The 57,671-nt window shown below is 39.5% G+C and carries 49 protein-coding genes, 8 tRNA genes and 1 other RNA gene (1 of these 58 running past the window's edge); 51 read left to right on the top strand and 7 right to left on the bottom strand.

Going from position 1 to position 57,671, the window contains the following annotated elements:
- The first annotated feature begins 115 nt into the window (after positions 1 to 115).
- From QCD85_RS12955 to hisJ, 23 genes are all read left to right on the top strand, one after another.
- A tRNA-Met gene (locus QCD85_RS12955) sits at positions 116 to 192 on the top strand.
- Positions 193 to 202: 10 nt separating this feature from the next.
- Positions 203 to 278: transfer RNA gene (locus QCD85_RS12960), tRNA-Val, on the top strand.
- Between the two features lie 6 nt (positions 279 to 284).
- A tRNA-Thr gene (locus QCD85_RS12965) sits at positions 285 to 360 on the top strand.
- Between the two features lie 26 nt (positions 361 to 386).
- Positions 387 to 462, top strand: a tRNA-Asp gene (locus QCD85_RS12970).
- Between the two features lie 36 nt (positions 463 to 498).
- Positions 499 to 574 (top strand) — tRNA-Phe (locus QCD85_RS12975).
- 16 nt (positions 575 to 590) lie between these two features.
- Positions 591 to 675 (top strand) — tRNA-Tyr (locus QCD85_RS12980).
- Between the two features lie 25 nt (positions 676 to 700).
- A tRNA-Lys gene (locus tag QCD85_RS12985) sits at positions 701 to 773 on the top strand.
- 154 nt (positions 774 to 927) lie between these two features.
- Positions 928 to 2,088, top strand: coding sequence for a PucR family transcriptional regulator (locus QCD85_RS12990; protein WP_301262874.1), 1,161 nt, complete (start codon positions 928 to 930; stop codon positions 2,086 to 2,088).
- A 290-nt stretch (positions 2,089 to 2,378) separates the two neighbouring features.
- Entirely contained in the window at positions 2,379 to 3,509 is a 1,131-nt protein-coding gene (locus QCD85_RS12995; protein ID WP_273614371.1) for an ABC transporter ATP-binding protein, read from the top strand.
- A gap of 362 nt (positions 3,510 to 3,871) precedes the next feature.
- The gene (gene hprK, locus QCD85_RS13000; protein ID WP_204826883.1) at positions 3,872 to 4,810 is read left to right on the top strand and encodes an HPr(Ser) kinase/phosphatase; all 939 of its coding nucleotides are present in this window, start codon (positions 3,872 to 3,874) and stop codon (positions 4,808 to 4,810) included.
- A gap of 12 nt (positions 4,811 to 4,822) precedes the next feature.
- Positions 4,823 to 5,878, top strand: a complete 1,056-nt coding sequence (gene lgt / locus QCD85_RS13005) for a prolipoprotein diacylglyceryl transferase (RefSeq protein WP_301262875.1) — start codon at positions 4,823 to 4,825, stop codon at positions 5,876 to 5,878.
- A 7-nt stretch (positions 5,879 to 5,885) separates the two neighbouring features.
- Positions 5,886 to 6,539 carry a pyrophosphatase PpaX gene (gene ppaX / locus QCD85_RS13010; RefSeq protein WP_274171297.1) on the top strand — a complete coding sequence of 218 codons (654 nt, stop codon included), beginning with the start codon at positions 5,886 to 5,888 and terminating at the stop codon, positions 6,537 to 6,539.
- Positions 6,536 to 7,075 carry an acyltransferase gene (locus QCD85_RS13015; RefSeq protein WP_301262876.1) on the top strand — a complete coding sequence of 180 codons (540 nt, stop codon included), beginning with the start codon at positions 6,536 to 6,538 and terminating at the stop codon, positions 7,073 to 7,075. Before ppaX ends, QCD85_RS13015 begins: the two co-directional genes overlap by 4 nt.
- Positions 7,076 to 7,198: 123 nt before the next feature.
- Positions 7,199 to 8,413: an acyltransferase gene (locus tag QCD85_RS13020; RefSeq protein WP_273614375.1), complete on the top strand. Its 1,215-nt coding sequence runs from the start codon at positions 7,199 to 7,201 to the stop codon at positions 8,411 to 8,413.
- Between the two features lie 310 nt (positions 8,414 to 8,723).
- Positions 8,724 to 9,926, top strand: coding sequence for an ATP phosphoribosyltransferase regulatory subunit (locus QCD85_RS13025; protein WP_273614376.1), 1,203 nt, complete (start codon positions 8,724 to 8,726; stop codon positions 9,924 to 9,926).
- Between the two features lie 46 nt (positions 9,927 to 9,972).
- The gene (hisG, locus tag QCD85_RS13030) at positions 9,973 to 10,614 is read left to right on the top strand and encodes an ATP phosphoribosyltransferase (protein ID WP_301262877.1); all 642 of its coding nucleotides are present in this window, start codon (positions 9,973 to 9,975) and stop codon (positions 10,612 to 10,614) included.
- Between the two features lie 88 nt (positions 10,615 to 10,702).
- Positions 10,703 to 11,986, top strand: a complete 1,284-nt coding sequence (hisD, locus tag QCD85_RS13035) for a histidinol dehydrogenase (RefSeq protein ID WP_301262878.1) — start codon at positions 10,703 to 10,705, stop codon at positions 11,984 to 11,986.
- Positions 11,987 to 12,032: 46 nt separating this feature from the next.
- Positions 12,033 to 12,638, top strand: a complete 606-nt coding sequence (hisB, locus tag QCD85_RS13040; protein WP_273614379.1) for an imidazoleglycerol-phosphate dehydratase HisB — start codon at positions 12,033 to 12,035, stop codon at positions 12,636 to 12,638.
- Between the two features lie 3 nt (positions 12,639 to 12,641).
- Positions 12,642 to 13,268 (top strand): imidazole glycerol phosphate synthase subunit HisH, encoded by a 627-nt coding sequence (gene hisH / locus QCD85_RS13045; RefSeq protein WP_301262879.1) that lies wholly within the window; start codon positions 12,642 to 12,644, stop codon positions 13,266 to 13,268.
- 103 nt (positions 13,269 to 13,371) lie between these two features.
- On the top strand, positions 13,372 to 14,103 hold the full coding sequence (gene hisA, locus QCD85_RS13050) for a 1-(5-phosphoribosyl)-5-[(5-phosphoribosylamino)methylideneamino]imidazole-4-carboxamide isomerase (RefSeq protein ID WP_301262880.1): 732 nt from the start codon (positions 13,372 to 13,374) through the stop codon (positions 14,101 to 14,103).
- Positions 14,104 to 14,132: 29 nt separating this feature from the next.
- Positions 14,133 to 14,891 carry an imidazole glycerol phosphate synthase subunit HisF gene (hisF, locus tag QCD85_RS13055; RefSeq protein ID WP_273614382.1) on the top strand — a complete coding sequence of 253 codons (759 nt, stop codon included), beginning with the start codon at positions 14,133 to 14,135 and terminating at the stop codon, positions 14,889 to 14,891.
- Positions 14,888 to 15,625 (top strand): bifunctional phosphoribosyl-AMP cyclohydrolase/phosphoribosyl-ATP diphosphatase HisIE, encoded by a 738-nt coding sequence (gene hisIE / locus QCD85_RS13060; protein WP_301262881.1) that lies wholly within the window; start codon positions 14,888 to 14,890, stop codon positions 15,623 to 15,625. The genes hisF and hisIE overlap by 4 nt, the downstream gene beginning before the upstream one ends.
- 18 nt (positions 15,626 to 15,643) lie before the next feature.
- Complete coding sequence (gene hisJ, locus QCD85_RS13065; protein ID WP_301262882.1) at positions 15,644 to 16,468, top strand: histidinol-phosphatase HisJ; 825 nt, start codon at positions 15,644 to 15,646, stop codon at positions 16,466 to 16,468.
- Between the two features lie 97 nt (positions 16,469 to 16,565).
- Here the strand turns inward: hisJ and QCD85_RS13070 are convergent, their stop codons facing one another.
- The 3 genes from QCD85_RS13070 to QCD85_RS13080 all read right to left on the bottom strand — a co-directional run bounded on the left by QCD85_RS13070 (position 16,566) and on the right by QCD85_RS13080 (position 19,778).
- Entirely contained in the window at positions 16,566 to 17,825 is a 1,260-nt protein-coding gene (locus QCD85_RS13070) for an ABC transporter permease (protein ID WP_301262883.1), read from the bottom strand.
- Complete coding sequence (locus QCD85_RS13075) at positions 17,809 to 19,119, bottom strand: HlyD family secretion protein (protein ID WP_274171291.1); 1,311 nt, start codon at positions 19,117 to 19,119, stop codon at positions 17,809 to 17,811. The genes QCD85_RS13070 and QCD85_RS13075 overlap by 17 nt, the downstream gene beginning before the upstream one ends.
- Before the next feature lie 137 nt (positions 19,120 to 19,256).
- The gene (locus QCD85_RS13080) at positions 19,257 to 19,778 is read right to left on the bottom strand and encodes a MarR family winged helix-turn-helix transcriptional regulator (RefSeq protein ID WP_273614387.1); all 522 of its coding nucleotides are present in this window, start codon (positions 19,776 to 19,778) and stop codon (positions 19,257 to 19,259) included.
- 239 nt (positions 19,779 to 20,017) lie between these two features.
- On the opposite strand from QCD85_RS13080, the gene QCD85_RS13085 reads away from it, so the two are divergent.
- From QCD85_RS13085 to QCD85_RS13120, 8 genes are all read left to right on the top strand, one after another.
- A complete protein-coding gene (locus QCD85_RS13085) occupies positions 20,018 to 20,965 on the top strand; it encodes a ribose-phosphate diphosphokinase (protein ID WP_301262884.1) in 948 nt (315 codons plus the stop codon).
- Between the two features lie 188 nt (positions 20,966 to 21,153).
- The gene (locus QCD85_RS13090) at positions 21,154 to 22,533 is read left to right on the top strand and encodes a tetratricopeptide repeat protein (RefSeq protein WP_301262885.1); all 1,380 of its coding nucleotides are present in this window, start codon (positions 21,154 to 21,156) and stop codon (positions 22,531 to 22,533) included.
- A 50-nt stretch (positions 22,534 to 22,583) separates the two neighbouring features.
- A complete protein-coding gene (trxB, locus tag QCD85_RS13095) occupies positions 22,584 to 23,537 on the top strand; it encodes a thioredoxin-disulfide reductase (RefSeq protein ID WP_273614389.1) in 954 nt (317 codons plus the stop codon).
- Positions 23,538 to 23,840: 303 nt separating this feature from the next.
- Positions 23,841 to 24,788 carry an ROK family glucokinase gene (locus tag QCD85_RS13100; RefSeq protein ID WP_273614390.1) on the top strand — a complete coding sequence of 316 codons (948 nt, stop codon included), beginning with the start codon at positions 23,841 to 23,843 and terminating at the stop codon, positions 24,786 to 24,788.
- Between the two features lie 51 nt (positions 24,789 to 24,839).
- Positions 24,840 to 25,733 (top strand): RNase adapter RapZ, encoded by an 894-nt coding sequence (gene rapZ, locus QCD85_RS13105; RefSeq protein WP_204826902.1) that lies wholly within the window; start codon positions 24,840 to 24,842, stop codon positions 25,731 to 25,733.
- A 12-nt stretch (positions 25,734 to 25,745) separates the two neighbouring features.
- The gene (locus tag QCD85_RS13110; protein WP_204826903.1) at positions 25,746 to 26,738 is read left to right on the top strand and encodes a gluconeogenesis factor YvcK family protein; all 993 of its coding nucleotides are present in this window, start codon (positions 25,746 to 25,748) and stop codon (positions 26,736 to 26,738) included.
- A gap of 5 nt (positions 26,739 to 26,743) precedes the next feature.
- Complete coding sequence (whiA, locus tag QCD85_RS13115; RefSeq protein ID WP_204826904.1) at positions 26,744 to 27,682, top strand: DNA-binding protein WhiA; 939 nt, start codon at positions 26,744 to 26,746, stop codon at positions 27,680 to 27,682.
- A gap of 148 nt (positions 27,683 to 27,830) precedes the next feature.
- Positions 27,831 to 28,100, top strand: a complete 270-nt coding sequence (locus QCD85_RS13120; protein WP_069325823.1) for an HPr family phosphocarrier protein — start codon at positions 27,831 to 27,833, stop codon at positions 28,098 to 28,100.
- Between the two features lie 72 nt (positions 28,101 to 28,172).
- Here QCD85_RS13120 and QCD85_RS13125 read toward each other — a convergent pair whose 3' ends face one another.
- Positions 28,173 to 28,634: a stalk domain-containing protein gene (locus tag QCD85_RS13125; protein ID WP_273614392.1), complete on the bottom strand. Its 462-nt coding sequence runs from the start codon at positions 28,632 to 28,634 to the stop codon at positions 28,173 to 28,175.
- Between the two features lie 294 nt (positions 28,635 to 28,928).
- Between QCD85_RS13125 and QCD85_RS13130 the strand changes: the two genes are divergently transcribed.
- Positions 28,929 to 29,690, top strand: a complete 762-nt coding sequence (locus tag QCD85_RS13130; protein ID WP_301262886.1) for an SIMPL domain-containing protein — start codon at positions 28,929 to 28,931, stop codon at positions 29,688 to 29,690.
- 355 nt (positions 29,691 to 30,045) lie between these two features.
- The gene (locus tag QCD85_RS13135; RefSeq protein WP_301262887.1) at positions 30,046 to 31,203 is read left to right on the top strand and encodes a PdaC/SigV domain-containing protein; all 1,158 of its coding nucleotides are present in this window, start codon (positions 30,046 to 30,048) and stop codon (positions 31,201 to 31,203) included.
- 158 nt (positions 31,204 to 31,361) lie between these two features.
- Here the strand turns inward: QCD85_RS13135 and clpP are convergent, their stop codons facing one another.
- Both clpP and QCD85_RS13145 read right to left on the bottom strand, forming a co-directional pair.
- On the bottom strand, positions 31,362 to 31,958 hold the full coding sequence (gene clpP / locus QCD85_RS13140; RefSeq protein WP_273614395.1) for an ATP-dependent Clp endopeptidase proteolytic subunit ClpP: 597 nt from the start codon (positions 31,956 to 31,958) through the stop codon (positions 31,362 to 31,364).
- A gap of 357 nt (positions 31,959 to 32,315) precedes the next feature.
- Positions 32,316 to 32,390 (bottom strand) — tRNA-Arg (locus QCD85_RS13145).
- A gap of 250 nt (positions 32,391 to 32,640) precedes the next feature.
- Between QCD85_RS13145 and QCD85_RS13150 the strand changes: the two genes are divergently transcribed.
- The 16 genes from QCD85_RS13150 to QCD85_RS13225 all read left to right on the top strand — a co-directional run bounded on the left by QCD85_RS13150 (position 32,641) and on the right by QCD85_RS13225 (position 52,332).
- Positions 32,641 to 33,672, top strand: a complete 1,032-nt coding sequence (locus QCD85_RS13150) for a sugar-binding transcriptional regulator (protein ID WP_069325818.1) — start codon at positions 32,641 to 32,643, stop codon at positions 33,670 to 33,672.
- 131 nt (positions 33,673 to 33,803) lie between these two features.
- Positions 33,804 to 34,808 (top strand): type I glyceraldehyde-3-phosphate dehydrogenase, encoded by a 1,005-nt coding sequence (gene gap, locus QCD85_RS13155; RefSeq protein ID WP_273614396.1) that lies wholly within the window; start codon positions 33,804 to 33,806, stop codon positions 34,806 to 34,808.
- Positions 34,809 to 34,942: 134 nt separating this feature from the next.
- Positions 34,943 to 36,124, top strand: coding sequence for a phosphoglycerate kinase (locus tag QCD85_RS13160; protein ID WP_273614397.1), 1,182 nt, complete (start codon positions 34,943 to 34,945; stop codon positions 36,122 to 36,124).
- 104 nt (positions 36,125 to 36,228) lie between these two features.
- Positions 36,229 to 36,981 carry a triose-phosphate isomerase gene (gene tpiA, locus QCD85_RS13165; RefSeq protein WP_204826911.1) on the top strand — a complete coding sequence of 251 codons (753 nt, stop codon included), beginning with the start codon at positions 36,229 to 36,231 and terminating at the stop codon, positions 36,979 to 36,981.
- Positions 36,982 to 38,526: a 2,3-bisphosphoglycerate-independent phosphoglycerate mutase gene (gene gpmI / locus QCD85_RS13170; RefSeq protein ID WP_274171288.1), complete on the top strand. Its 1,545-nt coding sequence runs from the start codon at positions 36,982 to 36,984 to the stop codon at positions 38,524 to 38,526.
- Positions 38,527 to 38,607: 81 nt separating this feature from the next.
- Complete coding sequence (eno, locus tag QCD85_RS13175; RefSeq protein WP_204826913.1) at positions 38,608 to 39,912, top strand: phosphopyruvate hydratase; 1,305 nt, start codon at positions 38,608 to 38,610, stop codon at positions 39,910 to 39,912.
- A gap of 340 nt (positions 39,913 to 40,252) precedes the next feature.
- Complete coding sequence (secG, locus tag QCD85_RS13180; protein ID WP_069325812.1) at positions 40,253 to 40,483, top strand: preprotein translocase subunit SecG; 231 nt, start codon at positions 40,253 to 40,255, stop codon at positions 40,481 to 40,483.
- 425 nt (positions 40,484 to 40,908) lie between these two features.
- Positions 40,909 to 43,674: a ribonuclease R gene (gene rnr, locus QCD85_RS13185; RefSeq protein ID WP_301262888.1), complete on the top strand. Its 2,766-nt coding sequence runs from the start codon at positions 40,909 to 40,911 to the stop codon at positions 43,672 to 43,674.
- Between the two features lie 175 nt (positions 43,675 to 43,849).
- Positions 43,850 to 44,332 carry an SsrA-binding protein SmpB gene (gene smpB / locus QCD85_RS13190; RefSeq protein WP_273614400.1) on the top strand — a complete coding sequence of 161 codons (483 nt, stop codon included), beginning with the start codon at positions 43,850 to 43,852 and terminating at the stop codon, positions 44,330 to 44,332.
- A 383-nt stretch (positions 44,333 to 44,715) separates the two neighbouring features.
- Positions 44,716 to 45,080: a transfer-messenger RNA gene (ssrA, locus tag QCD85_RS13195) on the top strand.
- Between the two features lie 436 nt (positions 45,081 to 45,516).
- Positions 45,517 to 47,406 carry a KAP family P-loop NTPase fold protein gene (locus tag QCD85_RS13200; protein ID WP_301262889.1) on the top strand — a complete coding sequence of 630 codons (1,890 nt, stop codon included), beginning with the start codon at positions 45,517 to 45,519 and terminating at the stop codon, positions 47,404 to 47,406.
- Positions 47,407 to 47,420: 14 nt separating this feature from the next.
- Positions 47,421 to 48,131, top strand: coding sequence for a hypothetical protein (locus tag QCD85_RS13205; protein WP_301262890.1), 711 nt, complete (start codon positions 47,421 to 47,423; stop codon positions 48,129 to 48,131).
- Entirely contained in the window at positions 48,128 to 49,528 is a 1,401-nt protein-coding gene (gene qatC / locus QCD85_RS13210; protein ID WP_301262891.1) for a Qat anti-phage system QueC-like protein QatC, read from the top strand. Before QCD85_RS13205 ends, qatC begins: the two co-directional genes overlap by 4 nt.
- Positions 49,525 to 50,250 (top strand): TatD family hydrolase, encoded by a 726-nt coding sequence (locus QCD85_RS13215; protein WP_301262892.1) that lies wholly within the window; start codon positions 49,525 to 49,527, stop codon positions 50,248 to 50,250. The genes qatC and QCD85_RS13215 overlap by 4 nt, the downstream gene beginning before the upstream one ends.
- Before the next feature lie 94 nt (positions 50,251 to 50,344).
- Entirely contained in the window at positions 50,345 to 50,932 is a 588-nt protein-coding gene (locus QCD85_RS13220; RefSeq protein ID WP_301262893.1) for an AAA family ATPase, read from the top strand.
- A 239-nt stretch (positions 50,933 to 51,171) separates the two neighbouring features.
- Positions 51,172 to 52,332 carry a cobalamin-independent methionine synthase II family protein gene (locus QCD85_RS13225; protein ID WP_301262894.1) on the top strand — a complete coding sequence of 387 codons (1,161 nt, stop codon included), beginning with the start codon at positions 51,172 to 51,174 and terminating at the stop codon, positions 52,330 to 52,332.
- Between the two features lie 182 nt (positions 52,333 to 52,514).
- Here QCD85_RS13225 and QCD85_RS13230 read toward each other — a convergent pair whose 3' ends face one another.
- On the bottom strand, positions 52,515 to 54,098 hold the full coding sequence (locus tag QCD85_RS13230; RefSeq protein ID WP_301262895.1) for an ATP-dependent nuclease: 1,584 nt from the start codon (positions 54,096 to 54,098) through the stop codon (positions 52,515 to 52,517).
- A 222-nt stretch (positions 54,099 to 54,320) separates the two neighbouring features.
- Between QCD85_RS13230 and QCD85_RS13235 the strand changes: the two genes are divergently transcribed.
- Together QCD85_RS13235 and QCD85_RS13240 are read left to right on the top strand one after the other, a co-directional pair.
- Entirely contained in the window at positions 54,321 to 55,112 is a 792-nt protein-coding gene (locus tag QCD85_RS13235) for a carbohydrate-binding protein (protein WP_301262896.1), read from the top strand.
- A gap of 163 nt (positions 55,113 to 55,275) precedes the next feature.
- Positions 55,276 to 57,671 carry the 5' portion of a glycoside hydrolase family 3 C-terminal domain-containing protein gene (locus QCD85_RS13240; protein ID WP_301262897.1) on the top strand. The gene runs 391 nt beyond the window's last position, so 2,396 of the gene's 2,787 nt are visible here — the first part of the coding sequence; it begins with the start codon at positions 55,276 to 55,278; the stop codon falls past the right edge of the window.

The raw sequence follows: 57,671 nt of genomic DNA on the forward strand, positions 1-57,671 counted from the left end.
TAAGGGGTTAGACTGCGTTAGCGGTGCGAGGGTTCGAATCCCTCTCTCTCCGCCACTAGAACTTATTTATAAATTCTTAGTGGATAGCAATTCATGACGATTGGTTTTTAAATGTGGCGGTGTAGCTCAGCTGGCTAGAGCGTACGGTTCATACCCGTGAGGTCGGGGGTTCGATTCCCTTCGCCGCTACCATACATATCCTGGAGATTTAGCTCAGCTGGGAGAGCATCTGCCTTACAAGCAGAGGGTCGGCGGTTCGATCCCGTCAATCTCCACCACCATATGCCGGTGTAGCTCAGTTGGTAGAGCAACTGACTTGTAATCAGTAGGTCGGGGGTTCAAATCCTCTCGCCGGCACCATTTTTATTTCTATGTATTATAACCCTGGAACCGTGGTGTAGGGGTTAACATGCCTGCCTGTCACGCAGGAGATCGCGGGTTCAAATCCCGTCGGTTCCGCCATTTTTTTAATTAAATAAAATGTAATGAATACAGTATGGCTCGGTAGCTCAGTCGGTAGAGCAGAGGACTGAAAATCCTCGTGTCGGCGGTTCGATTCCGTCCCGAGCCACCATTTTTTTGTTCATTATGGAGGCTTAGCGAAGTGGCCAAACGCAGCAGACTGTAAATCTGTTCTCTCCGAGTTCGGTGGTTCGAATCCATCAGCCTCCACCAGTTTTATTTACGTTAAACTTAATATGAGTCATTAGCTCAGTCGGTAGAGCACCTGACTTTTAATCAGGGTGTCGAAGGTTCGAGCCCTTCATGACTCATCATATGAAAAAGCATCTTGCTATTAAGCAAGGTGCTTTTTGTTTTGTCTGCTTTTTTGTATAATTTGAGGAGTAGTCTTATTTTATTTATTTCTGATTAATAGTATAGGGTAGCTGTTAGTGTACGATTCTAGCTATGGAAGGAATTTATGATATGCATTGGAGTACATTAAAAGAACATATTGAATCAATCATAGATTACCGTATTGAAGAACAGTCTGTGGCTTTGAAAGATTGGGAATCGGATACGTATCAAGCAGGTCTAGCAGAAAGTGGATGGATCGCTGTGAAGCAGGATCTTACTGTAGTCACATTATGGCAGATTCAAACGAAAGCTATTTCTCCAAGTAATTCGAGTCTTTTGGAGGATTCACTAGATAGTGATCATCAACAAGTCATAGGCAAGCTTAAATCGTTGTTAGAGTTATTGTTGCCTGCTTTTACAGCGTTTATGGCTATAGGAAATCGTGCTTCTTCGTTGTCTATTCGTGAACAAGGGATACAAGAGTTAAGTACCTGGATGATGGAACAACTAGATAGCGGACAGTCAAAAGCGAGTATTCCTAATGGATACCTTTTGAAAGAAAGATTAACCAGCTCGATGATTCCGTTTCTACTGGTAGCTGATAGTGTACAAACAGGGACATTAGCGACCAAAGAGTTAGAAAAGTTATTATATAGCTATTTTGGTGGAGAAGTACTGTTATTGCCATTATCTGAAAATGAGTGGTTTATTCTGACGAATCGTGAATTGATTGAAGATAGTTCTGATCTCAAGCAAAGTAGTAGTCGGGATGCAAATGTAGAGATAGAAGATACAGAAGAAGATATACTCATGGAATTCTCGTTAGGGTTATATGAATTGATTGCTAGCGAATGGGTAGGTATATTCCATATTGGAGTGTCTAAGCCTATTGTACCTAGTGAAAAGTTATTATCTGAAGTCTCTTTATTGAAGGAAACCGTTGCTTTGGGTAGATTATTTCATGTGAAAGATCATATTCATCTTCCGTGGGAATTGTCTTTGGAACGTTTATTATATCGGATTCCTGATGAAGATCGTGCTGATTTTGTAGCTAGAGCTGATCGTTATTCCGATATGTTGGATGATGAAGAAACGGTAGCTACGTTAGAAACCTTTTTCAAAATGGATTGTAATGTTAGTGAGACTGCGAAGCAATTATATATCCATCGGAATACGTTATTGTATCGTCTGGACAAAATTAAACAAGAAACTGAATTGGATGTTAGAAAGTTTGAAGATGCTGTTTTGATGAAGTTAACACTACTATTGTATAAAGTGACAAAAAGCTGACGAATTTTTTGTATAGTTTGTCGATAGATGTCTACGCGCGATTAGGGTAAGATAATAATAGAAAAAGAAATCGGTTACATAGGCGATTGGATCACCTTCGCAGCCGTAATTCATAGCTGATTTTACGATTGAGCTAAAGGTAGAACGTCCCACATGATGTTGTACATTTCACTCATTACTGTAGATCAGACTACGGATTGATCAAGACATATGGTTAACTGCCATATGCTGACAAGCTCATTTATTATGTACTTAAAAAATTACATTCATATTCTAGGGAGGCTATTATTATGGCAGGCGTACGCTTAGAACACATTTTCAAAAAATATCCAGGTTCTGATAAAGCAACAGTTATTGATGTTAATTTGGATATCAAGGATAAAGAGTTCCTAGTATTGGTTGGACCTTCTGGTTGTGGTAAATCTACAACTCTTCGTATGATCGCTGGTCTGGAAGAAATTTCAGAAGGTAAATTGTACATTGGCGATCGCGTTGTTAACGACGTAGCTCCAAAAGACCGCGATATCGCGATGGTATTCCAATCTTACGCGTTGTACCCTCATATGGATGTATATTCTAATATGGCGTTTGGTTTGAAATTGCGTAAAGTGAAAAAAGAAGAAATCGAAAAACGTGTACGTGAAGCAGCTAAAATTCTCGATATCGAGCATTTGCTAGATCGTAAACCAAAAGCACTTTCTGGTGGTCAACGTCAGCGTGTTGCTTTGGGACGTGCGATTGTCCGTGATCCTCAAGTCTTCTTGATGGATGAGCCTCTTTCTAACTTGGATGCTAAACTTCGTGGTCAGATGCGTGCTGAGATTACTAAACTAGCGAAACGTCTGCAAACGACTGTTATCTATGTAACGCATGATCAGATCGAAGCAATGACAATGGGTGACCGTATCGTTGTTATGAAAGATGGTATTATTCAACAAGCAGCTTCTCCAGAAGAATTGTACAATCACCCACGTAACATGTTCGTAGCGGGCTTTATTGGTTCTCCTACAATGAACTTTATCCGTGGTACATTGTCCGAAAAATCTGGCGGTTTAACATTCAGCGCTGCTGGTGTTGAACTAGCTATCCCTGGTGGTAAAGCACAAATCTTGAAAGACCAAGGATTCACAGGTAAAGAAGTGATTCTGGGTGTTCGTCCAGAAGATATTCATGAAGAGCCTGTATTCTTAGAAGCTTCTCCAGCTACTGCTTTTACTGCTAAAGTAGATGTATCTGAGAACTTGGGTCATGAAATGTTGCTATACTTGAGCGGTGTAGGTACAGACACTGTTGTTGCTCGTGTTGATGGACGTTCCACTACTCGTGATAACGCTACAGCAACGATGGCAATTGATATGAACAAAGTTCATATTTTTGATACAGAATCTCAAGATAACTTGTTCTACACAGATCCTTCTTAATTCGTTATTACAGGTAACGTAACAGAGTTCGGATAGAACATTTGATAAAAGACTTACTTATTCTGGTTTCGATCAGAAAGGTAAGTCTTTTTTTATGATAAAATGTGCATATTAATAAATGGACGTATCTCATAGCGAAGCTTTGAAATAATCGGTACAATGGTAAGCGAATATGCCAATATAATTGATTTAACTAGCATTTTCTATTACGATGGGTACATTGGACATATTATGTACAGTGCGGAAAAGTCAGGTTTGTGAAAAATCTATCTTTTTGGCGATGATCGTTTGGCTTTGGATGATGAATCACATAGAATACACAATACAGAATCAGCAACCTACTTAGAGAAAGGAAGAACAGAATGGCCAAACATGTGAAAGTTTCAGAATTGGTACAAATGTTCCAGCTTGAAGTTGTGTCTGGAGGACTTGGTTTAAAACGAAAAATTACTGTAGATGATCTGAATCGACCTGGATTAGAAATGGCAGGATATTTTGAATATTATCCTACAGAACGTGTACAGATTCTGGGTAGAACCGAGCTTGCGTTTTTTAAAATGCTTACGCATGAAGAAAAAGCAGATCGTATGAAGCGTCTTTGTAATGATGAGACGCCTTGTCTTGTGATTACACGTGGACTTGAAGTACCTGAGGAGTTAATTGAAAGTAGCGAAGAGCATAATGTTCCGGTACTTCGTAGCAATCTGGCGACGACTATTTTATCAAGCCGGATTACAGGCTTTTTGGAGAAAAAATTAGCACCAACTGCGACAATTCATGGCGTATTGGTAGACCTTTACGGTGTAGGGATGCTAATTACAGGTAGTAGCGGTATCGGTAAAAGTGAAACAGCTCTTGAGTTAGTAAAACGTGGGCATCGATTGATTGCCGATGATGCGGTAGAAATCCGCCAAACTTCGGATAATCAACTGCATGGTACGGCTCCTGAATTGATTCGTCATTTACTTGAAATTCGCGGAGTCGGTATTATCAATGTAATGACATTGTTCGGTGCGGGTGCAATTCGTAACAATAAACGAATTACTTTGGTTGTACGTCTAGAAGCATGGCAACAAGACAAGCAGTATGATCGTATCGGATTGGATGAAGAAACAACTCGTATCATTGATACAGATGTACCTCTAGTTACGATTCCAGTTCGTCCAGGACGAAATCTAGCTGTTATTATTGAAGTGGCAGCCATGAATTTCCGCTTAAAACGTATGGGTTATAATGCAGCATTGCAATTTACTCATAAATTAACAGAGACGATTGCTGAAGATCTCGACGAACTGGATTAAGGAGAGTGCTGTATGGGGACATCATTAATTAACCCGATTGCTTTCTCGATCGGAGCGCTTCAGGTGCATTGGTATGGATTGATTTTGGGTACTGGCGCATTAGTCGGGTTATTACTATTAATTCGCGAAGGACGTCGATTCGGGATTCCACAAGAATTTTTTATGGATCTAGTGTTGTTCGGTGTTCCTTCCGCTATTATTGCTGCACGTATTTATTATGTTGCTTTCCGTTGGCCTGATTATAGAGATAACTTATGGGATGTCTTTAAAATTTGGAATGGCGGTATTGCTATATATGGTGCATTAATAGGTTCTGTGATTTGTGCGATTATTTATACGCGTAAAAAAGGATATAGCTTCTGGCGAATTATGGATTTATGTGCGCCTTATTTGCTTGTTGGACAAGCGATCGGACGTTGGGGGAATTTTGTCAATCAGGAAGCTTATGGCGGACCTGTCGAAGAATCTTTTTTAAGAGGTAATTTGCATTTACCTGATTTTATTGTGAATCAAATGAATGTTAATGGTGTATTCCATCATCCTACATTTTTGTATGAATCGCTGTGGAATCTGGTTGGTGTGATTGTACTATGTGTATTACGTCGTCGTGCATTTGTGCGTAGTGGAGAAATTTTCTTCTCTTATCTTATCTGGTATGGTATTGGGCGTTTCTTTATTGAAGCACTTCGTACAGATAGTCTTACCTTTGAAGGCCCACAATGGTTGGTAGCTATAGTAAATGGTCTGTGGACTCCTATGACATGGTTTGGCTTCCAACAAGGAGCGATCGAACCTGGATACGGAAATATTCGAGTATCACAGTTATTGTCGCTTGTGTTGATTATAGCCGCTATTCTATTGATGATTATTCGTCGTCGTGCTGGTCTAGCTAACGAACATTATAGCGATCCAATTGTGTCGTCCAAAGTGGCACAACATGAATTGGTTACTGATCATGATACCACTACAGGATCTTCTTCAGTGCCAACAGTAGATTCGTCATCTTCTTCTAAAGATAGACATGATCTGAAAAAAGAAGATACGATTCACAATGAACGCAAGGAGTAGTGAATTTATGATTGATACGGTTTTATTGGATTTGGATGGAACGATTGTAGATACCAATGAATTGATTATTGCTTCATTTATTAACACATTGGAAAGTAATGGGTTAGCTCCATTGACGAGAGAGCAGATTATTCCGCATATGGGATTAACGTTGGAGCAACAACTTCGCGCTTTTTCAGGTGTCGATGATGTGACTTCTTATGTTACGGCGTATCGTGAATATAGTGCGATTCATCACGATACGATGGTGGCTCCTTTTCCAGAAGTCACCGAAGTGTTAACACGTCTCCAAGCAGAAGGTATTAAGCTGGGAGTCGTGACGACTAAAATTCGTCCGAATACACTCAAAGTGCTAGAAATGTTTCAATTGGATCAATTTATGGAAGTGATTATTACGCAGGATGATGTTGAGCATACCAAACCTCATCCGCAACCGATTGAACGTGCTATGGAAGCTCTTGGTTCGTCTCCTGAGCGTACATTGATGGTGGGCGATAGTCCTGCCGATTTGCAGGCTGCATCCGCAGCAGGTGTTATGTCAGCGGCTGTAGCTTGGTCTCTTAAAGGGGAAGAAGAACTATCCAAGTATCATCCACAGTATATTTTGCATACGATGAGTGATTTGTATGAATTGGTGCTTGGCGATACGGTCGATCGATGAGAAAGACCGAGCGTTTTCCTGTAAAAGAGGGACCTAATGCCTTGCGTCAAATTTATCGCACAGTCAGCCCATGGAAAGGCGTTCGGAACTTTATATGTATTCAAGCAGCGCGGTATTGTCCAGTCTTGGAATGGAAAAACTGGATTTACCGCCACTTGCTACATATGGAAGTGGGTAAAGATACGGCTTTTGGATTGATGGTGATGGTAGATGTGTTTTTTCCGGAAAAAATAAAGATAGGGACGAATACAGTGATTGGATATAATACTACCATTCTTGCTCATGAATATCTGATTCGTGAATACCGATTAGGCAATGTTATCATTGGTGATGAAGTGATGATTGGTGCAAATAGTACTATTTTGCCAGGTGTAACAATTGGCGATGGAGCAGTGGTTGCAGCAGGATCAGTCGTACATACAGATGTAGCCGCAGGTACATTTGTTGGTGGGAATCCTTTACGCGTATTAACACGTCGAAGTCCGGAACATACGGTAGATCTTACAAGTGATAAGGACGAAGATCTATTGCATTAAATAGTTGTATTTGAGCGTTGTGGTACAAGGGCGCAATCTTTTGGACTTGTTCGGGAACAGAATAAGCCGACATTTTGCATCATATAGATGTACCATTTTAAAGAATAAGGGGATGCTTTTACATTGAATCAAATAAAGAAGGAACGGCTGACACAGCTTGATTTCTTCCGTGCGATTGCCATTATTGGGGTACTGCATGTTCATTCTACATCGGTGGCAACGACAGAAGCGATGAATACGTCGATTTATTATCTATTTAACTTTTTGAATATTTTCTTTAAATACGGAACGCCTTCATTTATCTTTTTGAGTAGTTTTGTATTGTTTTATAATTACTATGACAGACCTCTTACAGGCAAATTAATCGGAAGCTTTTATAAAAAAAGAATGCTCTATATTTTGCTGCCGTATGTTTTGATATCTGCTTTATATTTTTGGTACAAGCTTGCTCAGCGTGGTCAATTGGATGATCCCCCAATGCAATTGTTAGGGGATTACTGGTATGCGATCACTCATGGTTCTGCATATACACATCTTTATTTTGTATTTATTAGTGTGCAATTTTATCTGTTATTTCCGATTATGCTTGCTTTGCTAAAAAGTCAGCGTTGGGTAGCACGCTTTGCGATTCCTATTGGTCTTGCGTTACAGTGGGGATTCGTGATCTGGAATAAATACGATCTTCATTATGCAACAAAAGGCAGTCTAGCTATTTCATATTTCTCTTATTATATGATGGGTGCATTTGTAGCCATTTATTTCAAACCTTTCCGTGGATGGCTGATGAGCAAATGGACAGACATGTCAGAAAGACAAAGAGTCAGCACAATATTGCTATGGGGAAGCTGGCTGGTCACCGGATTGATCTATGTACAAATCTGGTATGATGCTCGAATGACCAATGAATGGTTAGATTCGTTAGTGTATGAACTGATGTGGAATGTCTATACGATGTTATCTTCATTAGTGTTGCTTCATTCGGCATTTATCTTAAATCGAATAGCGCCGAAATGGATACTGGCGATTTTGCGTCGATTAGGAGAACTATCTTTTGCTATTTACTTAGTTCATCCATTTATACTGGCTTACTATCGCGATACAAGAGAATATCTTACTTTAGGCACATTAGGTTACTTTGTCTGGATTTATGGCGGTATGTTGTGTGCTCTAATTATTTCAGCGGTATTTGTACAGATGGTGTTTAGAAGAGTATCATTCTCATGGGTATTGTTAGGCAGTATTCCAGCTTCATTATCTGGACGACATAAAAACAAAAAACAAGCAAAAGTGAGCGGTCGGACAACCAAAACGGATGCTGTAAAAAGACCAAGCCCTTAAAGTTGTCATGACATGATTCATCTAAAAATAAGCTTTGGAAAACCACCTTTATGATCAAGGTGGTTTTTTTATTTTCCGGGAAATAATTAGAGATCTAGTTAGCTTCGATTAGCTAGGTGGCAGGTGTGGTTAATGATACAATTAGAAATATAAATATGATGTAAACAGAACAACTTTGTGATCGATAACAACAGATACAGTTGCGTTGACGGTCGATATCGATTTATGTTATTATATCAAATATCCTTTACTTTATTAGCAAAGTAACACTTTAAAGCGTTAAAATATTGATCGATTAGAGGTGACTGTTTTGTCCAAGCCCAAAGGATTCGAAAAGCCCGCAGGTGTACGTGATTATCTACCGCATGTTGTATCCAAATTGCGCCACATTGAACGCAATGTATTGGACTGCATGTCCGAGTGGGGCTACCGTCAGATTATAACGCCTACAATGGAATATTATGATACGGTAGGTGTAGCTAGTTCTACATCAGACCGCAAACTATATAAAATGTTAAATAACCGTGGAACAACGATGGTGTTACGTTCTGATATGACGACACCGATCGCTCGTGTGATGGGTTCTCTTTTAAAAGAAGAATCATTGCCTGTGCGTTTGTCTTACCATGCGAATGTATTTCGTTCGATTGAAGAAGAAGCTGGACGAGAAACTGAATTTTTTCAAACCGGTGCTGAATTAGTCGGAAATGATTCGGCTGAAGGCGACGCTGAGGTCATTGCACTTGCGATTGCTTCATTACAAGCCGCAGGTGTAGAAACATTCAAAATTTCGCTCGGACATGTTGGATTTTTGACAGGATTGTTGGAAGAAGTATTGCCTGACAAAACCATCGAACAAGAAGCGTTAAAAGAAACATTACTTAATCGAGATTTTGTTGGATTTCGTGAGCGTTTATCGCATTTCCAATTATCGGTAGAGCAACGTCAAGAATTAGAAGGATTGCTTCGTCTACGTGGAGCTCAAGATATTTGTCTTCAGGCGACAGCATTGAGCAGTAATCCACGTGCGATTGCTTCGATTCAGCACTTGTGCAAAGTGTGGGAAGTGTTAGAAGCTTATGGAGTCTCTGAGCATGTGATGATCGATTTAACGATGATTGGAGACTTTTCTTATTATACCGGTATGGTATTTGAAGGGTATGCAGCAGAACTTGGCTTCCCTGTATGTAGTGGAGGACGATATGATAACCTGCTGACTCAGTTCGGACGTTCTGTGACGGCTACCGGATTTGCTTTGAAAACGAATCGGATATTGGATGGAGTCGATCTTCATTTGCCAGAAGAAGAACCACCTGTATTGATCGCTTATGATGTAAATAGTCGACGCGAAGCATTCACACATGCAGCACAACTTCGTCAGCAAGGTAAAATTGTAATTACAGAACATATAGAAGCAACAGAGAAGCTAGAATCAGCTACTCCATCTGATTCATCCGTAGTGACGTATAGTCAGGTGATTCGCTTTACAGATGGACGAGCAGTTACGGTATAAACATAAATTAAGATACACAGTAAATAACAGGGAGATGTACCCTTCTATGACACAAATTCTTAAAGTTGCGATGCCAAAAGGGCGTATCTATAAAAAGGCAGCAGAGCTTTTCCGTAAAGCAGGAATTGAAGTTCCATTGGATGTTGATGATTCTCGTAAATTAATTGTACATTTACCTCAAGTGGGAATGGAATTTATCCTAGCCAAACCAGTCGATGTGCCTATCTATGTAGAGCACGGTGTTGCTGATATCGGTATTGTTGGCAAAGATGTATTGATTGAGGAAAATCGAGCTGTGTATGAGTTGCTTGATCTAGGAATTGCTCGATGCCGAATGTCTGTGATTGGTCTACCGGATTGGAAGCCAGGTATTCAGCAACGTGTAGCTACCAAATATCCTAATGTGGCTTCTCAATATTTCCGCGAGCAAGGACAACAAGTAGAAGTGATTAAATTAAATGGTTCGATTGAGCTTGCACCGATGATCGGTCTGGCTGATCGTATTGTCGATATGGTAGAAACGGGAGAAACGTTACGCGAAAATGGATTGGTGGAAATGGAGACCATATTCGGTATCACCAGTCGATTGATTGCTAACCGTGTCAGTTACCGCATGAAAAATGAAGAAATTCAAAAACTATGTGATCAATTGCAAATGGTGATTCCAGAGCCAGTTCTACACCAATAAATATATACTAACTGAACATTAACTATAACGATAAAAGATATCACTCGATCAATAGCAAAAGGGTAGGACGGATAAGGGGGAACCGATAGTGAAGATCGTATCTGCACAAGATTTTGATTTGCGAAGAGAAGTAGACTATGGATCGCCAGAGCAAAATGCTACAGTAAAGCAAATTGTTCAAGATATTAAGCACACAGGAGACAAAGCTTTGTTGCAATATACGAAGCAGTTCGATGGGGCAGATCTTACAGCTGATTTGCTTCGCGTGACCGATGAAGAATTGCAAGCGGCGTATCAAGAAGTCGAACCTTCTTTTGTCCAAGCGATCACAGCTGCCGCGCATAATATTCGTCAATTTCATGAAAAGCAAAAACGTAACTCATGGATGGATCTACAACCTGATGGCAGTCTATTAGGCCAAATTATTCGTCCACTCAAACGTGTCGGTGTGTATGTTCCGGGTGGGAAAGCAGCGTATCCTTCATCTGTATTGATGAATGTGATTCCAGCTCAAGTCGCAGGTGTACCTGAAATCGTGATGGTCACCCCTCCTTCTACAGGTGGCAAAGAAGGAATTAACCCTTATATTCTAGTGACTGCCGCTGAAGCTGGAGTAACAGAAATGTATCGTGTAGGCGGTGCACAAGCGATAGCAGCACTTGCTTATGGTACTCAAAGTATAGAACCGGTTGATAAAATCTGTGGACCCGGCAATATCTATGTGGCGCTAGCGAAGCGTGAAGTGTACGGGGTAGTTGATATTGATAGTATTGCTGGCCCAAGCGAAATTGTAGTGCTAGCAGATGAGCATGCAAATCCTGCTTATATTGCAGCAGATTTATTGTCCCAAGCGGAGCATGATGAAATGGCTTCTGCTATTCTTGTCACTTGTTCTGCACAGCTTGCCGCCGCTGTTGCTTCTGAAGTACAACAGCAATTAGAAACATTGCCTCGTCAACATATTGCTAATGCTTCGATCCAGAATCATGGAGCGATTATTGTTACAGAAACGATCACAGAAGGTATCGATGTAGTGAATCGACTGGCTCCTGAGCATCTGGAAATTATGGTCGAACAACCGATGAACTATGTAGGCATGATCGAAAATGCAGGTGCTATTTTCCTCGGTAATTATAGTTCAGAGCCAGTAGGTGATTATTTTGCTGGCCCAAATCATATTATTCCGACCAACGGAACTGCTCGTTTTTCTTCACCCGTCGATGTTGACGATTTTATCAAAAAATCGAGTATGATCTATTATAGTAAAGAAGCTTTGCTTGCGAATGGCAATACAATTATGGAATTAGCACGTCATGAAGGATTAGAAGGTCATGCACGCGCCATCGCTATTCGTTTGGAACAAGAAGGTTAATATTTAATTCTATAGATACTTTATAGCCCAAGCAGGAGGTATATGTATGTCAACTGAAAACCAGAGCACACGTCAAGCAGATGTCAGCCGTAAAACCAATGAAACGAATATTCAGCTTGCTTTTAATGTAGATGGAACAGGAATTTCTGAAATTGAGACGGATGTTCCTTTTTTAAATCATATGCTCGATCTGTTTACCAAACATGGACATTTTGATCTGAATATCAAAGCACAAGGTGATATTGAGATTGATGATCATCATACGGTAGAAGATATCGGAATCTGCCTTGGACAGACACTACGTGAAGCATTAGGAGATAAGCGCGGAATTAAGCGTTACAGCAGTGTATTTATTCCGATGGATGAAGCTTTGGCACAGGTAGTGATTGATATCAGCAATCGTCCGCATTTTGAATATCGTGCCGAATACCCTTCTAATCAAGTGGGAAGCTTCCAGACTGAATTGGTACATGAATTTTTGTGGAAATTTGCACTCGAAGCACGTATCACACTACATGTTATCGTACATTACGGACAAAATACGCATCATATGATTGAAGCGATTTTCAAAGCATTAGGACGTGCTGTAGATGAAGCAACAACAATTGATCCACGCGTGACAGGAGTACCTTCGACGAAGGGAGTGCTATAACATATGGCGATCGCTATTGTTGATTATGGAATAGGCAATCTGCATAGTGTCAGCAAAGCGATTGAACGATTAGGCTATGAGGGTATAGTCACAGGAGATCGTGATGAGATTCTACGTGCAGAAGGTGTTATTTTACCAGGTGTTGGTGCTTTTGGTGATGCGATGAATCATATTCGTGAAGGCGGTATGGATCATATTGTTAATGAAGTCGCTAACAGTGGTAAGCCTTTATTAGGAATTTGTCTTGGTATGCAGTTATTGTTTACCGAAGGTGAAGAGCATGGTATTCATCAAGGGTTAAACATTTTGCCAGGCAGAGTCGTGAAGTTCGAAGATGAAGATTACAAAATTCCACATATGGGCTGGAATCGATTAGAGTATACACAACCGGATCATCCGTTAGTACGTGATCTGTACAATGGTCATGTATATTTTGTTCATTCTTATCATGTAAAACCAGATCATGCAGATGATCTTATCGCTGTATGTGATTATGGACAACCGGTTACAGCGATCGTAGGAAGAGACAATGTATACGGTATGCAATTTCATCCTGAAAAAAGTGGGGAATTGGGTACATTGTTATTACGTAATTTTTTGGCGCTGTGTACAGGTGAACGGGTAGATTAATTGATAGATGAATTATTCCAAAAGTGAAGTTGTAGCCAAGTGTAATGATCGGTAGAGCAACATTTTTGTGCAAGGACTTATTATAATCAAGGGGGAAATCATATTGTCTTCTTTTACTATTTATCCTGCTATTGATATTCGAGGAGGTCGCTGTGTACGTCTGATTCAAGGCGACTATAATCAGGAAACCGTCTATAATGACGACCCTGTAGCTGTAGCTACTGATTTTACAGTAAAAGGAGCACAATATGTCCATCTTGTCGATTTGGACGGAGCCAAAGCAGGTCATCCAGTGAATCATGAGTTGATTGGTCGTATTGCTAATGCTGTCTCTGTACCTGTACAAGTTGGTGGTGGATTACGTACATTAGCTGATGTAGAGAATCTTCTAAATCTCGGAGTAAGTCGTGTTATTATCGGCACAGCAGCTATTGAAGATCGTGAATTTACAGAATCTGTGCTAGGTACATATGGCAATCGTGTAGCGATCGGGATAGATGCTCGTAATGGATTGGTAGCGACTCGTGGCTGGTTAGAGACTTCAGAAGTGAAAGCAGAAGTACTGGCAAAAGAATTAGCGGCTAAAGGAGCAGAAACGTTTATTTTTACCGATATTTCACGTGATGGTATGATGCAAGGACCTAATATCGATGCGATTGCTGCGATTGCTCAAGCTTCAGGTAAGCAAGTTATTGCTTCTGGTGGCGTAACAGTATTGGATGATCTGGTGAAGTTAGCGGCACGTCGTGAAGAAGGAATTAGTGGCGCGATTGTAGGCAAAGCGATCTATACAGGCAATATTGATCTGGAACTAGCATTACGTACGATTCAGTAAAATGTTATAAAGCTTGAGGAGGACAAATCATGCTTGCAAAGCGTATTATTCCATGCCTTGATGTCAAAGAAGGCCGAGTCGTCAAAGGTGTGAATTTCGTTAATCTGCGCGATGCAGGTGATCCGGTGGAGCTAGCTGCTCTATATGATCGAGAAGGTGCAGATGAGATTATATTTCTCGATATTTCGGCTTCGGTTGAAGGTCGGGAAACGATGATTGATGTGGTTCGTAGAACAGCAGGCGAAATATCGATTCCATTTACTGTTGGTGGCGGGATATCCAAAGTCGAAGATATGAAAAATATTCTACGTGCCGGTGCAGATAAAATAGGGATCAACACAGCAGCCGTACTGAATCCGCAATTGATTAATGACGGTTCACAACGATTTGGAGCACAGTGTATTGTAGTCGCTGTTGATGCGAAGTTCAACCCGGAATGGGGCGAATGGGAAGTGTATACTCATGGAGGACGTAAATCTACAGGGATTCGTGCGATCGCATGGATCAAAGAAGCGGAACAACGTGGAGCAGGCGAAATTCTGCTGACCAGTATGGATGCGGATGGAACCAAAGATGGATTTGATATTGATCTCACTTCGGCGGTGTCTGAAGCGGTGAATATTCCAATTATTGCGTCAGGTGGAGCAGGTACATCAGAGCATTTTTATGATGTATTTACTAAAGGCAAAGCGGATGCAGGTCTAGCGGCAACTATTTTTCATTACAAAGAAATCGGTATTCCTGAACTCAAAAATCAGTTAAAAGACAAAGGAGTGGAGATTCGATGAATCCGTCTGATTTTCAACATGAGATTATTCATCAGTCTTTATCCTGGGAACAACTGGTGGCAACGATTAAATGGGATACCGATGGGCTCGTACCTGCGATTGTACAGGATCAGGGCAGTAAGCAAGTATTAATGTTGGCTTATATGAACCAAGAGTCGTTAAAGCGCTCGTTAGACTCGCAAGAGACATGGTTCTGGAGCCGTTCTCGTCAAGAATACTGGCATAAAGGTGGAACATCAGGCAATACACAACAAATCACATCATTATCGTATGATTGTGATGGAGATACATTGTTAGTGATGGTTCATGCAAATGGTCCTGCTTGCCATACAGGCAGAATAAGCTGTTTCTATAATGAGGTGAATGAAGTGGATAATCAACCAACATTTAATAATAATGAAGAACAACATACAACTCCATCGAATTCTGGCAAAGACCGGTTTGCGATTTTAGCAGAGTTGGAGCAAATGATCTCAGACCGTGACCGTGATCGTCCAGAAGGAGCATATACAACGTACCTTTTTGAAAAAGGGATCGACAAAATTTTGAAAAAAGTAGGCGAAGAAACAGCCGAAACGATTATCGCAGCCAAAAATCAAGATAATGATGAGCTTCGTTATGAAGTCAGCGATCTAATCTATCATCTATTGGTATTGTTGCAAGAGCGTAAATTGCCTTTAGATGATGTACTCGCTGAACTGGATCGCCGTCATGAGCGTCCACGTAAAGACTAAGAGCGGAGGCGAAAGTCTATGCTAATAGATTATCACACACACCATGCACGCTGTGGACATGCAGTGGGTGAGCTTGAAGAGTATGTGCAGCGCGGTATAGCGATCGGACTATCCCAACTAGGGTTATCAGATCATTTGCCATTGATTCATGTCGATCCTGCAACGTATTATCCTGAAATGGCTATGCCGATGGATGAATTACCTCGTTATGTTGAAGAATGTCTGATGCTCAAAGAAAAGTACCGTGATCAGATAGATATCAAAGTAGGCTTAGAAGCTGATTATATAGAAGGATATGAAGAAATGATTCAGAATATTCTAAATCAATATCCTTTTGACTATGTGATTGGGTCGATTCATTTTCTAGGAGAATGGGATATTTCTGATTTTCGGCAGACTCAGGGTTGGGAAGGCAAGCATGTACTGGACGTATATCGGCAGTATTATGATGCTATCGGCAAAGCCTGTGCGACAGGATTTTATGATATTGTCGGGCACTTGGATGTGATTAAGCGCTTTGGCTATGTGCCGTTGCCAGAAGAGACAGAGGAACGTATAGCTCTTGAAGATAAGGCACTACAAGCGGTGAAAAAAGCCGATATGGTGATGGAACTTAATTCATCCGGTCTATCGAAAGTGTGTAAAGAAATTTTTCCAAGTCGTCGGATTGTAGAACAAGCAATTGCGCTGGATATCCCGCTGACACTTGGTTCAGATGCTCATGATCCTTTAAAATTAAGTGATCACTTGGATGAAGCAAGAGCTTTGTTGCAAGAACTAGGTGTACAGCAATTAGCAGTATTTGAACAACGGCAACGTTCTTTTGTGCCTTTACATGGATAATAAAAAAAGCCCTTTGACTGCATAGCAGTGCAAAGGGCTTTTTTGGATAAAGCGTCAAAGATACGCTTATTAATGAAAAATGAATTTGAGATCATGCTTATATTTTTTGCGGTTTGCCACCTGAAGGTAATGTAGCAGAAGAATCAGTCGTTGTACTATTAACATCCGATGAAACCACTGTTGTACCTGTTGTGGGCTCATCTGGAGTCGTATTTAATCCTTCGCGTTCTGCTTTACGTGCTTTACGACGTTCGTTCAAGATCAATAAGAAGATCACGAACAAAATACAGGTGATCAGAATCAAGAATCCACCTATCTCCTGTGAGAAGTATTTCAAATCGCCACCACGGAAACCAAGTCCGCGTAAAAATTTAAAATGCCATGATAGAGGTAACGCATGACTGACTTGTTGCAAAATAGGTGGTAACAAAGCAACAGGAATCTGCGCACCACTTAGAATAAACGATGGCAAAAGAATCATCGTGATCCGACCTGCTGCTTTAGCAGGAGAAGAAGCATTCCAACCGACCATCATACATAACAAGGATAACGCGATTGTATACATAATGAATGGAATAAATAATTGAAATACATTCGCTTCAAATCGTAACCCACCTACTTGCTTCAGACAGCCCATAACCAGATACATCGAGGCTGTTGCTATCAAAGAGTAAGGGATGACTCGAAAAACGATACTGAGCGGTTTCTGTACCATACCTGCAAGTAAACCTTGTTCACGTAGACGAGGTACAATCGCTAAAGTAGCACCGCCCAGAATAGATAGAAATACTGTATTTACAAATCCGATAACCGAACTCATTAACATATTGTTGGTCGGGTTATACAGTAATCGAGTCTGCAAGTTCAGTCCAGTTGATAAATTTGTTGCCTGTGTAGCGTTCAATCCCATCGCTACAAGCTTACCAGAGGAAGCAGTAGAGTTCTCTGCTGTAATTACCTCGGTAACCCCTGTACGCAAGCTAGCAGTTGCTGTAGACAAAGCGGTATCTACATAGAATCCAATATTACTTTGATTTCCTTGAGCACGAGCTTTCTCCAGACCTGCTGGCAAATAAATAACACCTAAATATTTTTCATTATATAAAAAGTCATTGGGATCGGTGTAGTTATACGTAATGTAATTAATATCGATATACTGATCAGCATTAAGTTGTTCTATCAAATGTTGACTGTATGTGCTGTGATCCATATCGACCACAGCAACAGGAGCTTCATTTAACTGATTGTTTTTGAAAACATAACCAAAAGCAGCTGAAATAATCAATGGAGCAATAACGATAATAAAAATAAATTTACCATTCAGTATGAGCTTAAATTCATCAATTATTGCTTTCATTGGTTAGAACCTCCACCGTCATTCCCGGCAGCAATTCAGATGTGCGTTTCACATCGACACGCACAATGAAAGAAGTAGTGTCGGCTTGACCTTTTTCACGACTCATACGTAGAGCAGCATACTGTGGTGCAGAAGTAATATAACGAACCGTTCCTTGTACATCTTTGTTGAGTGAAATAACATCTGTTTTCACTTTAGAGCCAGCTTTAAACGCTTTGATGTTTTCTTCGCCAACGTATAGATCATAATACAATTTACCTGTCTCGATCACGACTACCGGTGTACCCGCAGATACGTTTTCGCCTACTTTTGGTACAACACGAGTGACTTTACCGTCTACAGCCGCTTTAAGTACACGACGATTTTTTTGCACATTCAATGTATCCATATTGATTTGTAAAGAATCTTTTTGTTTTTGCAATAATTCGATATTGTACTTACCGTTACTGATATCTTCTTGACCTTGTTGAATTTGTTTTAGCGCTTGTTGAGCTTGTTCTACTTTGAGATGCGCTTGTTCACGATCTTCAGCAGTAGCACCATTTTTCATTTTCTCAAGTGCTGTTTCTTGAGCTTTTACTTGATTGCCTGTAAGTTCTACTTGTTTTTGCGCAGTGGCTAATTGATCTTGTGCGCTTTGTAATTGTTTATTAGCCGTATCGACAGCATTTTGAGCGCTATCTACACTTGCTTGAGTCGCTAATCCATTATCGAAAAGCGATTTGTTACGATCAAAGCTTGTTTGTGCAAAATCAGCAGCTTGTTGAGCAGCCGATACAGCAGTTTGAGCAGAAGTTACTGAATTGTTAGCAATTTCTACAGATTTTTTAGCTGAATCAACAGCGATTTCTTGGCTGGTAATATCTTCTGCACGTGCGCCTTGATTGACTTGTGTCTCAGCTAATTGAGCAGCTTGAATATTTAATTTAGCATTTGCTTCTTGTTCTGCTAATTTGTTAGCTTGACTGGATAAAGAGCTTTTAGCTTGACTGATCTGCACATCAATTTGAGACATTTGTTCTTTGATTCCTTTGATTTGCAAATTAATATCATTTGTATCAAGCGTCATCAACACTTGTCCTTTTTTAACATGTTGTTCTTCAATGACTTTAACCGAGCTTAATTTACCAGATTGTCCTTCAAATGAACTGTTCACCGTATCTATAGTGAGGACACCTTCTTTTTTGAGAGCAGCCATTGAAACAGCGTCTTTACCATGCATAGTTAGTAAGTATCCACCTATACCGAGGGCAGCAATTAATACAATAATAGGAATTAGTTTTGCAATTTTCACTTTTTGTGCTCCTGTTCTTCATAAATTAAATATTATTTTTTTAACATTAAATTCAAACTATCGCATCGTAATTATCTTAAAAAGATATGGTACGGGGGCTGATAGTAAGGTTCCGTATTACTTTGCCAAAAAAAAAGTTAACCTTGTTTAGATGTTTCTAGTCCCGCTTGAATCTTGTACAATAAACGGTGTAATACTTTTTGCTCATCCTCGGTTATATGAGACATTAATTGATTAATCTGTTCCATATATACAGGAAGCGTACTATGAATCAATTGTTTGCCTTCATCGGTTAAATGAATAGATGTCATCCGGCGATCTTCATGTGCACCCCGTCGAATAAGTCCATCTTTTTCCAAACCGTTAATAAGTCCGGTCATTGTTGAACGTGTTACACCTGAATATTCAGCAAGATCAGAAGGCAACAGCGGCTTTTTGCGTAACAGCAATGGTACTAAAATACGCATTTTACTGGGCGATAATCCATGTCTAGCAAGTAAAGTTGATGTTTCGTTAAATATTTCATGCGAAGTGCGAATCAATAAAATCGAAGTCCGCATACAATCGATATTGAAATCAGGGTATAATTTACTTAATTCGCTTAATTTATCCATCTCTTCTGATGGAACATGATCATCAGATGAATCTATTATCGACATTTTCTTCACCTTTCTTTAGGGCAGGACATATATTTGCATAATAACTGCTTGTACTTGATTATTATATTGTACGGTTCCGTACTATATTTCGTCAAGAAAATTTTATGAAAGTTTCAGAATACTGTTTTCTTTAACGCTTTATACAGGTTTACGGTATGATAGAAATAAATAATCTGTCTGTAACTACCGATAATATAATGTTGAGTGGACGGAGTCTGGATATGAAATAGGAGGCGCTTATGAAAGATAAATTACGTATTTTCTCAGGATCATCTTGCCCGGAGTTAGCAGATCAGATCGCCGAACGACTGGGTGTACAGCTAGGCAAAATCAAATTATCTCAATTCAAAAGTGGCGAAACCTATGTTCATTATGAAGAAAGTATTCGTAATATGGATGTGTTTCTAGTGCAATCGTTATCACATCCGATCAATGAAATGTTTGTCCAACTCTTAGTGATGATCGATGCGGCTAAACGTGCTTCTGCAAGAACAATCAATATTATTGTTCCGTATTATGGATATGCAAGACAAGAGCGCAAGTCAGCTCCACGTGAGCCGATCTCTGCCAAAATGGTCGCTGATGTTCTTACAACAGTAGGCGCACATCGTGTGATTACGATCGATCTACATGCGTCTGCGATTCAAGGCTTTTTCAATATTCCTGTTGATCATCTGACTGCTCTTGATCTGATCAGTGGATATCTCAAAACGAAAAAAATAGAAGATGCTGTTGTCGTATCTCCAGATGCAGGTCGAGCTTCGATGGCAGAAAAGTTAGCCAATCGTCTGGATTCGCCTTTTGCGATGATGATCAAAAAGCGTCCAGCGCATAATGAATCTGTAATTACCCATGTGATCGGTAATGTAGAAGGCAAAACGCCTATTATTATCGAAGACTTGATCGATACAGGTACAACGATTATTAATGTGGTTGAAAGTCTTAAAGAACGCGGCGCCAAAGAAGTGATCGTTTGTGCGACACATGGTCTTTTTTCAGGAGCGGCTTTGCAACGTCTAGATCATCCGTATATTCGTGAACTGGTTGTGACCGATTCGATCAGCTTGCCACCAGGACATCTTGATCGCTTAACTGTATTATCGGTTTCTCCAATGCTTGCGCATGCTGTGCGTATCATTATGGAAGGCGGATCTATCGCTACATTGTTCAGTGATGCAGGTATTTGATCTCACGTGAATATGACGAAAAAGAAGTAACTATGAATAGTTTAGGGTCGTAGCTTTAGTGTGCTTCTGGGATATGATATACTTATCCGATAAGAATTTTTACTTCCCAACTCATAGTCGGCTAATTTTAAATATATGATTAACTATTGATAAAAGTGGTATAGAAACAAAGGAGGTGCCTTGATCCGGTGAATGATTATAAGCGAAAAGTAGGAGAAGATGAACGTAAAGTCATCTCGCTTCATTGGGATGCTAATTTCTTTTTTGAAAGAGCTGTCCGTTCATTAGACCGTCATCGTTATGACAAGGCATTGAAGTATTTTGAAAAAGCTGTTGAATATGAACCCAACAATCCTGTGAATCATTGCAATATGGCGGGTATATTATCAGAGATAGGTAATTATGAAGCTTCGAATCAAGTGCTTGCTAATATTCTGGACGTAGTTGATCCTGCTATGGTTGAATGTCATTTCTATATGGCGAATAATTATGCCAATATGAGTCACTTTGAACAAGCAGAGGCATCATTGCTAACTTATCTAGAATTGGACAAAGACGGTCAATTTCTAGATGAAGCTGGAGAAATGATGGAGTTATTACACAAAGAATTGAAGCGCTCATCAAGTACGAATCATGATACGAAATTACCTGTTAATGATTACGATTCGGCACAAAGCTTATTGGAGCAAGGGCAGTTTGTAGAAGCGGCTGAACAGTTTGAGCAGATTATAAAAGTGCAACCCGATCTTCATACAGCACGTAATCATCTAGCTATTGCGCTGTACTATCAGGGCAAAATGACCGAAGCAGCTCTACAGATTGAAGAAGTGCTCATGCGTGATCCGCATAATCTTCATGGGTTATGTAATCAGGCGATTTTGATGCAACATCTAGGACAGACCGAGCAAGTGAAACAACAAATCGACGTGTTAACACGTATTATTCCTTTTCAACAGGAGCATTTGTTAAAGCTAGCTACAACACTTGGAATGTTAGGTGAGCATGAATTAGCGTATACTTATTTTCGCAAGCTGATCAAACAGCAAGAATCTGTTCATCAATGGGCGCTCTATCATTATGCGGCAACAGCAGCATGTCATTTGCACAAAATAGATGAAGCTCGCAAGTTATGGAGTATGATTTTGCGTTTTGAACCGGAAGCTGAAGTACCATCATTTTATATGGAACATGTGGAACAGATTAAGCTTGGCAAGTTGATGCCATCTTATCATTATCAGTTGTCATTTCAACCCAAAAGTGCAGCTCATGCTAGAGTGAATATAGAAAATTATATGTATGCAGAACCTACACATATTCAATTGCTCCATATTTTAGCGCATGGCAATGAACAACAACAGCTACGTGCGATTGAATCGTATGTATTGGATGATAATGAAGAAGTGTATCAAGCTTTACGTCATTTATTACAGGAACCACAGATTTCAGATCCGTTACGTACAGAAATAAAACGCGTATTACGGCAAAGTGTAAATACACAGGCATTATCTGCCGATTATTTTAGAGTAGACACAGAGTCTACGGTATCGAATCTATCTGTTTTAGATTAGTTTATGTGTGATAACTATACTTTTAACTACATCAAGGAGGTTTTCTATTTATGTATAAAACAATCGTTATTGGTACAGGACCTGCTGGATTAACAGCAGCTATTTATTTGGCTCGTGCAAATCTACAACCTTTGATTATTGAAGGTCTACAACCAGGTGGACAATTAACTACAACCACAGAAGTAGAAAATTTCCCGGGCTTTACAGAAGGTATTATGGGACCTGAATTAATGGACAACATGCGTAAGCAAGCAGAACGTTTTGGTGCAGAATTCAAATCAGGATGGGTAGAAAATGTAGATCTTTCTCAACGTCCTTTCAAAATAAAAGTAGAAGGCATGGGCGAGTTAGAAGCTGAGTCTGTTATTATTTCTACAGGTGCTTCTGCAAGATACTTGGGTATTCCAGGCGAGCAAGATAATGTAGGACGCGGTGTAAGTACATGTGCGACTTGTGATGGATTCTTTTTCCGTGGTAAAAAACTAATTGTTGTCGGTGGCGGCGATTCAGCGATGGAAGAAGCAAGCTTCTTGACTCGTTTTGCGACAGAAGTAACAGTAGTCAATCGTCGTGATGAACTACGTGCTTCCAAAATCATGCAAGATCGTGCACAAGACAATCCTAAAATCAAATGGCAATTAAACCGCAAACCGGTTGAAGTGGTAGCGGATGGTATGGGTGTTAAAGGTCTAAAAGTGCTAAACAATGAAACAGGACAAGAAGAAATCATTGAAGCAGATGGCGTATTCGTAGCGATCGGTCATACACCGAATACCGGTTTCTTGGGCGAGCAAATTCATACTGACGGACATGGTTATGTTATGGTTACTCCAGGCACAACAGAAACCAATATCCCGGGCGTATTCGCTTGTGGTGATGTGCAAGATACACGTTATCGTCAAGCGATCACAGCAGCAGGTAGTGGCTGTATGGCGGCAATGGATTGTGAGAAGTATCTTGAAGGCAGTATGGTACACGACTGGAGCGAATCACTGAACGAGTAAGAACACCAATGGAGAAGGGAGCCATGATGGCTCCCTTTTTGGCGATATTAGACAAGACAACAGAGCCACGGGTTCGCTTGACCAGAGTCTAAGGTTCGCTTATAGTGGGATACGTACATTCATCAGAAGCATGTTCTATCTTATATATCCAAACCTAATCATATTCCTATGACAAAAAGTCATCATTTTGTTTACTTTCGAATCACTCAAAGGATGATACAATTACGTATAATCATAGTAATGGTTAGAGATTTTATAAATCACGAACTATTAAATTTTGAATGGAAAAGGTGGATCGGTCATATGTCTGAAAATATTTATATTGGTGTTGATCTTGGCGGCACAGCTATTAAAGTAGGTATCTGCAATCAAGAAGGAGAATTGCTCCATACGTACGAAGGTCCGACTGAAAAAGAAAAAAGCTCAGATGCGGTTATCGGGAATATTGAAAAATATGTACGTTATATCGTAGAGCAATCGCCGTATGAGTGGGATCAAGTCGTAGGTGTTGGAGCTGGTGTTGCTGGCTTCACCGATGTGCGTGCTGGCGTTATTTTGATGGCTCCTAACATCAATTTTCAGAATGTGCCGATCCGTGCTATTTTGGAAGAACGTTTGGGCAAAACGATTCGTGTCGATAATGATGCTAACGTAGCTGCACTGGGCGAAGCTTGGAGTGGAGCAGGTAAAGGCATTACCGATTGCGTTTGTTACACATTAGGTACAGGTGTAGGCGGCGGTATTATTGTGAATGGCCATATTTATCAAGGATTTTCAGGATTAGCAGGAGAGATCGGTCATATTTCTGTTGTGCCTGATTTGGAAGCGATTAAATGTGGTTGTGGCAAAATGGGCTGTCTTGAAACGGTATCTTCTGCAACAGGTATTGTACGTATGGCGGTAGAAGCAGTAGAACGTGGCGACCATACTTCTTTATCTGCAATCGAAAAAGTATCGGCAAAAGATATTTTTGATGCAGCCAAAGCAGGCGATGAAGTGAGTATCCGTATTATCAATCGGGCTGCTTTTTACTTGGGTAAATCGATGGCTGCTGTAGCAGCAACATTGAATCCAGAACGCTTTATTATCGGTGGCGGCGTGTCCAAAGCTGGCGATATTTTGTTCAATGAAATCCGTAGAGTGTTTGCTGAATTGACACCTGAACCGTTGCAACGTGGAGTAGAAATTATTCCTGCGAAGCTTGGTAACGATGCAGGGATTGTTGGAGCAGCAGGTCTATTGTTGCGTTAATTATAACTATCATATCAACGTCTAGAGTCGTTAAAGGGAGGGTACTTGAGCATGAGCAAAAGCGAAAATTCATCGACAGCAACAATGATCATTATTACCGGAATGTCTGGAGCAGGCAAAACGATTGCTGTACAGAGTCTTGAAGATCTTGGATTCTTCTGTGTAGATAATTTGCCACCTGTACTTATTCCGAAGTTCGCTGAATTAATAGAGCAATCCAATGGTAAAATCGGTAAAGTTGCACTTGTAATTGATTTACGTGGACGTGAATTTTTTGCTGCTCTGTCTGAATCCCTAAGCTATATCAAAAACCACTATACGATTCATTCTGAAATATTATTTTTGGATTCTAGCGACTCGGTACTGGTTCAGCGGTATAAAGAAAGCAGACGCCGGCATCCGCTAGCGCCTGAAGGTATGCCGCTGGATGGTATCCGTTTAGAACGTCAAATGTTAGATGATCTCAAAACATCTGCGACTCAGATTATAGATACAAGTATTATCAAGCCTGCTCAATTAAAAGAGAAAATCATTGCTCGTTTTTCTCATTTGGAATCCAATCGGTTATCGATTAATGTAACTTCATTTGGCTTCAAATATGGTATTCCGATTGATGCCGATCTCATTTTCGATGTTCGTTTTTTACCTAATCCTCACTATATTGACCATCTAAGGCCGCATACCGGACAGGATAGTGATGTGTACGAATATGTAATGAAATGGCCAGAAACACAAGCTTTTCTGACTAAATTATTAGATATGTTGCACTTCTTAATCCCTCATTACCGGAATGAAGGCAAAAGCCAGGTTATTATAGGCATTGGTTGTACAGGCGGTAAGCATCGTTCTGTTGCGATCTCTGAATATCTGGGTCGTATGCTTGGCGCAAGCGAAACAGAAACTGTACGTGTTAGTCATAGGGATGCTGATCGCGATCGGCATTAAGGAGTGAAAGATATGTCTATTTCACAACCCACTTTACCTGTGGTTCGTCCGCGAATCGTGGTTATGGGTGGTGGCACCGGGTTGTCGGTAATGCTTAGAGGTCTCAAAGAAAAGCCACTGGATATTACAGCTATCGTTACTGTAGCAGATGATGGTGGAAGTTCTGGTATTCTTCGAGACGAACTAAAAATGCCGCCTCCGGGTGATATTCGTAATGTACTCACCGCTTTGGCGGATGTAGAACCTCTTTTATCAGAGATGCTCAAATATCGTTTTCAAAAAGGCGAAGGACTTGCAGGTCATAGCTTAGGTAACCTGATTCTGGCAGCAATGACAGACATATCGGGTGATTTCGTGACTGCTGTTCGAGAATTGAGTCGTGTATTTGCTGTGCGAGGACAAGTGCTTCCAGCAGCAGAACAGGCTGTTATTCTACACGCCGAGATGGAGGATGGCTCTATCGTCACTGGGGAGTCGAAGATTCCTGAAGCCGGTCAAAAAATCAAACGCATTTTTTTAGAACCTGATCATGTAGAACCATTGCCTGATGCGGTACTCGCTATTCAGCAGGCAGATGCGATTCTGATCGGACCTGGCAGTCTGTATACGAGTCTGTTGCCCAATTTGCTTGTGCATAAGCTTGCAGATGCGATATTGAATTCAAATGCGCTCAAATTATTTATCTGCAATGTGATGACACAGCCGGGAGAAACAGATCATTATACAGTAAGTGATCATTTGAATGCGATCTATGAGCATGTCGGTCATCGCTTATTTGATTATGTGATTGTGAATAACGATCCTATTCCTTTGAAAATGCAAAAACGGTATGCCGAACAAGGAGCGAAGCCAGTAATCCTGGATCTGGAAACGGTGGAGTCGCTCGGATACAAAGTTATTGCAGACAAACTGGTGCTCTATGGAACCTATCTTCGTCATGATGCAGATAAGTTAAGTCATCATATTTATGAACAAGTTAAAAAATCTATGTTATCGAAAGGGTGAGTCCATTGTCATTTGCGGCGCAGACGAAAAAAGAATTAACGATGGTAGAGGCTGATGACTGTTGTGAACATGCAGAACTGTCTGCGCTTATACGGATGAATGGTTCAGTGCAAATTTCCAACAAGAAAGTGATTTTGGATATTTCTACTGAAAATGCCGCTATCGCAAGACGGATCTATTCCCTGATCAAAAAGCATTTTGCTGTGCATACTGAATTACTGGTGCGTAAAAAAATGCGTCTCAAAAAAAATAATGTCTACATTGTTCGTATTCCGATGGGTGTACAAAGCATTCTGACTACACTCAAAATTGTGTCTGAAGGATTTATGTTTACTCCGGGCATTAATACGGAAATGGTACGCAAAAACTGCTGTAAACGTGCTTATTTACGCGGTGCTTTTATGGCAGGTGGATCGGTCAACAATCCAGAAGGATCATCGTATCATTTGGAGATTGCATCGATGTACGAAGAACAATGTCAGGCGCTTGTTGATCTTGCGAATGAATTTGAATTGAATGCTCGCTGTATTGAACGCAAAAAAGGATTTATTTTGTATATCAAAGAAGGCGAAAAAATTATTGAGTTTTTGAGTATTATCGGAGCTCATCAAGCGCTATTCAAATTCGAAGATGTTCGTATTATGCGAGATATGCGTAATTCCGTAAATCGTATCGTAAATTGTGAGACAGCTAACTTGAACAAAACGATTGGTGCAGCAGTTCGTCAGATTGATAACATCAAATTTATTCAGCGCCGTATTGGACTTGAACAATTGCCTGATAAATTGCGTGAAGTAGCAGAGATTCGTCTAGCACATCCTGATATGAATCTCAAAGAAGTAGGCGAAATGCTTAAAGGTGGAGTCAGTAAGTCTGGCGTCAATCATCGACTACGCAAATTAGACGAGATGGCTGAAAAGATGCGCAATGAACACTATGCTTGAATAAAATAATCTCACGTAAGCTTTATTTTTTTCTAGTACGGTGCGTGCTATAATGGTATAGTGTTATGAACATGGTATTAAACACTGTGAGCTGCGTATGCACGCTCAATAGATGTAATGAATATGTATTATAGGGGGTAACGATCTCATGACAAAACACCCGGTTGTTGTTCGATTGAAAACGGGATTACACGCAAGACCTGCAGCATTGTTTGTACAGGAAGCGAATAAATATTCTTCAGAGATTTTTGTTGAAAAAGATGATAAAAAAGTGAATGCTAAAAGCATCATGGGCATTATGAGCCTTGCAATCAGCTCTGGCACTGAAGTATACATTAGTGCTGAAGGCGCAGATTCAGAATCTGCTGTAAACGCTTTAGTCAGTCTAGTAAGCAAAGAAGAATTAGAAAACCAATAAGCCCCCCATAGCGATATGGAGGGCACGCCGTCACAGATTGCTGTGGCGGTTTTTTTGTATAGTTAGCATCAATTAGCTTAGAAAAATGCCTTTTTTAGCAAAGTTCAATTTTAATTGAAACGCATTCCATGAACTTTGATATCCGAAGCCATCTCGCAATACAGCAAATGGAATATACATCCGTCCATTGACCACTGTAGCATCAGGCCCATTCCATTGATGATTATTCAGACGCATCGTTACGCCAGAATTGCTCATGATCATATCGAGCTGATCATCATTTTGTAATAACGTATATGTTTTGACGCCAGATTCATAGCGTAACGTCATTCCTATAGAGTCACGTAGCATAACGACTGGAATCATCGTATTACCACCGATCAAAAGACCATTTTGCGGAAGGCGTGTTCCATTCCATTCTAACTTCACTTCACGCGGCTTGGCTGGAGTGGCAGCTTGAACGGCTGTTGTATTAAAAATTAGAATACTCATCATAAGCAAAATGGAACTCCATAGATATTTGTTTTTTGACATGGTGACTCTCCCCTCATTCTATTATTCCCGATCTCGTGTACTCATTATAGCGCTAAAGTCCATAATGGTGGGATTATATGAGATTATAAAAAAAATAATCTAACTTGTCACGATGAACTTGAACAATGCTCAACTTGTTGTGTGAAATACATACGCTCTTGTCTGATCTCTCTCTATTTTTCGGCCGAGTTTGAAAAACAACTCCTCTCTCCATAATCGCTCAAATAATCAATGATGCAACTTTTATTTGCTCCTTATCGTTTAGTAGGTACAACCAATTAAGGAGTGAATAAAATGAAAAGAACAAGTAAATCCCTAGCTTCATTGATGCTCGCAGGTACATTACTAACTGGTATGAGTGCGTTTGTAGCACTGCCTAGTCATACAACTTATGCAGCGGAAACGGCAGTTACAACAGCACCAGGTGTGATTAATGTGAGTGGTACAGGTAAGTTAACAGTCAAACCAGACATCTCATATCTAACGATCGGAGTACAGACAACTTCAACGACTGCTGCCAAAGCCCAATCAGCAAATGCTGAGAAAATGGCAAAATTGAATACTTTGCTCAAAGGAGAATGGAAAATTCCAAACGCGGATATTGAGAGTGTTCAATTCTATGTACAACCCAACTATGATTATAACGGTAAAGACCCGCAAAAAGTTACAGGTTATACGGCATATCATAGTTTGCAAGTGACTTATCGTGATTTGGACAAATTAGGTTCATTGTTGGATGCTGCTGCTAAATCAGGAGCTAACAATATCGGTTCTGTTAGCTTTGGGATCGAAAATGAAGATACCTATCAAGAGCAAGTCATTGCCAAAGCAATGTCTAATGCAAAAGTAAGAGCTCAATCGATTGCAAAAGCAGCAAACCTTTCACTTGGAAGCTTGTTGTCCGTAAGTGATCCAGGTGTAAGTGCACCACCTGTTGTATATATGGAAAAACAAAGTGCTAAAGCGCTGGATACTCCTGATGCTGCCGGTACAAATATTGAGCCAGGTACGATTGAATTGAATGCTACACTTAACGTGCAGTATGCTATGAATTAACAGATTGAAGCGTGAATGAATCTGATTAGAGCAAAATAATCAGAATTGTAACTAATTATACGTGCAAATCTACGTATCGTTTCAGTATAGTAGAAGTTTACTAAAGCAGAGCAGTCCTCAAATTAGAAACGTTTATCTTGTTCAATATCTACATGAGCAAGATAAACGTTTTTTTGATATTCAGCAGAAAAACCTAAAAATGTTTTACAGTTTCATCATTTTTAGTAGGGCAATCGTGACTATGTTGTAAATTGATATTGAGTGATTTGTAAATCTCTTGATAAATGTTAAGGATATAATAAAGAAGGTTAAACCAAATATAACATGATACATAATGTTAAAGGAGAGATAATGAATGAACACGAATCAAAACAATACATCTAAAGCACATTTAAAAAAAATCTCTGCGTTTCTGTTAGCAACAACGATGGCTACTGTAGGAACGGTAGCTGTTCTACCAGGAACTTCTTATACAGTACAAGCGGCGGCTGCAACATCGTCTACTGCTAAATCAGCTATTCATGTACAAGTAGAAGGAAAAGCGATCGCTACAACAGGGATTGTGAGTCCAAATGGTAGTTCGCTACTTCCTTTAAAAGACACAGCCAAAGCAATCGGGGCTACAGTAACGTACAATGCTAAAGAGAAAACAGTTACTGTGACAAAAGACAAAAATAAAGCATCATTTGCTCTAGGAGCAGATGTAAATGACGGTGTATTTGTTACCTTAAATGGTAGTACGGTTGGAGATAGTTATGACGCTAAAATAGTCAATGGTACTTCTTATGTAGCTATCAAAGCAGTTACAGATCAATTCGGATATCGTGCGGTATGGAATGGTGCTACACGTACTGTAAATATAACAAAAGAAGGCATGAATAATATTGAACTAACAACAGCTACTCTAAAACCGACCAAAACGAACAGCTATACAGAGATCAATATTAAATATCCAGTCATATCTGGTTTGGACAATTCAGAAGCTGAAGTAGCTATTAATAAAGCTTTCAAAGCTCATGCGCAAACTTATTTGGAACAAACACAAAAACAAGCTAAAGAATTAGGAGCTCCTCCTAAAGATTCAGCTATGACATATGAAATAGATAGTGGTTATAAAGTAACTTATAATCGTAACGGTGTATTAAGTGTGTTAGTAAACGACTATGAATTTCTCGGTGGTGCACATGGCGGGGCTACGCTAACTGGGATGACATTCTCGTTGAAAGACGGTAAGCAAATTCAATTGAGTGATCTACTCAAATCCAATAGCAATTATCGTAAAGACATCGACAAAGTCATTAATGCTGAAATCAAAAAAGAAGATCTTTACTTTGCAGATAGTTTTAAAGGAATTGCTGCTAATCAAGGATATTATTTAACAGATAGTGGACTAACAATCTATTTCCAACAGTACGAAATTGCACCATATGCAGCAGGTACACCAGAGTTCTCATTTACTTTCAAAAAATTGTTACCTACAGGTGTAAATCCACTGGATGCGTACAAAGCTTAATTTTGATAATATAAGTGATCGGATGATAGAGTAATTGCAATATTATGAAGTAAATGTAGCAGTTATTAGACTGACTATTATAAAAAAGGATACAAAAAAGCCTCCGGTTTATATCCCGGAGGCTTTTTCGCGTGTTGTTCCAGCATGCTGGAGTAAAATTATACCCCTTGTGGAGGTGTATTTTCAATCACTTTATCAACTATGCCATATTCTTGTGCTTCAGCAGCAGTCATAAAGTAATCGCGGTCTGTATCTTTTTCGATACGTTCCAACGGTTGACCTGTACGGTCTGCTAGAATTTTGTTCAATTTGTCGCGCATTTTAAGAATACGACGAGCACGGATTTCGATATCTGTTGCTTGTCCTTGTGCGCCACCAAGTGGTTGGTGAATCATGATTTCGCTGTTAGGCAAAGCAAAACGTTTACCTTTCGCACCAGCGTTAAGCAAGAATGCACCCATACTTGCAGCCATACCTACACAGATAGTAGATACATCAGCTTTGATAAATTGCATTGTATCGTAAATAGCCATCCCCGCAGTGATCGAACCGCCTGGACTGTTAACATATAGGTGGATGTCTTTCTCCGGGTCTTCGGCTTCCAGAAACAGCATTTGTGCAATAATCGCGTTAGCTACAACATCATTAACTTCAGAACCTAGAAAAATAATGCGGTCTTTTAACAGACGAGAGTAAATGTCATAGGCACGTTCTCCACGACTGCTTTGTTCAACGACCATTGGAATATAACTCACTAGAAACCCTCCTTCAAAGTTGTACATCATAATAGATTAATTATAGATCAAATATTGTATTAGAAGATACTCATTGTTCTTACCACATTATAGGATAATTCGAATCAAAAGTCAAAGAAAGTCAAACTATCCTGACCAAAAGTGTAGGAACATCAGTAAAATCGGTTAATGAAGAAGAGGGCAACCAAAATTTGGGTATAAAAATAACCAGCATAGGCTGGTTAAAGGGTGTTCTGCATTTATAAGTCAATTACTTAATGTTGCGCAAATAGTTCTTAGATATGATAGAACATATCAAAAGGCATTCGATCATACCGATTACTTATGTAAAAAAGATAATGAAATTAAAAATATAAATGGCGCGCCCGCCAAGAATCGAACTTGGATCTCAGGCTTCGGAGGCCTACGTCATATCCATTGGACCACGGGCGCACATCAAAACAGCAGTACGATTGATTATAGGATATCCACCTATAAAAAGCAAGTTGGCTTGGGAGGAAATCACGTATAAAAACGATAACATCAACCTCTCACAGAATAGTTGTGTTAAAAACTTGCTTCTGCATGAAAAATTGGTTAAGATAGACGTGGGACTTAAAAAGTTATGCCGGGACATTTTGAGTCCATTAAGAATCGCGGATATAATGAACACTGAGCGAGATAAGTTGCAGGAGTGGAATGCATGCGGAAAATATTAGAAATACAAAAGCAGCTTCTGCCCGATCTCACCGAAGTACTCAAAAAAAGATATACGATTCTGCATCAGGTTATGATGGTAGGGCTGGTTGGAAGAAGATCACTCGCCACATCGCTTAATATGACTGAACGCGTCTTACGTGCAGAGACCGATCTTCTCAAATCGCAAGGGTTACTTGAGATTGAAAGTACGGGAATGAAGGTTAGTGAAGCAGGCAAGCAATTGCTTGATGAGCTTGAACCTATTATTCAGGAACTGCTTGGATTATCGAATCTGGAAGAACGTATTCGCACTTTCTATAAGTTGAGACAAGTAATTGTCGTTCCTGGTGATAGTGACATATCTATTATGGCTAAGCAAGAGCTTGGACGAGCAGGAGCCAAAGCGCTGCTCAGTGTCATCCGTGAGGACGATGTCGTTGCTGTTACAGGAGGCTTTACATTAGCTGAAGTCGCTGAGCAACTCAGTCCATCCATACCGGCACCTCTCAAGAATGCCTGGTTCGTACCGGCAAGAGGCGGACTTGGAGAGAGTATGGAATTTCAGGCGAATTCGATTGCTTCCACTATGGCAAAGCGTGTAGGCGCACAATATCGATTGTTGCATATTCCAGATTTATTGCGTGAAGATGCTTATGAATTGCTTTATCAGGATCAGAATATCCGCGAAATTGTCGGTCTGATTCGTAAAGCACGTATCATCATGCATGGAATTGGAGATGCGATGGAGATGGTGCGTCGCCGTAGACTTGAACCCGAGGCAGCGGAAGAAATTCATGCCGCTGGAGCTGTTGCTGAATCATTCGGTCATTATTTTAATGAACAGGGTGAGACGGTGCACCAGATGTTAACGATGGGACTTCAGCTCGATGATATTTCCAAAGCGGAAGTGGTTATCGGTATTGCTGGAGGTCGTAGCAAAGCCAAATCGATTCATGCTGTACTCAAATTCGGTCAGGAAGATATTCTGGTCATTGACGAAGCCGCTGCTAGAGAAATTGTGAAAGAACTAGACTAGTCCTTTTGCTTCATTTTCGAACGTCTAGCAGTCGGCACACAAGATTTACTCTATAATGTTGTCTTGACATGCCTTTTATAAGGTATGTCTTGAAATAAATTAAATACACTATCTCTAGGAGGAATTAACTCATGGTTAAAGTTGGTATTAATGGTTTCGGACGTATTGGACGCTTGGCTTTCCGTCGTATTCAAAATGTAGCAGGTATTGAAGTAGTAGCAATTAACGATTTGACTGACGCTAAAATGTTGGCTCACTTGTTGAAATATGATACAACTCAAGGTAAATTTGACGGCGAAGTTGAAGTTCATGACGGATTCTTCAAAGTAAACGGAAAAGAAGTAAAAGTTCTAGCTAACCGTAACCCAGAAGAACTTCCTTGGGGAGATCTTGGTGTGGATATCGTTCTTGAATGTACTGGATTCTTCACAACTAAAGAAGCAGCTGAGAAACATTTAACAGCTGGTGCTAAAAAAGTTGTTATCTCTGCTCCAGCTACAGGCGAAATGAAAACAATCGTTTATAACGTAAACCATGAAATTCTTGATGGTACTGAAACTGTAATCTCTGGTGCTTCTTGCACAACGAACTGTCTTGCTCCTATGGCTAAAACATTGCAAGATCAATTCGGAGTAGTAGAAGGCTTGATGACTACAATTCACGCTTACACTGGCGACCAAAACACTTTGGATGCTCCACATGCTAAAGGTGACTTCCGTCGTGCTCGTGCAGCTGCTGAAAACATCATTCCTAACACAACTGGTGCTGCTAAAGCAATCGGTTTGGTTATCCCTGAATTGAAAGGTAAATTGGATGGTGCAGCACAACGTGTTCCTGTAGCAACTGGTTCCCTTACTGAATTGGTAACTATTTTGGAGAAAAAAGTTACTGTTGATGAAGTTAACGCTGCTATGAAAGCTGCTTCTGATGCTGAAACTTATGGTTACACTGAAGACGAAATCGTATCTTCTGATATCAAAGGTATGACTTTCGGTTCTCTATTCGATGCTACTCAAACTCGTGTTCTAACTGTTGGTGACCACCAATTGGTTAAAACTGTAGCTTGGTACGATAACGAAATGTCTTACACTGCACAATTGGTTCGTACTCTTGAGTACTTCGCTAACAAAGCGTAAGAATCTTTCGTGAACTGAAATAAATATTAATTCCATAAAGCGGAAACAGGTTTCTTGTGTTTCCGCTTTTTCTAAATGAATATCTGTTTTAAATTGCTCGTTAATCAAAATTCAGGGCATGGAGGAACAATATAATGAATAAGAAAAGTGTTCGTGATGTAGAAGTAAAAGGTAAAGTGGTATTTGTACGTGTAGATTTCAACGTACCTATGGAAGACGGTAAAATCACAGATGACAAACGTATCCGTGAAACTTTACCAACAATTCAATATCTAGTTGAAAAAGGTGCAAAAGTTGTACTTGCAAGTCATATGGGTCGTCCTAAAGGTGAAGTGGTTGAATCACTACGCTTAACTCCACAAGCAGAGCGTCTATCTGAATTGCTAGGTCAACCGGTTGCTAAAGCTGACGAAGCTATTGGCGATGCAGTAAAAGCAAAAATCGCTGAATTAAAAGAGGGCGACGTTTTAGTTCTTGAAAACGTACGTTTCTACCCTGGTGAAGAGAAAAACGATGCAGACTTAGCTAAATCTTTTGCAGAATTGGCTGATCTATTCGTAAATGACGCATTTGGTGCAGCTCACCGTGCGCATGCTTCAACAGAAGGTATTGCACACCACTTGCCAGCAGTATCTGGTCTTTTGATGGAGAAAGAATTAGATGTATTGGGTAAAGCATTGACTAGCCCAGAACGTCCTTTCACAGCAATCGTAGGTGGATCTAAAGTAAAAGACAAAATCGATGTTATCGATAACCTAATCACACTTGCAGACAACATCATTATTGGTGGTGGATTGACTTACACATTCTTCAAAGCTCAAGGTCATGAAGTAGGACAATCTCTTCTAGACGAAAGCAAATTGGATGTTGTACTTGGATTCATGGAAAAAGCAAAAAAATTAGGTAAAAAATTGTATCTTCCAGTAGATATCGTTGTTTCTGACGATTTCAGCGCAGATGCTAATACAGATATCGTAACTATTGATAAAATCCCAGCAGCTTGGGAAGGCGTAGACATCGGTCCTAAAACTCGTGAAATTTATGCTGATGTAATCAAAAACTCCAAATTGGTTGTATGGAACGGACCAATGGGCGTATTTGAAATCGCACCTTTCTCTGGTGGTACAAAAGCAGTAGCAGAAGCATGTGCAACAACTGAAGCTTACACTATCATTGGTGGCGGTGATTCCGCAGCAGCAGCAGAGAAATTCGGCTTGGCTGATAAAATGGACCATATCTCTACAGGTGGCGGTGCTTCCCTAGAGTTTATGGAAGGTAAAGCTCTTCCAGGCGTTGTGGCATTGAACGATAAATAAGTTTAAAATGTATATAGATTTGAGTGCTTTGGATTGTACAAAGCACTTCAGTGTGGCTTCGATCAGAACACTGTAGTTATGCAAACAGAAGGAGTGATATCGCAGTGAGAACACCAATTATTGCAGGGAACTGGAAGATGTTCAAAACCGTTCCTGAAGCAAAAGCGTTTATTGAAGATATCAAAGGCAAAGCAGAAGTAGATGGCGTAGAAAGCGTAATTTGCGCTCCTTTCACTAATCTTCCTGCTTTGGTTGAAGCAGTAAAAGGAACTTCTATCAAAATCGGTGCACAAAATCTTCACTTTGAAGACAATGGTGCTTACACTGGCGAAATCAGTGGCGTAATGTTGAAAGATCTTGGTGTGGACTATGTAATCATCGGTCACTCTGAGCGTCGTCAATATTTTGCTGAAACAGACGAAATCGTTAATAAAAAAGTACATGCTGCTTTCCGTCATGGTTTGACTCCTATCGTATGTGTAGGTGAAAAGCTTGAAGAGCGTGAAGCTAACCAAACTAAAGAAGTATGTAAAGTACAAACAGAAGGTGCTTTTGTCGGATTAAGTGCAGACCAAGCGAAAGAAACAGTAATCGCTTATGAGCCAATCTGGGCAATCGGAACAGGCAAATCTTCTACATCCCAAGATGCGAATGAAGTTATCGCTTATATTCGTGAATTGGTTAAAGGTCTATACAACGAAGAAGTGGCTAACGCAGTTCGTATTCAATACGGCGGTAGCGTGAAACCGGAGAATGTGAAGGAGTACATGGGACAAAGCGATATCGATGGCGCACTTGTCGGCGGCGCAAGCTTGCAACCTGATTCTTACATTCAGCTCGTTGAGGGGGCGAAGTAAATGTCAGCACCCAAACCAGTAGCACTAATCATTATGGACGGATTCGGTCTGCGCGCAGAAGTAGAAGGCAACGGCGTTGCTCAAGCGAAAAAACCGAATTATGATAGATATCTAAGCGAATACCCACACACTACACTAACTGCTTGCGGTGAAGCTGTAGGTCTGCCTGAAGGGCAAATGGGTAACTCGGAAGTAGGTCACTTGAATATCGGTGCAGGCCGTATCGTATATCAAGATTTGACTCGTATTTCTAAGTCGATTCGTGACGGAGACTTTTTCCAAAATGAAGCGTTGGTTGGCGCATTTACAAATGCAAAAACAAACGGCAAAAAATTGCATGTGTTCACCCTGTTATCCGATGGCGGTGTACATAGTCATATCGATCATTTATTCGCTACACTGGATATGGCTAAACGCGAAGACTTCCATGATGTATTGATTCATGTATTCTTGGATGGACGCGACGTATCACCAGATAGCGGTAAACGTTATATGGAACGATTGGTTGCTCAAATAGCAGAAGTGGGCGTAGGTAAAATTGCTACCGTTCAAGGCCGCTATTATGCAATGGATCGTGACAAACGCTGGGAACGTGTGGAAAAAGCTTACCGTGCTATCGCTTTTGGCGAAGGTCCGGCATTCAAAGATCCAGAAAACGTAATTTCTTCTTCTTACCAAAATTCAGTATTTGACGAATTCGTTGAACCATCTGTTATTGTGGATAGTGAAGAAAAACCAGTCGGTACAGTAAGTGATGGAGATTCAATCATCTTCTTGAACTTCCGTCCTGACCGTGCAATTCAATTATCTCAAGCTTTTACGCAAGAAGCATTTGAAGGATTCGATCGTGGACATGCACAACCGAAAAACCTGTACTATGTATGCTTAACCACATACAGCAATACAGTAAGTGGAACGGTAGCGTATGGCCCTAAAGATCTGAGCAACACGCTTGGTGAAGTCTTAGTACAGCATGGCAAAAAACAATTGCGTATTGCTGAGACTGAGAAATACCCGCACGTTACATTCTTTTTCAGTGGCGGTCGTGATGTAGAACTTGAAGGTGAGACTCGTATCTTGATTAACTCTCCTAAAGTCGCTACGTATGATCTACAACCGGAAATGAGTGCACGTGAAGTAGCAGATGCTTGTATCGCTGAGATTGAAGCAGAGCGTCAAGATGTTATCATTTTGAACTTTGCTAATCCTGATATGGTAGGTCACTCTGGTAAGCTAGAGCCTACAATCAGAGCGGTAGAAACAACAGATGAGTGTGTAGGTAGAGTCGTAGATGCGATTCTAGCTAAAGGTGGCGTAGCCCTAATTACTGCTGACCATGGTAACGCTGAGACAGAGATTGATGAATTGGGTCGTCCGCAGACGGCACATACAACAAACCCTGTACCATTTATCGTCACAGATAAAAATGTTACTTTGCGTGAAGGTGGTATCTTAGGCGATATCGCTCCAACCATTCTTGATTTTGCACAATTACCTAAGCCGGAAGAAATGACAGGTACATCTATTGTCAACAGCCGTAAGTAATTGCTCGCTATAAAGATATGACTTAAAATGTAATGATCATGTATGATCTAAAATAACGATTTAAAAGGAGAACATTTAACCATGACTATTATTTCTGATGTTTATGCACGCGAAGTTCTTGACTCCCGCGGTAACCCTACAGTTGAAGTTGAAGTATACTTGGAATCTGGCGCTTTGGGTCGCGCTATCGTTCCTTCTGGCGCATCTACTGGTGCTCATGAAGCTGTAGAACTTCGTGACGAAGACAAATCTCGTTACTTGGGTAAAGGCGTTCTTAAAGCAGTAGAGAACGTTAACGAAATCATCGCTCCAGAAATCATTGGTATGGATGCTTTGGATCAATTGGGTATCGATAAAGCAATGATCAAATTGGATGGTACTCCTAACAAAGCTAAATTGGGTGCTAACGCTATTCTTGCAGTATCTATGGCTACTGCTCGTGCAGCTGCTGATGCTCTTGACCTTCCATTGTATGTATACTTGGGCGGATTCAACGCAAAACAATTGCCAGTACCAATGATGAACATCATCAACGGTGGTGAGCACGCTGATAACAACGTTGATGTTCAAGAATTCATGGTATTGCCAGTTGGAGCTCCTAGCTTCAAAGAAGCTCTTCGTACAGGTGCTGAGATTTTCCACAGCCTTAAATCTGTATTGAAAGCTAAAGGACTTAGCACTTCTGTAGGTGACGAAGGTGGATTCGCTCCTAACTTCACATCTAACGAAGAAGCATTGACTTCTATTATCGAAGCGATCGAAAAAGCTGGTTACAAACCAGGTGTTGACGTATTCTTGGGTATGGACGTTGCTTCTACTGAGTTCTACAAAAACGGTAAATATGAACTTGCTGGCGAAGGTAAATCATACACTTCTGCTGAGTTCGTAGACTTGATGGCTTCATGGGTTGATAAATACCCAATCATTACAATCGAAGATGGTTGTTCTGAAGATGACTGGGAAGGTTGGAAATTGTTAACTGAGAAATTGGGAGACAAAGTTCAATTGGTTGGTGACGACTTGTTCGTAACAAACACTGAGCGTCTTGGTCGTGGTATTGAAGAAGGTATTGGTAACTCTATCCTTGTTAAAGTTAACCAAATCGGTACACTTTCTGAAACATTTGATGCGATCGAAATGGCTAAACGCGCTGGTTACACAGCTGTTATCTCTCACCGCTCTGGTGAATCCGAAGATAGCACAATCGCTGACATCGCTGTAGCGACAAATGCTGGACAAATCAAAACAGGTGCTCCTTCACGTACAGACCGTATTGCTAAATACAACCAATTGCTTCGCATCGAAGATCAATTGGGTGACCTTGCTAAATACGATGGTCTTAAATCTTTCTACAACTTGACTGCACACAGAGGCTTGACTAAATAATTGACTTTTAACTTTGGATTCAGATTCTTTTAGAAGAAGATGATCAAAGGTCAAAAGATAGATCACAACCATCCGGTATCATGCCGGGTGGTTGTTTTTTTATAGATAGGTGTTGGCTAAGATTATGAATATGTTGACACGTAAAAAAGAAGAGTAAGCTTCAAAAACTTACTTAATCATACATATCGGAGTAAAAAGATTGCTTTTTACTTGAAAAATATGCTAAAATAAGAATGCTGTTTTCTATACGATTATTACATACGATAGTGATAGTCAATCGCTATTGTTCTTATATGATAACGATAGATGTTCGGCGTATTCGTTTGAGGAGGTGGAATTCATGTTATTGACTTTGAAAGTACTGCTCATGATTTTTTCCGTTGGGTTGATCGTTATTGTTCTACTTCAAAAAGGTAAAAGTGCTGGACTTTCTGGTGCCATCTCCGGCGGTGCGGAACATCTTTTTGGTAAAACCAAAGCGCGCGGAATGGAACTGGTGTTGGAACGTACAACAGTAGGTCTAGCTATTGGATTTTTTGTTTTAGCTATTCTTGTAGCGGTCTTTAGTTAAATCATGAATCGCCTGATTCGGTAGAGCATCATTTTACCGGTTCAGGCGATTTTTATATGTTAGGCAAAATATTGTTCTTTGGTTAGTGATTGTTCATAGAGAATTCATATAAAGGAACTATACTTGGAATTGTTCCCGAGCTTGTCCATTATTCCCATGCAAGACATGTAAGACCGAAGTCCATGATGTGCAATACTTTTCAGGCAGTTTTGTTATTCCCAACCAAGGAGGGGATAATAGAACTGCCCTCTTTTTTTATACAGATCAATACAGGCAACTGAATATTTGAAGCGAATTGAATGAGTGAGATTAATTTAGTGTATACTAGGGTATGAGTATACTAAACGCTACAATGCATACAGTTGTACATACGGATCAAGAAGGGAACATAAGCTTACCCTGAAGGTCGTCCGAGGTGAAATGATATGATTACTGAACAACAAGTATTAGATGTAATAAAGAGTATCGATTATAAACCAATGACTTATCAAGAGTTGGAGCAGCAGTTAGAGATTCAAGCGGCTTCTGATTTTAAAGAATTGGTCAAAATATTAAATGAACTTGAGCACACAGGAGTGATCGTGCAGAACAAGTCTCATCGTTATGGTCTACCTGAACATATGGATCTGGTTCGTGGACGTATTCAAGCCCATGCTAAAGGATTTGCTTTTCTGATTCCTGAGGAAAAAGAGCATGGCGATGTCTACATCAATGCCAATGATATGGGAACGGCAATGAACGGTGATATCGTGTTTGTGAAAGTCACTTCTCGCAGTACGACAGGTGGTCGTATGGAAGGCGAAGTAGTCCGCGTGATTACTCGCAAAAATACACGCATCGTTGGTGTATTTCAAGGACTTGATACGTACGGATTTATTATCCCTGATGACAAGCGGATTAACCGCGATATTTTTGTGCCTAAAGAGTCATTCGGTGGCGCAGTTGAAGGGGAAAAAGTGGTTGCTGAAATCGTCAGCTATCCAGAAGGCAGAGCAGCAGCAGAAGGACGAATCGTTGAAGTGTTGGGTCACAAAGATGATCCAGGCGTAGACATTTTGTCTGTTATTCGCAAGCATCAATTACCAGAATCATTCCCTGATGAAATTATGGACGAAGCGCAAGCGGCTCCTGATTCTATTACAGATGCAGAGATCGTGGAACAAGGTAGACGTGATCTACGCGACAAAAATATCGTAACGATCGATGGCGAAGATGCTAAAGACTTGGATGATGCGGTCAATGTAGAGCGTCTAGACAACGGACATTACCGTCTGGGCGTTCATATTGCAGATGTAGGCTACTATGTCAAAGAAGGCTCTAAGCTCGATATTGAAGCTTACAACCGCGGATGTAGTGTGTATCTAGTGGATCGCGTGATTCCTATGCTACCTCATCGCTTGTCCAATGGTATCTGTAGTCTACATCCACAGGTAGATCGCCTTACCCTTTCATGCGAAATGGAATTCGATGAGCATATGAAAGTCGTGAAGCATGAAATCTTTACCAGTGTGATCAAAACCAAAGAGCGTATGACCTATACGAATGTACGCAAAATTTTGGAAGATGAAGATCCAGAATTGTTAGAACGTTATGCTCCGCTTGTCGAAGATTTCAAATTAATGCGTGAATTGGCGATGCAGTTACGTGAAATGCGTGCTCGTCGTGGCGCAGTTGATTTTGATTTTGACGAAGCGAAGATTATTTTAGATGAAAAAGGTAGACCCATCGATATCGTGAAGCGTGAGCGTTCGGTAGCAGAACAGATTATCGAAGAGTTTATGCTAGCAGCGAATGAGACGGTAGCCGAGCATTTCAGTACGCTTCAAGTTCCTTTCTTGTATCGTATTCATGAGAATCCAGATCAAGAGAAATTACAGAACTTCTTAGCATTCGCTTCGAACTTTGGTCATGTGATCAAAGGAACAGGCGATCATATTCATCCACGTGCATTGCAACAATTGTTGCAAGATATCAAAGGTGAAAAAGAAGAAACAGTGATCAGCACAATGATGCTTCGTTCGATGAAACAAGCGAAATATTCCGCAGACAGTTCAGGTCACTTTGGACTAGCCGCAGATTATTATAGTCACTTTACATCGCCGATTCGTCGTTATCCCGATCTGGTTATTCACCGCGTGATTCGTGAAGTGATCGAAAATGGTGGGAAGCTGAAGCCGAAGCGCCAGGATTACCTTAATTCTCGTATGGCAGATATTGCGCAACAATCTTCAGAACGTGAACGTGTGGCTGTCGATGCAGAGCGTGATACCGATCAACTGAAAAAAGCAGAGTACATGCTGGATAAAGTGGGCGAAGAATTCGAAGGTATTATCAGCAGTGTGACAAGCTTCGGTATGTTTATCGAGCTGGATAATACAGTAGAAGGTCTGATCCGCTTAGGGATGCTGACCGACGATTATTATCATTTTGACGATAAACAAATGATCTTGCTTGGTGAACGTACTTCCAAAATCTATCGTATCGGTGATGCAATTACGGTACGTGTAGCCCGCGTGAATATGGAAGATCATACGATCGACTTTGAGCTCAAAGATATGCCGAAAAGCAATCGTCCTGAGCGTGCAGATCGTGGTGGTACTCGTTCCCCGCGTCCAGATGGTGAGCGTAGAGGTGGACGTGGCGGAGATCGTGGTAAAAACAAAGCAGCTAGTAAAGCGGCGAAATTCGGTAAAGCAGCGAAGGCTGCCAAAGCGACCAAAGCTCCTAGCACTTCGGTAGCGCCTACTACAGATACAGGCAGTAAAAAGCCAGGCAGACGCAAACGTAAATCATCTGCGGCAGCTTCCGGTCAGACGACTGCGGTAAATGTACCGACTACCCAACCACGCAACCCAGACAGTACGACAGCTGTCAATGCAGGTGAAGGTAAGCCTAAAAAAGCGAAAGGCATTTCGACCAATGCTCCGAAAAGTTCGGGTAAAGACAATTCTCGTAACTTTAACTTCGGTTCAGGAAAAGGCGGCTATAACAGCCCTGTCGAAAGTAGCAAAAAGCGTAAAGGTAGCCCGGCACCAAGACGCAAAAAGATAGAAGGCCCTGTATTCGATCCAGAAGCAGGCAATATCCAAACGTCTTCGGCTAAAGTCGATACAGGTAAAACAGGTGGCGAAGTGAAAAAAAGTCGTCCACGCAAACGTAAACCGAAATCTACCGAGCAAAAACCTGAATAAATAACGATAGATCGGCTTTCTTCTTTCTCTGTATACCTTAGAATGAGGAGAGAGGATAAAGAAATGCCGGTCTTTATTTAAAATGATAGGTAGACAAGTATAGATAACAAAGTAAATCTGCAAGGTATAACATAAGTCATAGTTAACTAATCCGTTTATAAAGGAGTGAACCCTTATGGCACCTAAAAAGGGTGAAAGTAAAGTTCTTGCACAGAACAAAAAAGCATCACATGATTATTTTATCGAAGATACGTATGAAGCAGGAATGGTTTTAACCGGAACAGAGATCAAATCATTGCGCCGGGCAAGAGCCAATATCGGAGATGCGTTCTCGACGATTCGTAATGGCGAAGTATTTTTGCACAATATGCATATCAGTCCTTTTGAAGAAGGCAATCGTGCGAATCCAACCGATCCGACACGTACTCGTAAACTGCTATTGCATAAAGGTCAGATTAGCAAATTGATCGGTGCTTCCAAGCGAGACGGGTATACCATCGTTCCGCTCAAAATCTATATCCGCAACGGGTATGCCAAGCTATTGATCGGTCTAGGAAAAGGTAAGAAACAGCATGATAAACGTGCGTCTGCTGCCAAAAAAGATGCGGATCGCGATATTCAACGCGCACTACGGGATAATCAGAAGGTTTCTCGTTAAGTCAGTAAACGTTGAAAAGCGAAGTCATCATCATTTTGTAGTGAGTTAGTTACAATTAACAGGCAGATGGGTAAATGGATAGTGAAGCTGGTATGAATCAGCGATGAGGTTAGTACGTTCTGGCTCACAGAGCAGATAATGGCTAGAGGAACAACATTATATGGATCTCAGAACAACGTTCGTGTATTTGCACAACTGTTCACAGAGCCTAAAATGTGGTATACTCATAGTCTGTGGTCGTTGTATATTCTTTCAGTAGAAACAGCATATTGCTGATACATGACACACTTTACAGTTCTTTCTTATGGAGGGAAAGACTGTTGCTGTATATTCGGATAACGAGACTCATGTGATCCGTTCTAATCCAGCACCCTTTTGATTAAGGGGGCGTTTATGGATTCGACGGGGGTAGTTCGAGCATGGGTAGCGGGTAGTGGGGACGCGTCCGCTTTATCAACGCTAAAGCCTATTAAACGGCAAACAACAAACTAACTACGCTTTCGCAGCTTAATAACCTGTGAGCGTGCTCTCCCCTCGCATCGCCCATGTGCCAGGACGAGGGCCCAACTAATAGTGGGCTACGCTGTCACATCTCCGCCTGAGGTGTGCTGAATAAGATAACCAGGCTGACCCAAAGGGAATCCGGTGACAGGGAGTTCCTAGGGTGACATCAAATCTGTCACTACACCCGTAGAAGCTTATGTAACGTTGCCTTCGGACAGGGGTTCGACTCCCCTCGCCTCCATACTGAAAACCCAGCCCCCACAAGGGCTGGGTTTTTCTATGTCTTAAAAAGTAGACATTGCTTGTTAACGGTTTATAGAACCTTATTATTGCAATATTTGCTTTCAACTTCGCTTTTTGACCATAAGTTACTGCCTCATCGTACTCGCAATGAAATCATTCCTATAATACGTTTGCTTTTCAAATCAAGTTGAATAGCTAATAATGAGTAGATTAAAAATCAGATAAGAACTCTTAAGAAATAGTCGAGATTTAGAGAAATAACATGTATTTATACAAGTATTTTTCTTAATTTTTTCCTTTAACATTGTTATTCCAGAGTTGTTTCAAAATTATTATAAAAAAAGGAAAATGAGATTAAATATTGAATAAATATAAAAGGATTGAAGATTGATATGCTAACCAAATTCAAATATAAATTAATAAAGGTGGGAACATAAGTGTGGGCAGATAATGCTTCTAGAATAGATATGCTTTCTTTTGAACCTTATGCTGAACTTTTACATGAAATAGCTCTAAATGAACGAGTAAATCCACTTACTATTGGCTTGTTTGGTAATTGGGGGAGTGGTAAATCAACTGTTTTAAATTTAATCGATAAAAAAATAGAAGCTGAAGGCAATAAGAAGCTAGCTTCGATATTTGTAAACGCCTGGATGTTTGAAGGTTACGATGATGCTAAAACGGCACTTATGGAAGTGATATTGACAACTTTAGAAGAAAACACTGAAGTAAAAGAAAAAGTTGGGGAGTTACTCAAAGGTTTAAAGGAAAGAGTAGACTGGCTTAGATTAGGAGGGCAAGTTCTTAAAAAAAGCACTCCTTTTCTTTTGAGTGCAGTTTTTGGAAATCCATTACCTGCCTTAATGGAGGGGATAAATTCTCTGATTCCTAAGAATGCAGGTCAAGCAGAGGAAAAAATTAATCAATTAATAGATATGAAAGATTTCTTGAAAGATCTCCCAGAAGATAATGTAATTCAAAATATCAGAAAATTTCGCACTGAATTTGAGCAGATGCTGGAAAAGTCAGAGTTAGAGAATCTAATAATTATTATTGACGACTTGGATAGATGCAGTCCAGAGCGAATCATTGAAACGATTGAAGCTATAAAATTATTTTTATCAGTTAAAAGAACTACCTTTATTGTGGCGATTGATGAGGACATCATGAGTTATGCGGTACAAAGAAAATATCCTAAAATCGATGATGCTGCACTCGATATCTCTAAAGATTACATAGAAAAAATAATTCAGATACCTATTAAGATTCCTGAATTATCAGAGATAGAAGTAAAGAATTATTTACTTCTTTTAATCTGTGAGATGTTCTTGAACGAACCTTATTTAGATAAGTTGTTAACTGGATTAAAAGGTAGAAATGTTTTTGTGAAAGGAGAGATTATAAGTTCAGAAGAGATTCGTTCTATTCTAGAATCTGAAGGGATTACTCTAGAAAACGGTTTTAAAAATGGCTACCTTAAAGAACATTTTGAAGATCAATTAGATGTATTTGGGAGAGTAGCAGATGTTGTTTCTGCCACTCTTAAAGGAAATCCTCGTCAGGCAAAGAGATTTATCAATACATTTTATATCAGAAAAAAGCTTTCAGAAATACAGGGTTTAGAACTTGACTTAAGTATACTTGCAAAACTGATGGTCTTAGAATATACCAATCTAGATCTCTTTAGAGAGATTTATGCTTGGCATATAGCAAATGAAGGTTTTGCTACAGAGCTAGCGGCTTTGGAAAAGTATTCTCTCGGTGAAGATGGACAAACAATTGAAGAACTAAAGCAATCATATAGCAATCTCTGGTTTAAGCCTATTGTCCAACATTGGTTCAAGGTAGAACCAATTAAATTATCAGAAATAGATTTAAGACAGTATTTCTATTTAGCAAAAGAGTCGATTAAAGAAAAAAGTATTTCTGTATTGGACTTAACTTTAGAAGAGAGAAGTTGGATCAACAATATTTGTGCGGAAGGCTTGCACGAAACATTAAGAATAAAAAAAATAGAAGAATTTAGCCAAGCAACCTTAGATCATTCTAAAATTGTAAAAGGAATCGTTGCTAAATATCAATCTAATAAAGAATTTATTTTGAAAATATTGATCAGGATATACGTGCTACTTCCTGCTTATAGAGATCAGTTGATAAAAGAATTCAAAAAGCTTCGAAAAGATGATATGACACCTACAAATATTTTATTGTTCAACTTAATTAGAAATATAAATGAACAAGATTATCAAGAATTAAAAAGTTATTTTATAGAAGAAGGAATTGTGGAATTAGAGCTTTGGAATCAAGTCGCTGATAGAAGAAGATAAATTGGAGGAGAAGTATGGGGACATCCAAAGGCTATTCGCCACCAACAGGGCATCTATGGAGTGAGGCTAAGAGAGCTGTTTCTAGCATGAATAGAAACAATTATAGTAGCAATTCTATAGAAAAAGCAGTATCAAGCTTTTCAAAAGCAAGCCAGAGTAATCGAAGTCAAGGTAATGTAGCGATCTCTAATTCAAGTTCCAAAGTTCTAGGCTTTGCAGACCTCGTTACTGCTTTAGGCTTAGACAGGGCTCTTGATGAAATAGGTTTGCAGCATTTAAAAGGACAAGAACCACAAAAAGTTTTCGAAGGATTAATCGATTATTTTTCGGAAGGGACCAATTCTCTTCAACAATCAATAGCAGACCAAGCTCTTCAAGAGTACATGACTGAGATGATGGGCAATGTAAGAAGTAATGAAGAGCTTCAAAGTCTTTTTTCTGAGTTAGATGCGAACACAATGATTCAAGATATTTTGATTAAGTATGTCCAAGTTTCTTTTTTTACTAACTTCGCTGAAAAAATAAATACCCTTTGTGAGAATATTACACAAGCAATAAAAATGCAAGAAAGGATCAAGCAATTTATTAGACTTGAGATTTCAGAAAATTATAAAAAAAGTAATTTAGAGAGAATGGATTGGAATGGAACGCAAGGTAGAAAGTTTGTTCAAGAAAAATGCGAAGAGATTTGGGGTATATTTGAACAGTGGGAGGCAAGGACATGAATAGTATATGGATTGTAAAAAACGAAGAAGATGTAGCCGGAGAAAATATTAGGTTTAATTTGTCTCATAAGAATAATAAATCTCATATAAAGACTGATGTAGAAAACTTATGGCGAATGTTTAGCATAGAGAAGGTTGATCCTATTATTGAAGATTTCTTAATTATAGGGATAGCAGTTTTCGCAATAGACAAAAAAATATCAAGAAGATATGCAGAAGATGGATGGAGTAGGGGATTGCATCTACACATCCCAGTCTTAGAGATTGATAAGTGGCTATCCGTACAAGAAAAACTAGAAAAAAACTTATCTTTTTTAAGTGGAGATAATTGGAATTTGTATTTTTATCGTACAGAAGAGCGGTTTAGAGGGAATAAAATCAATGAAAAATACAATGTAAAAAACAAAGAAGAATTTGATTGTGTATCATTGTTTTCAGGAGGGTTGGACTCATTTTGCGGTGCGTTAAAACTTATGGATGATCAAAAAAATCCATTATTTTTAGGTTTTAAAGAATATCCTCTTCTAGTCAAAAGACAACAAGAACTTTTCTCAGCAGTACAAGAAGCTTTTGATAAGCAATATTCAGATTTCATTCAGTTTAATGTAATTCCAAGTAAACCTTCACAAGCACATAAAACTATTATGGGGGAAAGCACAAGTAGAAGTAGGTCATTCTTGTTTATTACAGGTGCAGTAACTGTAGCTTCAATTATTGGGCAAAAGACCCCGGTCTACATACCGGAGAATGGGTTTATTGGAGTGAATGTACCTTTGACGGAAAGCAGAAGCGGAAGTTGTAGTACAAGAACTACACATCCCTTTTTCATAAATACTTTAAACGATATTTTAAACGAAGTAGGGATTCTAAATAAAATTGAGAACTTTTACGCGAAAAGTACTAAAGGAGAAATTGTATTAGAACATCGTGACAACTCTGTTTTTCAAGCAGAGTTTTCAAGAACGTTATCTTGCTCACATCCGTGTCAGGGTAGATATGATAAAGTCAAGCCGCCAATTAATTGTGGTTACTGCTATCCGTGTTTAATTCGTAAAGCTTCATTGGTAAGTAACGGATTTGAAGTCGATCAATACAATCCAAATTACAATTTGAGTCTTGATTTTATTAGCGGCAATGAAAAGTTTAATGGCAAAGCAAGTGACTTTAAAGCCATTTTATTTGCTAGTAAAAGATATTTTGACAAGAAAGAAGATCGACTTTTTATAAGAAGGTTACTTCGAATACAAGGACCTTTAACAAGTGCTGAACTAGACGATTATGAGAGAGTATATCGAAATTCAATGGAAGAAGTTTTTCAAATGATTGATTTTGAGGAAACACAAAATGGTCAAGGATTAAAGAAGTACGCGGGACTATATGAGACTGAGAGTTTATGAAGAATTTTATTGATTTTCACGTTCATATTGATTATTACTCAAGTTATCAAGAAATTTATAAGCACTATGATCAGAAAAAAATTTATGCTCTTTTTGTAACTAATTTTCCCGAAGTTTTCAAGAAAGCGAAGCGTACTTTTCCTGATTCAAGGTATGTGAAAATAGCATTAGGTTATCATCCAGAAATGCTGAGAATAAAACCTTTCAATCAGAAAGAATTTGATGAGGCATTTAAAAATGCTGAATATATAGGCGAAGTAGGGTTGGATTTCTCTAAGCCTTATATTCGGTATAAAGAAGAACAGCTTAGGATTTTTCGATATATTTGCAAAAAGGCTGCTAGTCAAAATAAAATAATGTCTATTCATTCTCGAAAGGCAGTAAAAGAGGTATTATCAATATTAAAGGAATATGGAGTTAAACGTGCGGTATTCCATTGGTATACAGGTGGAATAATAGATTTGAAAAAGATTATTGAACGGGGTTATTACCTCTCTTTGAATCCTGCAATGTTAAAGACAAAGGCAGGTAAAGAGATAATCAAAAATGTACCATTGCAAAAAATTTTGATTGAAACAGACGGACCTTTTAGCAAATACAAGAGTCATCAAATAAGGCCTCAAGATATACCTTCTATTTATAATGACTTTGAAGAGCAATTAGGAACTGAAGAACTAAGAAATAAGGTCTTTGAAAATTTAAAGAGACTACTCTCAGATTAATAAACAAAAGGGGGAAAGATCTTGGCTATTAGAGATAAAAGTCAGAAATTATTATGGGGAAAGTGGCACAGCATTTAGAAGATGAGGTGTTCCAATGATTATTTGGATTAATGGAGCTTACGGTTCTGGCAAATCGACTTGTGCGTATGAGTTGCATCGAAGACTGCCTGATTCATTCGTATATGATCCCGAGAATGTTGGCTATTTTATTCGTAAAAATATACCTATGGCTTTACATGAGCCTAATTTCCAAGACCATACACAGTGGCGTTCGTTTAATTACGATATGCTGAAATATTTATCATCTACATATGAAGGGACGATTATCGCACCTATGACATTGATCGATCCTCGCTATTATGAGGAAATTATTGGTCGTTTAGTGAGAGATGGTGTAGAAGTACATCATTTTATTCTTTATGCAGAAAAGGAAACGATTGAGAAAAGACTCAAAAAGCGCTTTGAACGGGGAACATGGACGAGGGAAAGAATTGAGCCGTGTATGTATGCTTTTGACCATTTCATTACAGAAGAGAAAATTATAACAGACGATAAAAGTATCGATCAGATCATCGAGGAGATTGCAGATCGAAGTCAGCTTCACTTAATAAAGGATTCTCGCAGTGCATTTCAGAAAAAGATGGATCATTATAAAACTACGCTAAAACAGATACGGTTTTAAATTATTTTTGTCGCCTGTGATATAAGTTCTGCTGTATCCGCTAGAGGAAATATGATTGATGTTTGAGTGTATAAAAACATGTATTGGAGTCAGAAATTCCCCGTCTACATTGCTTTTTGTTTTGCCATAGCTAATAACTATAACCAGATATACCTTTTCAGCTTACGTAAAGAAAGTCTCCCCGTGTTAAAATAAACAAATCATCATTACACGTGAACAATACCAAGGGGGACTTTAACATGAGTGATAAATTTCAAATCGTAGGTAGCTTGTTGCGACCGGCTGAGTTGTTAGAATATAAAACACAAATCGAGCATCGAGACGATATTCACTATCCGTTCTATCAAGAGTTCGATGGATATGAGCAGACCGAAGCGAAGGCGATCCAGTCTGTTGTGGAAAAAGAAATTGAAAATGATCTGTCGATCATTACAGATGGCGAATATTCCAAATCGATGTGGCATCTGGACTTTGTCTGGGGCTTTCAAGGGATCGAACGTTATATTGCAGATCATGGATACTTTTTCCGCGATACGGATGGTAGCTCTAAATATGAGACACGCAAAGATATCGGGCTACGGATCACAGGCGAGCTCGGTGGGAAGAACCATCATTTTATCGAAGTATTCAAAAAGCTCAAAGACCATGCAGGCGATCGTGAGACGAAGCTGTGTGTACCGTCTCCATCTCATATTTTCGGTGAATTGTCCTGGTCGGATAATATCGGCGGAACGGATGCGGTTTACCAAAATTCCAAAGAACTCAAAGCGGGTCTAGTGAAAGCTTATACTGAATTTGTGAAAGAATTTGCTGAAGCTGGCGGTAAAATTCTACAATTTGACGATTGCTTATGGGAACTATTCGCAGACGATAACCCGAACTCTCCTTACACTGGCGAGCATATCAATCAAGAGGAAGTACAGGCACTTGCGACTGAATTTATCGATATTAGCAATACTGTTATCGATTACGGTCACAGTCTGGGACTGAAAATGTGGACACATAACTGCCGTGGTAACTATGATTCTCGCAACATGGGTGGCGGATCGTATGTGAAGATTGCGAATCTGTTCTTGAAGCAATTGAAATATGATCGCTTTTTCTTAGAGTGGGATGACGAGCGTGCAGGTTCACTTGAAGCGCTTGCTGTGTTCAAAGACAAGCCAAATACTGAGGTTGTCTTGGGCTTGCTATCTTCCAAAACAAGTACGTTAGATGATGAAGAACGTGTTCTTCGACTGTTGGATGAAGCATCTACGATTATTGATAAAGATCGTTTGTTGCTTTCTCATCAATGCGGATTTGCTTCTTGCGATGGTGGTAATGAATTGACCGAAGCAGAGCAGTGGAAAAAAATCAATCAAGGGCAGAAAATTGCTGAGCAGTATTGGGCGAAGTAAGGATTTTTCTGATATTAGTTTTTGGTGTTATTAAGAAAGTTGAAAAATTATATATATTAGTATGAGTATTTTACAATAATCTTAAATTAATTATAAAAATCTATACTTTTCTCTTTAGATAATAAAGCCTCTTTTACAAATTTAACAATAAAAGCGACCAATCTTTGGTCGCTTTTATTGTTTTAAAATTGTTTGAAAAACTTATTCATTTCTTTAAAATATGGGCTTAAAAACTCTAAATTAATTTTCTCATTAGATATTTGTTTTATTTCATAAGCTATTTGAACTTTATTAGGCTTTTCCTCTTCAGAAATTTTCAATTTTGAAAAGTATTTAGAGAATTTATCGTATAAACCATGATCTATATTTAAACGTGCATTATGAAGATTTTCTAGTGTTATATTTGATTCATATAATTTGTTTAAGCTATTTATTAACAGTTCATCATCTATCATGTCTTCAAACTCATTGTTTTCAAAATCATCACGTTCCAATATAATTACTTTGCATTTTCCAAGAAGTGTGCTGTCTTTTTCTATTTTTGTTTTGGCGTTTCTTCCTTCTTGATCATTATCAATAAGTATGCAAGTTGGGAGACCTGTTTGAGTTATTAACTTTGCAAAATAATGAAGATTGTTGGCTCCTTCAGCACTAATGATATTTATATCGTCTAAAGAGAAAAAAGCTTTTTTTTTATGAAGTATTTCTAAAAAAATAGGAAGAATAATTTTCTCGGTAACGCCTTCTACTAAAATATTATATTTTCCTAGAAATAATGAATCACTAATAGATAAGCCTAGATCATTACGTAATAAAAGCCAATTATCTTGTATCCCGTTTTTAGTAATGACAGTTTCTTTATCATCATTTCTTACTGCATGGTAGATAGACTCATGTTTAGCACGATCTAAAAATATAGAAGAATGTGTAGTTAAAAATAACTGAATATCAGAAGAAAAGCTTTTTAAATATTTAAAAAGCTTTTTTTGTATTCCAACATGTAAATTCGTTTCTGGTTCTTCCAAAGCTAAAATATAATTAGATCTTTCTTGAACTATACTAAAAGAAAAAAATAAGACTAAATAAGCTAATTGTTGAACTCCAGAACTTTTATATTCAAATGAATTACTATTTCCATATTCATCAATGATAGAGATATCAAAGTTATCCTCAGTCAACGAAATTGATATAGCAATCTGCTGATCCCAAATATTTTTAATTAACTGGTTAGCATAAGTCTCAATTTTTCTTGCATCATTAATATGGAAAATTTTAAACATATCGTTTAATGATTGTACACTTATATTTTTATCCGATAAATCTCCTAGATAAATAAAAGATGGTAATAATTCCTGAAAAGTATCTCTTCTTATAGAACTTTTCGTATTGGCATATTCATATTCATATTCATATACATATTCATATACAAAATCATTTCTAGTTTTCTCAGTAAATTCTGATCTTAAAATTATCTCATCGAAATATATATAAGCTGGGTATTCCTCTTTGAGACTTGAAGGAATATCTTTTAAGACAAGTTCAATAAAACTTGTTTGAACATGTCCATTAGAAAGAAAATTAGCTAATGATAAAGGAAAATCGTTATCATCAAAATGTGATTTGTTAAAAAATGTATTTAAGGCTTTTAAAATATTACTTTTTCCAACATTGTTTTTACCAATAACAATGTTAATATCATTTTGAAAATCTAAATCAAGTTCTCCAATAGATTTAAAACCGGATACTTTGAGTGATGATATATACATTATATTATGCTCCTATCTATTTTTTATATTAAGCCTAATAATATCTAACTTATTAATGAATAACTATATTTGAGCTTTCAATAGTGACCACTATTTATATTATATTTTTTAAACGAGATATCTCGTTATACTAATTTAGATATTTATGAGTATAATTCTCATATAGCGATTGTATTATCAAAATGCAAAAATAAATAAAACAATAGAACGGAGCCAAAGCCCATGACCAACCTATCTCTTGAAATTCAAAACACTACAGGCAAAGTCTTAGCTTCTCATACCGACACCGATCAAGTACATCTCGTCTACACCCAAGCTTATCAACCGGAAGATATCATTGTGCTCAAATGCTCCAACCCTAATACATACCTCATCATCCAACTTGAGGACTCGATGGGTGAAGTTTTTGTTTATTTTACAGGTGAAGAATACCGATATTCTATCCCGTTTGCTGAAAAAAGAACCTCATATTCACCGAAATCTTTTACAGGCGAAATGCATCTATTAACTGCGCGTCTAGCAACAAATGAAGAAATACAGTCTTATCGGAATCTAGCCTATAACGCGTATGACCAACACATCAATGAAGTCTGCTATCCACATGCATCGGCAAATGTAGAGACGCGTGGGGAAGCTGTTTTTGCAGCGCGCAATGCGATCAATGGGAATCGTGCCAATCATTCGCATGGAGAATGGCCTTATGAATCGTGGGGGATTAATCAGCGTCCAGATGCGGCGATTACGATTCATTTTGGACGTAAAGTTTTAATCGATCAGGTGGTACTGACGTTACGAGCAGATTTTCCGCATGATAATTATTGGGAACGTGTAACATTAACTTATTCGGATGGAAGTTCAGAGCAAGTGAATCTGGTCAAAACACATCAACCGCAAACGATCTCTATTGAAAAAAGAACAGTGGAATGGGTCACATTGAGCGAGTTAATCCAATCCGATGATCCTTCTCCTTTTCCAGCTTTGACCCAATTTGAAGTGTATGGTCGGGAAGCTTGAGCTAGCTAGAAATTTTTGATATCATATTCAACTTATAGTAGAGATTACATCTAACAAGTGGACTTCGTCTTTTGCTAATCGCTTACAACTGCTTGACGTTTTGCTTTTACACACGATGAAGTACATAATATAGACAGACGTATGAAAACAGGAGGCGATAGATTTGAGTACATCTACAATAGGTGTTCCATTGAAAGGTTTTGCAGAATTCAGTCGTAAAGTAGCTGCGGAAGGTGCAGTATTATTGAAAAATGATGATCAAGTTCTTCCGATTCAGAAAAAAGAAAGCGTTTCAATATTTGGACGCACACAGGTGAATTATTATCGCAGCGGGACAGGCTCAGGTGGTAGTGTACATGTAGCGTATACGACTAACCTTTTAGATGGATTGCGTAGCAAAGCAGATATTACGGTCAACGAACAACTGGCTTCGGTGTATGAGAAATGGATCGAAGAAAATCCGTTTGATAACGGTGGCGGTGGTTGGGCAGCAGAACCGTGGTTCCAGAAAGAAATGCCGTTAACCGATGAATTGGTAGCTGAAGCGCGCAAACATTCGGATAAAGCAGTTATGATTATCGGGCGTACTGCTGGTGAAGATCAGGATAATGCAGACGAACCGGGAAGTTATAAGTTAACGTTAGAGGAAAAATCCATGTTGCAACATGTAACTACTCATTTTGACAAAACCGTTGTGATCTTAAATGTATCCAATATTGTAGATATGAGCTGGATCAATGATACAGGATACATACACCCGATTAGCAGTGTGATTTATGCATGGCATGGCGGTATGGAAGGCGGTAATGCGATTGCAGATGTGCTTGTTGGTGAAGTGACACCTAGCGGGAAGCTGACCGATACTATCGCTTACTCGATTGCTGATTACCCGTCTACACGCAATTATGGCAATGAATTTAAAAGTATTTATGAAGAAGATATTTATGTAGGTTATCGTTATTTTGAGACATTCTGTCCGGATAAAGTGCAATTCGAATTTGGATATGGATTGTCTTATACGAACTTCACTATAGATCCTCAAGAAGCGAAAGTGATCTCCCGAGATGGAGCAGACCATATTAAGATCAATGTAAATGTGAAAAATAGCGGTTCTACGTTTGCAGGTAAAGAAGTGGTTCAAGTCTATGTCGAAGCACCGCAAGGCGAGCTTGGACAACCGACTAAAGTATTAGCGGCTTTTGGCAAAACGAAAGTATTACAAACCGGAGAAGCTGAAACGTTAACGATTACGTTCCCTATGCATTCACTCGCTTCTTATGATGATAGTGGTGTTACCGGGCATCTGTCCGCATATGTGCTGGAACAGGGTACGTATATTTTTCATGTAGGAACCAGTGTGAAAAAGGTACAACCTGTACAGATCGAAGGACAAAATGGTTATGTATTGGAGCAACTGCAAGTGGTTGAGCAATTAGCAGAAGCAATGGCTCCATTGGAAAGCTTTTATCGTTTCAAACCGGGTGCTCGTCAAGAGGACGGTTCGTATGAACTGAGTTCGGTTGAAGTGCCTACCCGTCAGATTTCGTTAAAAGATCGGATTCAGCAGAATCTACCAAAACCTTTGCCACAGACAGGCGACAAAGGGCACAAACTCAAAGATGTTGCAGATGGCAAAGTCAGTATTCAAGACTTTGTATCTCAGTTAAATGATGAAGATTTGGCTGCTCTGGTACGTGGCGAAGGGATGAGTAGTCCGCTCGTAACGTCGGGTACAGCGTCTGCTTTTGGCGGCGTGAGCGATAGTCTATTTGGTTACGGAATTCCAGTAGCTTGTACAGCAGATGGCCCGTCTGGTATTCGTATGGATAGCGGAGAGCAGTCTACTCAAGTGTCGATTGGAACACTACTGGCGGCAACATGGAATAGTGAACTGGTGGAAGAATTGTATGTGATGGAAGGTCAGGAAATGCTGATTAACCATATTGACGCATTGCTTGGGCCGGGACTGAATATTCGTCGTAGTCCGTTAAATGGACGTAATTTTGAATATTTTTCAGAAGATCCGTTGATCTCAGGTGTATTCGCAGCAGCTTGTACACGAGGCATTATGAAGGGCGGTTCCAATGCAACATTGAAGCATTTCGCTTGTAATAATCAGGAGAAGCATCGTAGCAAAGTAGATGCTGTCGTGTCTGAACGTGCGCTTCGCCAGATTTATCTCAAAGGATTCGAAATTGCTGTGAAGCAAGGTGGCGCGAACTCGGTCATGACTTCATACAATCCGATTAATAGTCACTGGGCGGCTTCTAACTATGATCTAAATACAACTATTTTGCGTGGCGAATGGGGCTTCAACGGTATTGTGATGACTGACTGGTGGGCGATTATGAATGATCCAGCAGACGCAGGGCCGGCTGATCGCAAACATATGCATGCAATGGTACGCGCGCAAAATGATCTCTATATGGTTGTGCCTAACTATGGTGCAGAGACCAATGCATGGGGCGATAATATTATCGAATCATTGGCAAATGGAGCGTTAACGGTGGGTGAGTTACAACGTTGTGCGATCAATATTTGTGAATTTATTATGCAAGC

It is taken from the genome of Paenibacillus sp. PsM32 (genome assembly GCF_030433815.1).
Lineage (GTDB): Bacteria > Bacillota > Bacilli > Paenibacillales > Paenibacillaceae > Saccharibacillus > Saccharibacillus kyungheensis.

Excerpts from the sequence above, each read along its gene's own strand:
- ppaX (WP_274171297.1), top strand. The coding sequence starts at position 5,886 with ATGATTGATACGGTTTTATTGGATTTGGATGGAACGATTGTAGATACC.
- qatC (WP_301262891.1), top strand. The coding sequence starts at position 48,128 with ATGAATAGTATATGGATTGTAAAAAACGAAGAAGATGTAGCCGGAGAA.
- QCD85_RS13015 (WP_301262876.1), top strand. The coding sequence starts at position 6,536 with ATGAGAAAGACCGAGCGTTTTCCTGTAAAAGAGGGACCTAATGCCTTG.
- gpmI (WP_274171288.1), top strand. The coding sequence starts at position 36,982 with ATGTCAGCACCCAAACCAGTAGCACTAATCATTATGGACGGATTCGGT.
- QCD85_RS13205 (WP_301262890.1), top strand. The coding sequence starts at position 47,421 with ATGGGGACATCCAAAGGCTATTCGCCACCAACAGGGCATCTATGGAGT.
- QCD85_RS13135 (WP_301262887.1), top strand. The coding sequence starts at position 30,046 with ATGAACACGAATCAAAACAATACATCTAAAGCACATTTAAAAAAAATC.
- trxB (WP_273614389.1), top strand. The coding sequence starts at position 22,584 with ATGTATAAAACAATCGTTATTGGTACAGGACCTGCTGGATTAACAGCA.
- QCD85_RS13070 (WP_301262883.1), bottom strand. The coding sequence starts at position 17,825 with ATGAAAGCAATAATTGATGAATTTAAGCTCATACTGAATGGTAAATTT.
- QCD85_RS12995 (WP_273614371.1), top strand. The coding sequence starts at position 2,379 with ATGGCAGGCGTACGCTTAGAACACATTTTCAAAAAATATCCAGGTTCT.
- QCD85_RS13220 (WP_301262893.1), top strand. The coding sequence starts at position 50,345 with ATGATTATTTGGATTAATGGAGCTTACGGTTCTGGCAAATCGACTTGT.
- QCD85_RS13215 (WP_301262892.1), top strand. The coding sequence starts at position 49,525 with ATGAAGAATTTTATTGATTTTCACGTTCATATTGATTATTACTCAAGT.
- QCD85_RS13085 (WP_301262884.1), top strand. The coding sequence starts at position 20,018 with ATGAAAGATAAATTACGTATTTTCTCAGGATCATCTTGCCCGGAGTTA.
- QCD85_RS13120 (WP_069325823.1), top strand. The coding sequence starts at position 27,831 with ATGACAAAACACCCGGTTGTTGTTCGATTGAAAACGGGATTACACGCA.
- lgt (WP_301262875.1), top strand. The coding sequence starts at position 4,823 with ATGGGGACATCATTAATTAACCCGATTGCTTTCTCGATCGGAGCGCTT.
- hisIE (WP_301262881.1), top strand. The coding sequence starts at position 14,888 with ATGAATCCGTCTGATTTTCAACATGAGATTATTCATCAGTCTTTATCC.
- QCD85_RS13150 (WP_069325818.1), top strand. The coding sequence starts at position 32,641 with ATGCGGAAAATATTAGAAATACAAAAGCAGCTTCTGCCCGATCTCACC.
- hisH (WP_301262879.1), top strand. The coding sequence starts at position 12,642 with ATGGCGATCGCTATTGTTGATTATGGAATAGGCAATCTGCATAGTGTC.
- QCD85_RS12990 (WP_301262874.1), top strand. The coding sequence starts at position 928 with ATGCATTGGAGTACATTAAAAGAACATATTGAATCAATCATAGATTAC.
- hisF (WP_273614382.1), top strand. The coding sequence starts at position 14,133 with ATGCTTGCAAAGCGTATTATTCCATGCCTTGATGTCAAAGAAGGCCGA.
- hisJ (WP_301262882.1), top strand. The coding sequence starts at position 15,644 with ATGCTAATAGATTATCACACACACCATGCACGCTGTGGACATGCAGTG.
- QCD85_RS13110 (WP_204826903.1), top strand. The coding sequence starts at position 25,746 with ATGTCTATTTCACAACCCACTTTACCTGTGGTTCGTCCGCGAATCGTG.
- rapZ (WP_204826902.1), top strand. The coding sequence starts at position 24,840 with ATGAGCAAAAGCGAAAATTCATCGACAGCAACAATGATCATTATTACC.
- QCD85_RS13100 (WP_273614390.1), top strand. The coding sequence starts at position 23,841 with ATGTCTGAAAATATTTATATTGGTGTTGATCTTGGCGGCACAGCTATT.
- rnr (WP_301262888.1), top strand. The coding sequence starts at position 40,909 with ATGATTACTGAACAACAAGTATTAGATGTAATAAAGAGTATCGATTAT.
- gap (WP_273614396.1), top strand. The coding sequence starts at position 33,804 with ATGGTTAAAGTTGGTATTAATGGTTTCGGACGTATTGGACGCTTGGCT.
- QCD85_RS13080 (WP_273614387.1), bottom strand. The coding sequence starts at position 19,778 with ATGTCGATAATAGATTCATCTGATGATCATGTTCCATCAGAAGAGATG.
- QCD85_RS13130 (WP_301262886.1), top strand. The coding sequence starts at position 28,929 with ATGAAAAGAACAAGTAAATCCCTAGCTTCATTGATGCTCGCAGGTACA.
- QCD85_RS13225 (WP_301262894.1), top strand. The coding sequence starts at position 51,172 with ATGAGTGATAAATTTCAAATCGTAGGTAGCTTGTTGCGACCGGCTGAG.
- QCD85_RS13125 (WP_273614392.1), bottom strand. The coding sequence starts at position 28,634 with ATGTCAAAAAACAAATATCTATGGAGTTCCATTTTGCTTATGATGAGT.
- QCD85_RS13235 (WP_301262896.1), top strand. The coding sequence starts at position 54,321 with ATGACCAACCTATCTCTTGAAATTCAAAACACTACAGGCAAAGTCTTA.
- smpB (WP_273614400.1), top strand. The coding sequence starts at position 43,850 with ATGGCACCTAAAAAGGGTGAAAGTAAAGTTCTTGCACAGAACAAAAAA.
- QCD85_RS13230 (WP_301262895.1), bottom strand. The coding sequence starts at position 54,098 with ATGTATATATCATCACTCAAAGTATCCGGTTTTAAATCTATTGGAGAA.
- QCD85_RS13160 (WP_273614397.1), top strand. The coding sequence starts at position 34,943 with ATGAATAAGAAAAGTGTTCGTGATGTAGAAGTAAAAGGTAAAGTGGTA.
- hisB (WP_273614379.1), top strand. The coding sequence starts at position 12,033 with ATGTCAACTGAAAACCAGAGCACACGTCAAGCAGATGTCAGCCGTAAA.
- secG (WP_069325812.1), top strand. The coding sequence starts at position 40,253 with ATGTTATTGACTTTGAAAGTACTGCTCATGATTTTTTCCGTTGGGTTG.
- eno (WP_204826913.1), top strand. The coding sequence starts at position 38,608 with ATGACTATTATTTCTGATGTTTATGCACGCGAAGTTCTTGACTCCCGC.
- hisG (WP_301262877.1), top strand. The coding sequence starts at position 9,973 with ATGACACAAATTCTTAAAGTTGCGATGCCAAAAGGGCGTATCTATAAA.
- hprK (WP_204826883.1), top strand. The coding sequence starts at position 3,872 with ATGGCCAAACATGTGAAAGTTTCAGAATTGGTACAAATGTTCCAGCTT.